Origin of the sequence: Microcoleus sp. AT9b-C3 (assembly GCF_036705485.1) — a bacterium.
Taxonomy (GTDB): domain Bacteria; phylum Cyanobacteriota; class Cyanobacteriia; order Cyanobacteriales; family Microcoleaceae; genus Microcoleus.
Map to the genome: position 1 here is coordinate 147786 of NZ_JAUBUR010000009.1, position 57671 is coordinate 205456.

Sequence of the window (57671 nt, forward strand, 5' to 3'; positions counted from 1 at the left end):
AGCGTTAGCGACGGTGCTGCTACTATCCCCGCCACGGTGAACATCAATGTTACTAACAATCCGCCGCAGCCACAACCCGACACCTACAGCATCAGTGCGGGAAAAGTCCTCAGCTTAACAGCGCCGGGAGTTTTAGGCAACGACTCCGACGCAGATTTAGACACGCTGACTGCTGCGGTGGCCGCAAACCCGACGAAAGGGTCGATCGCCCTCAACAAAGACGGTTCTTTCACTTATACTCCTAACGCAGGCTTTTCTGGAACAGACACCTTTACCTACACAGTCAGCGACGGAATAGTTAGCTCGGAACCGGCTACCGTGACTGTCAGCGTCAACAATAACCCGCCTGTGGCGAATTCTGACAGCTATACTACTGCTTTTAATACGAGTCTCAATGTGACGGGTTTGGGAGTCTTAATCAACGATACAGACCTGGAAAATGACCCGCTGACTGCGATTTTGGTGGCAAATCCGACTCAAGGGTCGATCGCCCTTAACGCTAACGGTTCTTTCAGTTACACTCCGAATGCTGGTTTTGCAGGGACAGACTCTTTTACCTACAAAGCTAATGACGGAAAAGCTGATTCTGCGATCGTCACGGCAAGCATTGTTGTCAATAACCCTCCGACTCCGACTCCAACTCCAACTCCAACTCCAACTCCGACTCCAATTCCCACGGAAACTCCAACTCCCACGGAAACTCCGACGCCGACTCCAACTCCCACGGAAACTCCGACGCCGATACCTACGGGAACTCCGACGCCGACACCCACGGAAACTCCGACTCCGACTCCCACGGAAACTCCGACTCCGACTCCGACTCCCACGGAAACTCCGACTCCGACTCCCACGGAAACTCCGACTCCGACACCCACGGAAACTCCAACTCCGACACCTACGGAAACTCCAACTCCGACACCTACGGAAACCCCAACTCCGACACCGACACCTACGGGAACTCCGACGCCCACTCCCACGGAAACTCCGACTCCGACACCTACGGGAACTACGACGCCCACTCCCACGGAAACTCCGACTCCGACGGGAACTCCGACTCCGACGGGAACTCCGACGGGAACTCCGACTCCGACTCCGACGGGAACTCCGACTCCGACGGGAACTCCGACTCCGACGGGAACTCCAACGCCGACGGGAACTCCAACGCCAACGGAAACTCCAACGCCAACGGAAACTCCGACTCCGACTCCGACTCCAACTCCGACTCCGACGGGAACTCCAACGCCAACAGAAACTCCGACTCCGACTCCGACGGGAACTCCGACTCCGACGGGAACTCCAACGCCAACGGAAACTCCAACGCCAACGGAAACTCCGACTCCGACGGGAACTCCAACGCCAACAGAAACTCCGACTCCGACTCCGACGGGAACTCCAACGCCAACGGGAACTCCAACGCCAACGGGAACTCCAACGCCAACGGAAATCCCGACTCCGAGTCCGACGGGAACTCCGACTCCAACTCCGACGGGAACTCCAACGCCAACGGAAACTCCGACTCCAACGCCAACGGAAACTCCGACTCCGACGGGAACTCCGACTCCGACGGGAACTCCGACTCCAACGGGAACTCCAACGCCAACGGGAACTCCAACGCCAACGGAAACTCCGACTCCGACTCCGACGGGAACTCCGACTCCGACGGGAACTCCAACGCCAACGGGAACTCCAACGCCAACGGGAACTCCGACTCCGACGGGAACTCCGACTCCGACGGGAACTCCAGACGATCGCGATTGCATTTGCGAACAGATTACCCTACCCGCGATCAGTTCGATTCCCGGCCCGAATTCAGTCGATCGCACTTTCAATGGCACTGACGACAGCGATTTCCTCATCGGCAGCAATGTCAACGACGTTATCAGCGGTTTCAACGGCGACGACATTCTGCTGGGCGAAAAAGGCAACGACAATATTTACGGGGGACTGCCCAGCAATATCCCCCTTGGCCCCAATGCAGACAAAGACTTGCTGTTTGGCGGCAATGGCAATGATTACCTCAACGGCAATGGGGGCAACGATCGCATTTTCGGGGGTAAGGGCGATGATGTGGCGATCGGCGGCAAAGACGATGACTTGATTTGGGGCGACAAAGGCAATGATACTCTGGTTGGGGCTGAGGGTAATGACTGCTTGTTTGGAGGCAGTTTTGACCCGTCTAGCCCTGACTCGAATGGACGCGATTTGCTGTTTGGCGGTGCTGGCAACGACTTCTTGAATGGGGGAGATGCTGCCGATACTCTAAGCGGCGGCGAGGGCACTGATACGGTTTACGGTGGCAAGGGCAATGATGTTGTGGTGGGGGGTACTGGCAACGATCTCCTGTTGGGCGATCGCGGCAGTGATAGCATTTGCGGCGACGACGGGGACGATACTATTTTCGGAGATCGGCCGATCGGCTTTAACGGCGATCCAGATTCCCTGTGCGGCGGTGCTGGCAAGGATTTGATGTTTGGCAACGGCGGTAGTGACAAGCTATGCGGCGAGGAGGGCAATGATACTCTCTATGGCGGTAAAGGCGACGATTGTCTGATTGGGGGTTTGGGCAATGATATTCTCAGCGGCGGCATGGGGCGCGATCGCTTTGTTTTAACAGCAGGTGAAGGCAGCGATATAATTACTGATTTCACAAAAGGTGAAGATTTGCTGGTGTTAGTGGGTGGTCTAACTTTTGGTCAACTTAGTATTACCCAAAACGCTAATGCAGCTTTCATCAGGATTGGTGAGAACGGTCAACTGTTGGCTGCTTTGAATGGAGTGCAAGCTAGTGCGATCGGTGTGAATGATTTTACAATCTTCGGGTAAGCACAAATTAATTAACTATGGTGCGTACTCCGCACCTTAGTTAATTATGTAGAGTGTCCAACGCGCTACTTATCGCTATTAGTAGACTGTCAAATCATATCGTTTCCGATTGCATCGGTATGGTTCCAATGTCCAAACAGTCAGTTGTCCCTAACGTATAATTTTAGTCAACAGTCAACACTCAACAATCATCTCGCTCGTGCAACCGGAATTGATATCAAATCACTTTTTGTGTCCGGGAGTGCGATCGACAATAATCCAAGCTTTTACTTGACACTACTCAGAACTCCAGATATTATTTTAGTAACAAAAATGACTTAAACCAGGCACTCTACGGACAAACTACTGACAGTGTATTTACGTAAATAAAAAAATTAACGTAAAAAACCTTAGTTGATAGCTAATACATAATCATCTCAAATTTAGGTGCATCTAGATGGGACAGATAATTATTAACGAATTCCGCCGCAACGGGCAATTCCAGGGGAATGAGTATGTTGAACTGCTGTTGACCGAAGATCTAACAACAGCTCAACTTCAAAGTTTTTTTGTAGGCGATTCAAGTGGTACAACTGCACAGAAATTTTCTGCTTATCAGTTCACGAACATGGCGAGTATTGCTCCTGTATTCAAGGCAGGAACAATAATTGCGATCGGGGGTTCAGATGTCATTCCTACTAATGATATTACCTACAACCCTGTTGCCGGCGGAAATGATGCTGATTGGAACATTCAACTGCTGATAAATAACGGTGCTGGCGGTACTTATCTCAATAATGTCTTATTCGGAACTAACGCTTTCGGCGGGGATTTTGCAGCCTCAGATATTGTTTGGGTAGACACTAGCAGTGCGGGAATTACTTCTGTTGATTCCATCGCGTGGCCGATGACTGGGTTAGGGGTATTTGGGAGTGCAGCTAAGGTGCAAATTCTAGCACCAAACAACGGGGGTAATGTCGAGTTTTTGAGCGATATTGGCGGAATCAACCGAACTGCTAGTTATGCTATAAATAGTCCCGGCTCCTTGGGTTTGCCCAACGGGGGAATTAACACTATTTATATTAACAGCCTCCGCAACCCGCAGGTTAACATCGCTCCGACTTTGGCAACTCCTAATGTTAATCCGCCGATCGCAATTAATGAAGATATACCCAGCGCAGCTAACACAGGCTTTAGTATTTTTAATATCACTAGCGAGTTAGGAAGTGACGCTAATGGCGATCCTTTGGGTGTCGCAGTCACCGCTGCAGACAATACTAACGGCAATTGGCAATTTTCAACGGACGGCAATACTTGGACAAATTTCGGCACAGTGTCGGAAAGTTCAGCAACCGTACTAGGCCCGACTCCTCTTTATAATGGCTTACTTGGTAACACTCCTACTGCTCAAAATTGGCTATCTTTGACTAACTTAAATCTTGCTCCTCCTACCGCTACAGCTTCTGAAATTTTTAACGGTAATGGAGTTAATTTAAACAGCACTGCGGCCAATAGTATTTATGCGGGCTATAGAAATAATCCTTTAAATCAGTCATTTCCCCCGCTCGATCGCACTACAGGCTTTAGTTTATCTTTTAATCTCCAAATTATCTCGGAATCTCGCACTAATCAAAATCAAGCTGGTTTTAGCATTGTTGCCGTTACTAGCGATCGCAAAGCCATTGAAATCGGTTTCCAGCAGCTATCTGCAACTTCTGGCAATATCTTTGCACAAGCAGACGGCATTACTCCCAACCCAGGCGGACAAACCAACGGCTTATTTGTTGCAGCAGAGAATGTTCCTTATAACACCAATATTGCTACTAACTACACTCTCAGAGTTCAAGGTGACAATTACTTTCTTTCCGATGGAAGCGCTATCATACTAGCCGGCCCGCTGCGCGATTATTCAGGATATAGTGACCAGCCCGATCCTTACGAAACTCCTAATTTTCTATTCCTCGGTGACGGCACTACCTCGGCCCAAGCTAACATCAACCTGACGCGGGTATCCCTGCAAACGCCTGCGAAAGTTCGGTTTGTACCCAACCCAAACTATTACAGTACCCCTGGAAGCGAACCAACAATTACTTTTCGGGCGTGGGATGGAAGTAACGGACTGGGTAACGGTACTGCGGGCGTCAATGCTTCAGTTACTGGTGGAACAACGCCGTTTAGCACTAATAGTTTAACAAGTTCGATCGCAGTTAATCCAGTCAACGATGCACCTTCGTTTGTCAAAGGAGTCGATCGCACTCTCAGCAGCAATTCGGGGCCACAAACCATCCCCGGATGGGCGACGGCGATTTCTCCGGGCCCGGCAAACGAATCGGGACAAACTGTGGCTTTTGAAGTGGTAGGGAATGATAATGCTGCTTTGTTTAGTGTACAACCTGCGATCGACTCGGTGGGGACGCTAACCTTTACACCGGTGCCGGGGGCGATCGGCAGTGCTAATATCACTCTGAACCTTAAAGATAATGGCGGTAGAGAGAACGAAGGTATCGATACTTCTGAAACCCAAGCATTCATTATCAATCTCACCAATCCAGGCACATTTAACTTTAGTGCCGCAAATTACAGCGTTAATGAAAACGGTAATTTGGCCACAATTACTGTTACTCGCACTGATGCTACTAATGTGGCTGCTGCTGTCAGTTACAGTACAAGTAATGGAACAGCTAATGCGGGCAGCGACTATAACCAGACATCGGGAACCTTAAATTTTGGCATTGGCGAAACTGCTCAAAATTTCACGATTCCCATTCTTAATGATGCGGAAATAGAAGAGGATGAAACTGTTAATTTAACTCTGAACAATCCCACTAACGGAGCAGGCTTAGGAGCGATTTATAGTGCTGTTTTGACTATTGTAGATACAACTCCAACTCCGGCTCCGACGCCTGCGGAAACTCCAAATCCGACTCCGACTCCGACGCCTGCGGAAACTCCAACTCCGACTCCGACACCTGCGGAAACTCCAAATCCGACTCCGACGCCTGCGGAAACTCCAACTCCGACTCCGACGCCTGCGGAAACTCCGACACCAACTCCGACACCTGCGGAAATTCCAACTCCGACACCTGCTGAAATTCCAACTCCGACGCCGACTCCGACACCTGCTGAAATTCCAACTCCGACGCCTGCGGAAACTCCGACACCGGGGGAAATTCCAACTCCGACACCGACTCCGACACCGGGGGAAATTCCAACTCCGACACCGACTCCGACACCGACTCCGACACCTACGGAAATTCCAACTCCGACACCGACTCCGACACCAACTCCGACACCTGCGGAAATTCCAACTCCGACACCGATTCCGACACCGGGGGAAATTCCAACTCCGACACCGGGGGAAATTCCAACTCCGACACCGATTCCGACACCTGTGGAAATTCTGACGCCAACTCCGACTCCGACGCCTGCGGAAACTCCAATTCCGACGCCTGCGGAAACTCCAATTCCGACACCGACACCGGGGGAAATTCCAACTCCGACACCGACGCCAATTCCTGCAGAAACTCCGACACCAACTCCGACACCGGGGGAAATTCCAACTCCGACACCTGCGGAAATTCCGACGCCAACTCCGACTCCGACGCCTGCGGAAACTCGAATTCCGACACCAATTCCGACTCCGACGCCTGCGGAAACTCCGACACCAATTCCGACGCCAATTTCGACATCTGCGGAAACTCCAATTCCGACGGCTAAACCTGGGGAAAAGCCGATCGCCAATCAGACTTCGATCGCCCCAACCACATCTCCAACAACCGAAACCCCCACACCTGCGCTAATTCCTGCTGTTTCCGAAGACTGTATGTGCGATCGAATCACTTTACCCGATCGCACTTCCATTCCCGGCCCCAATATCCCTGAAAATATCCTCAACGGTACTGACGGTAAAGATACTCTAACAGGCAGCGATATTAATGACATCATCAACGGTTTCAACGGTAGCGATTGGCTAAATGGAGTATTCGGTAATGACAATATTTACGGTGGCCTTGCTAGCCCAGTTACTTTTGGCGCGGATGCAGACAGCGACACCATATTTGGCAACGAAAATAACGACTATCTCGTCGGCCACGCTGGGAATGACATTATTTATGCGGGTAAAGATCGTGATGTGGCGATCGCAGGCAAAGATAATGACGTAGTTTGGGGCGACAAAGGCAACGATACCCTACTTGGCGATGAAGGTAATGACAGTTTATTTGGTGGCATTTCTGATACGTCTGACCGTGACTTGACAGGAAAAGATTTGCTTTTTGGCAATAATGGCAACGACGTTTTATACGGACAAGAAAGCGAAGATACTCTTGCTGGGGGCGAGGACAATGATACCTTACATGGCGGCAAAGATAACGATATAATTTGTGGCGATTTGGGCAATGATTTGCTATTTGGAGATTTGGGAAATGACAGCATCTGCGGTGGCGATGGCGAGGATACGATTTTCGGAGATATTGACAATATCGCGACGGATGCTAGCAGTCAAAAAGATTATTTGTGCGGCGGCAGTGGCAATGATTTAATTTTTGGTAATCAAGATGCCGATCGAGTGTGCGGTGGTGACGGTAGCGATACTCTCTACGGCGGTAAGGGTGATGATACTTTGATTGGGGGAATGGGCGACGACTGGTTGATGGGAGACTTCGGAAACGATACGCTGCAAGGGGGAAGCGGGCGCGATTACTTTTTCTTGACTGCGGGTGAAGGTCCCGATGTAATCACTGATTTTACGCAAGGTGAAGATTTATTAATTTTAACGGGAGGGTTAACGGTCGATCGACTCAGCATAGTTGAAGAAAACACTACAACTTTTATCAAAATTGCTAACACAGATCAAATCTTAGCTAGCCTAAAAGGCGTGCCAGCTAATCTCATCGCTCAACAAGATTTTACAGTAATTGGGCTACCTGGTTTGTAGAGATAATATCGAATCTGGTTGTATCAGAATTATCCCTAATATCATGTCCGATCGATTAACCATAATATTTCGGTCTGGGCGGGTTTTTGAGATTGTCAATTATTGGCAGGTATTGTTGGTGAGGGCAGACCCTACAAAAATCGCGATCGCTGGACCGGATATGATATGAGACACTACTTAAATCTTTCGTATAGCGTCAGCAAATAGTCATATCGCATTGATTTATCCTCTCTAAAATTAATCTAGCCTGCCTTCAGAAGGTAGGCTAGGGCGATCGCGAGGAGTATGGATTCAAACACAATATTGGTAATAGACTTGGGGTTAAGTTGAAACTGTAGGGTGCGTACTTCGCACCCTACAGTCTCTCATTTCCAGGCTCGGCTTTGTATTTAAACCGGAATCAGAGTCTGTTCCAAAGTTGCCACTAATTTGAGATTGTACTCATATTCAAAACACGGCTTTTTATAATCCAAACTCCACAGTTCTAGAGCGCAATCGTCTTCGGGATTGAGCGGTTGTAGTCGCAAGTGAAACTCTCTAACTTCCGGGCGGTGTTGGCATTTAAAATCATAAATTGCGCCTATTTGCCGCCTATCTAAAGCCACAGCTAACCGCAGAAACGGATGCAATTTACTGACTAATTCTCGGTAATTTTTTGGGAGTACACTAAAATTTTCGTGTTTCTTTTTAGGAGGATTCTTCCGATGATATCGAGCCAAATTTGCAATTACTTCAATCTCTGTTTCAGTGTAGCCCAATAACTCACCATTGCGAATTAAATAGTAAGAATGCTTGTGGTGCGCTGAATGACTGACGTACAAACCGCAGTTGTGCAGAATCGCGGCAGCCCACAGCAACTCGCGTTCTTCGGTTCCCCAATTGTGTAGACTTCCTTGAGTTTGGTCGAAGAAATTGAGCGCAAATGATGCGGTTCTTTCGCTTTGTTCTAAATTGACTTGATATTTGTTAGCCATGTGCAGAATGCTGCGCTGGCGGATTGAACCTTGATAGCGCAAGCGGTTTTCAATTAAACCGTGGGCCAGCATCCAGTCAACTATTACGCCTTCTCTCAGAGATCGATCGCACACAGTGAGCGATTCAATTCCTAATAGTGTCATAGCTTCTTGCAAAATCAAAGCGCCTGCCAGAATAATTTCCGCCCGCTTGTCGGACATTCCTGGAATTGCCAACCTTTCGGCATAAGAAAGTTTGCGAAAGCGATTGACTAAATCGCGCAAATCTTTTAAACTTAACTGATATCCAGCCAGCGGACTAGGCACTGTTCCCCACTTTTCGCGAGCGTTAATTGCGGCCAGAGTTTCGATAGTTCCAGCAGTGCCAATCAAGCGCAGAGGTTCGCCAGGATGGAATTGGGATCTCAATTCGTCGATCGGTCTTTCCAGCGAAATCCGAATATAAGCTTGCAAATAAGCAAACTCCTCCCTGCTAATCGGGTCAGTTTTCACAAATTGTCCTGTTAAGCGCACAGCACCAATTTTTGTACTGGTGAGACAGCGAGGCTCAGAACTGTCTCCTAAAATTAACTCCGTAGAACCGCCTCCAATATCAATAATCACCTGTGACTGATTGTTAAACTCCATACCCGAAAGAACGCCGAGATAAATTCTCCGCGCTTCTTCCTGACCGGAAATTAAACTCACATTCAGGTCTAATTCTTCAGCAACTTGTTTGAGAAAATCCCGCCCGTTAGGGGCTTCCCGAACCGCACTCGTAGCCACAGCAATAATTTGTTCGGCATTGAAAGTTTTAGCAATATCTTGAAAGCGGCGCAGAGTGGCGATCGCCCTTTCCATAACCTCGGACTTCAAGCACCCTGTTTTTGCCTCGCAATCGCCCAACCGAACCGTATCTTTTTCTCTAGCAATAATCGTAAACGCGGGCAATTTCGGATCGATCCGTGCCACCACCATGTGAAACGAGTTAGTACCCATATCAATAGCAGCAATAATACGATTTGACTCCGTAGAAGCAAGTGAATTAACCATTGGAGTATCGGGATTGACAGATATTTATGATTATTTCACGAATTCAGTTAGGCATTCTATTAAATTAGCATAAATCTGGAATTGCTGACTGAGCAAGACTTTCACCTGTTTTAAATTCCGATAGAAGTATGCTCGCCAGCAGAGATAGTAAGTGATTGTGCCTAAAATTTGATAAAATCTAGAGTTAAAAATATCAAATCTAGAATTGAAATGCTTAAAGAGCTCGATCGCCAACCCGAATCCACATTGCTAACCGTCGTGAGGCTTTTGAGATGGGACAAACCAGCAGGAAGGCTCATTTTAATGATTCCAGCCCTCTGGGCAGTCTTTTTAGCAGCCCACGGGAGGCCGCCGACAGCATTGGTGGGCGTGATTGTGTTGGGAACCCTAGCCACGAGTGCGGCGGGATGCGTCATCAACGACTTGTGGGATCGCGATATCGATCCCGAAGTAGAAAGAACGCGATCGCGCCCCCTAGCATCCCGCGCCCTCACCGTGCAAACGGGAATCGGAGTTGCTTTAATTTCTTTTGCTTGTGCAGCAATTCTCGCTTTTTATCTCAATCCTTTAAGCTTCTGGCTGTGTGTCGCCGCCGTACCAGTAATTATTTGCTATCCCCTAGCAAAAAGGTTCTTCCCAGTGCCCCAATTAGTGCTATCAATCGCCTGGGGTTTTGCAGTTTTAATTAGTTGGAGCGCCGCCGTTGGGAAACTAGAATTAGCGACTTGGCTGCTGTGGGGTGCAGTCGTGCTGTGGACATTAGGATTTGATACAGTTTATGCGATGAGCGATCGGGAAGACGATTTGCGTTTGGGGGTGAATTCCAGCGCTATTTTTTTCGGGGATAATGCCGCTAATGCTGTGGGTTTTTTCTTTGTTGGTACTGTCGGTTTATTGGTGGCAATGGGAATTAATCTGCACTTGCACATTGGTTTTTGGATGGCAATTAGTGCAGCAGCACTTTTGTGGTTTTTGCAGTACAGTCAACTGCGGAAAGCGGATATTCTCAAGCCTGTTTACGGTCAAATTTTTCGCCAAAATGTTTGGGTGGGATTTGTCATATTGGCAGGGATGATTGTTGGGGAATTTTTTTAGTTGTTTGTAGGTATTTTCGCGCATGGAACGGGTGTGAAACTCGAAGGATTTAAATTTGAGAGAAGAGGTTCAAATCCATTTAAGCTGTGCAGCATTTAAATTGGAAAGTCGGGACAGGCTAGAAGCCCGTCCCACAAAAGTTTTATTAATTTTTGACAGACAATTTAAATGTAGAACAGCTTAAGCCTGACACCCTGCGTCTTTCTGCTTTGTATCAAAGTCTCCAACCTTTGCACGATCCAGAGGAAAATAGGGGAACGGGCGATCGTTTATTCCCCCTTTTTTGCGAGTATTATACACAAATATACTTAGTTAAACTTAGTGATCAATCCAATTAATGAAAATTTTTACATCATAAATTAATAAGGCGCAAGCTTCTAAAAAGTGATATATTTTTTTGCTACACAAAATTTTACTCACTTATACTAAATATTGCTAGATAAAAATAAATCAAAAGCGATTGTGACAGGTGAGGCTGCGGCATCGGGCTAAGAAAGATCTATAGCCCTTTCTCACCCAGATTCAGAAAGGTTCTCGATCTTTCAATAATGCGATATATTCCACCCTAAACTATGATATGAAAAAAATCATCATCGGCATCATGGGTCCCGGCGATAGTGCCACATCAACCGACTTAGAAAACGCCTATCAACTCGGACAACTCATCGCCGAAGCCGGATGGATATTGCTAACTGGTGGCAGAAATGTCGGCGTCATGGATGCCGCCAACAAAGGAGCAAAATCAGCTAACGGTTTAACAGTCGGCATCCTTCCGGGAAATGATACTCGCGGCATTTCTGAAGCTGTAGATATTGCGATCGTCACCGATATGGGAAACGCCAGAAATAACATTAACGTTCTTTCTTCTGATGTAATAATTGCCTGCGGTATGGGGACGGGTACTGCTTCGGAAATTGCCCTCGCTCTGAAAGCTAACAAACAAGTTATCTTGTTAAATGACAGCGCCGAAAGTCAACTTTTTTTTAAAGGTTTAGCACAATTTAACATCTTTGTGGTAAACAATGCTGTAGAGGCTATCAATCAAGCTCGCGAAATCCTAGTAAATGCAAGATGAAATCCAAGATGAGACTAAGCAAATTCAACTTTTGTGCGATCGCACTTTTCCTGACTTTGGGGATTTTCGTCAATACCAAAGCAGACGGAAGAATTGCACAGTTCAGTTTTAGCAACAAATCCACTCAAAAATTAGCACAAACCCTCCCTCCTCCTCCCCCTTTCGCACAGCCTCTTACCGAACAAGAAGCGCCACCTATTCGCAGCGAATCCGTGCCGGATCAAATAGCCTTAGCAACCCATTTGCAGACAATCAAAGCTAGACTCTACGGTGCTTACTGGTGTCCTAACTGTCACACGCAACAAGAACTTTTCGGCAAAGAAGCATTTACCGCAATTACTTACATTGAGTGCGATCCCAGAGGCAAAGATGCTCAACCAGATTTGTGCAAAGCTGCCAATATTAAAGCTTATCCCACTTGGGAAATTCGGGGTAAATATTACACGGGCCGGCAATCTTTGGAAAAACTGGCTATTTTATCCGGTTATAAAGGTAGCAGCAATTTCCTGCCACCAGTTCCCTCTCCTTAAAAATATCTAACTCACAAGGCCAACATTCTTAGCGACAGCACCGAAACTCACCTAAATCAAATGATTTTGGATTTTAGTCGTTTTACCTCGCAAATCGACCTATGAAGCTCAACAAAAAACTCATCTGTAACTGGTAATTAAGATAAATTAGTCAGGATTAAAGCTTCCCGATTGAGCTGTTACAGTAATTTTAAATTGATCGGGCTGCATTGTATGCGATCGCATTTCTCATAAGTATGATGCGGTCGCCAATTATTCATATCAAACAGCATCACAAAACGTGGCGCTCGACTCATTGCAAATTTTAATTATTTAGCATAAAATTTAGTAGGGTAAAATCAACCGTGAGATATCAACTTTTTTCGATAAAAAATCAAAAATCAATTGATCGAGTTGCCAGCGCGATAAAATACTCAAAAATCGAGTTTTTGAGTAGCCCGATCATCCTTAATAGCGTAGGATCATAGGAATTTGAACATGAAACAGAATTTACTTAGCGTAGCTTTAAGTGCGATCGCCCTCCTAGGGCTGCCCAGTTGCAGTACGACGACCAGCAGTGCCACCACCACAACAGCGCCCACGACTGCGGCAACGCAAACCCAAACCTCGATTAAAGTTGGGGCGTCAAGCAGCGCGTTGGGTCTGAGTAAGGTGCTGCAAACCAACTACGAAGCAACCGCAAAAAACGTCAAAATTACCCAGCTAGAACCGGGGCAGTCTGAAAATATCATTGATGGGGTTAAACAGACATTAGTCGATGTAGGTGCAATATCAAGAACATTAAAGCCAGAAGAAAATGATGGCATCTTAGAGTCTCGTGAGGTTGCCCACGATGCCCTTTTAGTTGCAAGTCATCCCAGCGTCACAGGGGTGAAAAACCTCACGACTGAAGACCTCAAAGGCATTTATAGTGGCACTATCACCAACTGGAAGGAACTCGGAGGAACCGATGCTAAAATTGTACTGCTCGATCGCCCAGAAGATGAATCTGCCAAGCGACTCTTGCGGAAATATTACCTAGGAGCAGATTTAAAAAATTCATTAGAAGCAGTAGTATTTCGGAAAGAAGGGGAATTGATCGAGGCAATTCAAAGCACTCCTTACAGCATCGGTACCTTTTCCCTTGCTCACGCCATTTCCAATAAACTACCTGTCAACCGGCTCAGCCTCAACGGGGTTGAACCAACACGAGAAAATGTCAAAGCGGGTAAGTATCCGATGGTTCGGACAATTTCAATTCTCTGGCACAAAAAACCTTCAGAGGCTACCCAAGCGCTAATTCAATACATCTCTACTCCGCCAGGAGTCAACGCGATGGAGGAGTCTGGCTTTATTTCCGTGAGCCAATCCGCCAACAATTAAGAGCTATGGCCATCCAGTCCAGATATGCGCGGTTACCCGTTTCCGTCAAGTTGTTATCACCTCTGCTGTTGGCATTTCTGAGTCTATGGACTGTGGGAACCTTGGGTTTTGGTTATTTTGCTAGAAACAACTTAGAACAAATGGGGCGAAGGGAGATCGTGGATCTGGCTAGTATGCTGCAGGAAACTCTAAAGCAAAGGCAAGAATCACTCCGTGTGAAAGCCCGTTCGGTGAGTGAAAATAATGATGTCATCACAGCAGTAATAAAGGGCGATCGCCCTTTATTACTGCGGACAGTATTACCAATCCAAGCGGGTTTTAAACTGGATTTGATCAGAATAGTTGACACTGATGGTCAAGTCTTAGTGTCTTCACAGTTGGGAGCAATAAGACAGGCCAGATTGCAGGATGGCTCGCTGAACCGTGCCGCCCGAACCGGACTAGAGTTACCGGGAGTTCTCCTGGCAGAAAACTGGGCTCCGGCTTCCATGATTGGGTTAATATCAATCAAATCATCTCAAAAGATCCTAGCTGGTTTGGTTGCGGGATTAGCCATGGACGACACAGCGCTCCTGTCGCTTCGCGGCGACACATCCATACATTTGGTGGCTTTTGAGGGCGAGAAGGTAACGGCTGCTACTTTGCCACTTAACCGCGATCGGTCTTGGCAATTTCCCCAGCCAGAGGGGTTGCCCACTAAGATCGGGATTGCTGGTGAAGCATACCTGATCAAAACAATCCAGCTACAAGGTTTCGATGGGGCAACTCTCAAAATTGCTGTACTGCATTCTGCCAAGGAAATCGAGCAAGCAGAACAGCGGTTGTGGTTTGTGGTGGGTAGCTTTGGGCTATTGGGAAGTGTCCTGATCGCAGTTGTGACGCTCGGAGGTTTCCATCTGACCCAAACTCTGAGCTATCGCATTCAAAGACTGACTAAGGCAACCCAGGAATTGGCCAGAGGCAATTTAGCGTGTGGTATTCGGGTTGACAGTCAGGATGAAGTGGGGCTTTTAGCGCAGGGATTTAACAGTATGGCAGAGCAACTTACGGCTCGCGATCGGCAACTGAACCAACAGGTGCAACAACTAGAGAGTACCCTTGAAGAACTGCACCGCACCCAGAGTCAGATGGTGCATAACGAAAAAATGTCGGCACTGGGGCAAATGGTGGCAGGGATAGCGCACGAAATCAACAACCCAGTCAGCTTTATCTACGGCAACCTGTCTCATCTCAACGATCACATCCATGACTTGCTGCAATTACTAGATGCCTATCAACAGCACTATCCCAACCCGTCCCCATCACTTCAAGATGACCTAGACGATGTGGATCTAAACTACTTAAAAGAGGATCTCGCTAAGATTCTTAAGTCGATGAAAATGGGCACCGGTCGCATTCGGGACATTGTGGTTTCGTTGCGTAGCTTTTCTCGTCTGGATCACTCGGAATTCAAGGCTGTCGATATCCATGAAGGCATTGATAACACCTTGATGATTTTAGAACATCGCCTTCAAGCCCAGCCAGAACGCCCAACCATTGAAGTAGTCAGAGAATATGGCGAGTTACCGTTGGTAGAATGCTATGCAGGTCAACTTAATCAGGTGTTTATGAACTTGCTATCAAATGCGATCGATGCTTTGGAAGAGAGCAATGAAGGACGTAGTTTTGAGGATATTGTTGACCAACCGAATCGGATTTTGATTAAGACTACCAAAACAAAAAAACAGTGGGTGCAGATTGCGATCGCCGATAACGGTACGGGCATTCCAGAGAAAGCGCGATCGCGCCTATTCGATCCCTTCTTCACTACTAAACCCGTAGGCAAGGGGACAGGATTAGGATTATCCATTAGCTATCAGGTGGTGAAGGAAAAGCATGGAGGAAAACTCTGGTGTGATTCCACCCCGGGCAAAGGCACGAAGTTTGTGATTGAGATTCCCATAGATCGGACTCAGCTAACAAATACTTGAGAATGGGTTTTCAGTTGTTCGACTCACTCTCAACCGTCAACCGTCAATTGTCAATTGTCTTCTCACTAAAATACTCTTCAACAATTTTCAAAATCCGCGACGCTGCCAAACCGTCACCAAAGGGATTAATTGCCATTGCCATTGCGTTGTATGCTTCGGAATTGCTGAGCAATTCTGCCGCTGCTGTGAAAATTGTATCAGAATTCGTACCCACAAGTTTAGCTGTGCCTGCGGAAATTGCTTCGGGTCTTTCTGTGGTTTCTCGCAATACTAAAACTGGCTTGCCCAAACTAGGTGCTTCTTCTTGCAAGCCGCCGGAATCTGTGAGGATTAAATGACATCTCTGAATCGCTCCTACTAATTCTGCGTAATCTAAAGGTTCAGTTAAAAATACTCTTGGGTGGTCGCCCAAAAGAGCTTGCAAAGGTTCTCTAACAGTAGGATTTCGGTGCAGGGGTAGCAGTAAAGCTGTGTCGGAAAATTTATCTAAGATTTGGAGAAATGCGTGAGCAATTCCTGCTAAGGGTTCTCCCCAATTTTCGCGGCGGTGAACAGTTGCTAAGATAGTGCGATATTGGCTCCAATCTAAGTTAGGAATGTTGCATTCTGGTTGGCGTTTGGCGACAGAAAGCAAAGCATCGATTACTGTGTTGCCTGTACGGTGAATTTCTCCCAAAACGCCCGATCGCCCTAAATTCTCTTGGGCCAGCGCTGTCGGGGCAAAATGCAGCCTTGTGAGCTGAGATATCAACCGTCGGTTAGCCTCTTCGGGGTAAGGATTGAATACGTCATCTGTCCGCAATCCGGCTTCTACGTGACCTACGGGTATTTTCTGGTAAAATGCAGCCAACGTAGCGGCAAATGCAGTCGTTGTATCGCCCTGAACTAAGACGATTTCGGGCTGCAATTCTTTAAACAAGGCTTCCAAACCCTGCAAACTCCGGGATGTAATATCTGTCAAGGTTTGCTGGTGCTGCATAATTGCTAAATCCCGATCGGCTTTTAGATCGAACATTCGCATTACTTGCTCGACCATTTCTCGGTGCTGGCCGGTTAAAATTACTTGGGTGTCAAAGGTGGGCGAACTTTTGAAGAGTTGAATTACTGGCGCTAGTTTAATCGCTTCTGGGCGAGTTCCTAAGACGATACAAACGCGGTGAGTAGCTTCGGGCATGGTAAAATTGGGTAGTTGAGATTTGCGAGGGTGTTAAAGGCTCAATATTTTATAGCAGGTTTGAATCGTTGGTTAATAAGATTTATTTTTTTATGAACCGCAGAGGGCGCAGAGGGCGCAGAGGAGTGAAGAGAGATAGAAGGTGTTTTTTTGGGAGTTATATCGTTTCTGCTTGCACTTTTGGTACATTTTTATTTTTTAATTTGTCATGCCCTATCGTTACATTCTATTTTATAAACCCTACGACGTTTTAACTCAATTTACTGACAACTCCAGCGAAACTAAACGCAGCACTCTCAAAGACTATATTCCTATGCCTAACATTTATGCAGTAGGAAGGCTCGATCGCGATAGTGAAGGTTTGTTGCTGCTAACCGATGACGGACAAATGCAACACCGCCTCAGTGACCCGAAATTCGCTCATCCCCGCACTTACTGGGTGCAAGTTGAACGAATACCCGATGCAAGTGCGATCGCAGCTTTGCAGACAGGTGTCACAATTCAAGATTATCGGACTCGATCGGCAAAAGTGCAATTATTGTTAGAAGAACCCCCTTTGCCGCCCCGCGAACCGCCGATTAGATTTCGCAAAAACGTGCCCACAGCTTGGCTGGAAATGACTCTCACAGAAGGCCGCAACCGCCAAGTGCGCCGGATGACCGCAGCAGTAGGGTTTCCGACGCTGCGGCTAGTCAGGTGTGCGATCGGGCCTTTGCGTCTGGAAGGCCTCAAACCCGGTGAATGGCGCGAACTAAATCAAGCTGATTTTAGATTTTAGATTGAAGAATTACAGTCAACAGTCTTGACGGTTAGGACATTCTTGATAGTTGAAACTATGACTGTGGCTGCATTTTCCTTCTTCCTTCTTCCTTCTTCCTTCTTCCTTCTGCTTACTTTCGAGGCGGCAAAATAAAACTCTCGTTTCCATCCTTATCTTTTTGCACCTGAGCTCCCAACTTGACAAGAGCTTGTCTCGCCCTTTGACGCACCAACTTATCAGTTGTTTGAGCATAAACGGTGCTCCAAGCAGTAAACCGCACCGGCACGCTATCGGGATCTCGGCGCAAATACTGAGCAGTTGCTCGAAACATCTGCGCCAATTTCTGCCCTTTCGGGGTTCCTTCCACCCAATCAGCGGCCATTTCGTGAGAGTTAATTGACTCGGGAATATCCCCCAACAGTAGCAGCTCATCAAGACCTTTAGTTCGCCACACTATCCAGGATTGGGAATGAAGTTGTGGCGAAACGGCAAGGGCCCTAGTACCCCGCTCTATCAAATTAACAGCAGTTTCAGGCTTTCCCTGATAAAAAGAAATCGCTGTGGAAAGAAACAGGTAGATGTCAGCCCACCGGGGGTCGCGCTGCGTAACAATGTCAAAATAATCTTGGCTGAGATTGTAGCCCGTCACATCTCGCGCTTCGTCGTCGCCAAAATACTGCAAAAATTTGAGAAATGTCCAATCGGCAATTAAATTGTCAAATCCAAAACTAGGGAGAGTTTTGAGCATTCTCAGCCGCAGGGCTTCTTGCTGCGCTTCTTGCTGTGCGGCTCGCTTGAAACTGGCAGTAGATATTGCAGAGAGCGGCTTTTGCCCCGGAAGATCAACTGGGGACATTCCGCCCAACTGCCCGCTAGACTGCATGGCGACGACCCCCGCCAGCGCTGCTATACCGATAACTCCATTAACGAGCAGGCTCAACCACTTACGCGAAAATTGTTCGATTTTAGCTTCCACGGCACTTTCAAATCCAAGTTTTAAATTAAGTTTATTGAAAGAGAGTAATAATTGGTTGGCGATCGACTAAGAATCTCGTTAAACTGTCCAAAGGGATAGTGGAGCCTCCACACAATAGTTTAAGTAGTAGTGTGAGATTTTTTAGCAATATAAAATCTCAAATCAAAAATCTAAAATCGAATTGAGCCAAATTCAATGAATCAAGCCCGCAGACGCTTTTCTAAATTACAGGCAGCCCTGTTCAGTGGGGCGATGGCAACAACCGCTTCGATATCTTTACTCGTTCCCGGCCTGAGCCAATCAGTGCGCGCCGAGCTTCAAGATAGCCCCAAAGCTGTCTTAGACGAAGCTTGGCAAATTGTGAACCGAGAGTATGTTGATGGCAGCTTTAACAAGACTGACTGGCAATTGACCCGCCAAGAACTGTTGAGCAAAAACTATACCTCTCGCGAAGCTGCCTATACCGCTCTCCGCAAAGCCCTAGAGAAATTAAACGACCAGTACACGCGCTTCATGGACCCGAAGCAGTACGAAGCGCTGACGAATCAAACCTCTGGGGAACTGACAGGGGTGGGGATGAGGCTGGAAGAAGACGAGAAAACGAAAGCGATTAGGGTAGTCGAGCCGATGGAAAATTCGCCGGCCCTGAAGGCAGGGATTCTAGCGGGCGATACGATTTTGGTGATTGACGGCAAAACTACCAAAGGCATGACTGTATCGGATGCGGCTCAGGTAATTCGGGGCGACGAAGGTACGAAAGTCACGCTGCGGATTGCTCGTGAGGGCAAAAGCGAGTTTGATATCACTCTGACTAGGGCGAGAATTGAGGTAGCAGCGGTTCGCTACAGCCTCAAGAATGAAGGCGGTCAGAATGTCGGTTACATCCGTTTGCAAGAGTTTAGCTCCCACGCGGGCGAACAAATGCAGGCAGCGATTAAAAAGCTCTCGGATCAGAAAGCTGACGCTTTTGTGTTGGATTTGCGGGGCAATCCCGGCGGTTTGCTGCGAGTGAGCATAGATATCGCTCGGATGTGGATGGATACAGGGGCGATCGTCCGCACAGTCGATCGCGCGGGCGATTCTCAGGAAATGAAGGCAAATCGCACTGCGCTCACTGACAAGCCTTTGGTGGTGCTGGTGGACGACAACTCGGCCAGCGCCAGCGAGATTTTGGCCGGTGCTCTGAAGGATAACAAGCGCGCAACTGTGATGGGCGGCCAAACTTTTGGCAAAGCTTTGGTGCAGTCGGTGCATTCTTTGGCTGACGGTTCGGGATTGGCGGTGACTATCGCCCACTACTTTACTCCCAACGGTACGGATATCAGCCACAAGGGCGTTACTCCCGATGTCAAAGTCGAAATAACCGACGAACAAAAGCTGAAATTAGCTAACAAACCGATGTTGGTGGCGACTAAGGACGATCCTTGCTACGCGCAGGCGATCGCACTTTTGAAAACTACCGCTTCCTCGACCCGTCCCGTTGCAGCTAATGAGGTTGTCGTTCCTAAAAAGTAAGTAGTTGAAACCGTAATTTATTAACAATAAGCATGAAGATGAAACCCGCCTGCGCGGGTTTTGTTTTTATGATGATTGTTATGAGTTATTAAGTGAATTTATCTGAGGAAACGTAAGATACAGATGGTTAAAACGCTGGCTCTATGAGCATTATTCCTTCTTCCTTCTACTTAAGTTATTGGTTAACTGATATCCTGATTAAAGCAAATTAGTGGGAGGGAGATTTTTTAACGGCAGATATTAGCAGATGAACACAGATGCAGGCTGATGGGATTTCTTAAGTGGGGATTTCTGACTTAATTAGTCATTCATGCGCCGGATAAATTCTAAAGGCAATCCGTCTGTATCGGCAATAAAAGCTACTTCGTAAACATTTTGCCCGATCGCCTGTTGAGTCGGTTCTAACAAAACTTTTAAAGCTTGGAACTGGTTTGGTTGGTCTTTAGCAGCTTCCTCAAACCGCTCTTTCAGAGACTGCAACCAGCTAGGCAAGTCAGTTGTCGCCTCAGTTAAATCGAAAGATAAATGATAATATCCAACATAATGCTCGTCTCCGAAAGCATCCGGTGCGGGTTTTGGTTCCGGGATTTGAATGAGTTCAATGCGTCCGTTGAGACCTTCCATCCAACAGGCTAGGGTGTAACCTGTGGTAAAGCGATCGCTCACAGTAAATCCCAACTGTTCGTAAAAGGCGATCGCTCGGTGTATGTTAGCAGTGCGAATCGAGGCGTGGTGCATTCGATTTTAGATTTTAGATTTTAGATTTTAGATTTTAGAATGGAAGTAGGAATTACAGCTTTGGATTTGAGATTTTAGAGGGTAAATTCGGAATTCGGAATTATAAACGGTCGCAGCATCTTTAGCGCGAAAGCAATAGAGCCTTCTTCCCTCTTCCCTCTTTCTAACATCCGTTACATCCGTTACATCCGTTACAGAATCCGTTGCCGAACTTCCCTCTTCCTTCACTTATTCACTTATTCAAACAACCGAAAATAGGGATATCTAATCGGAACTCCCGGCTCTTTTTCCAAATCAAAATTAATCACTTCCCAGCAAGGGTCTTCTTGGGGATCGGGGCTAAAATCCACAGGCAAACCGTACAGTCTCGGCCGGGGCGATTCCGCTTGACCGCGCCACGGCGTGCTGCGTTCCAAATAAGCGCTGATTAAGTCCCGATAGCGTTGGGCAACGATCACGCGAGTTGCTCGATAGCCTTGAGTATAAAGCCGATCGAGCGCTTCGTGAATTTCAAACCGAATCCCGTCGGGGTGCGTGTGCTGGCGATACCATTCACCCTCCCAGCGGCGCCAGTGCCGCCCAGACTGAAGGTGAACGAGTTCCCCCGTTTTTGGATCTGCCTCAAATGCCCCGTGACGCGGACACAAATAGGTATCCGTTAGCGTTAGAGCCGGAATTGTTTGGCGACAGTGGGGACACTGAATTTCCGGGCCAAACATCGGGTATTGCAAGGCAACTTCAATCATTTATTTGCGTCCCAGCCTATTTTCTCTGCAAAAGTCCCAAATACTTTTATTATATCCCGTATCAACAACCAGCTAATCTGCTAGAAGTATAACGATCGACCAACTAATGAGCAATCTCAACGAATCTCAGTCTGCACTTCCTTCCTATTGGCCCAGGCCAGATCTATCCCAAGCGGCATTTGTCGCTGAAGGCGCTGTTGTGATCGGCAGGGTAGAGGTGGCAGCGGGCGCTAGTATCTGGTACGGGGCGGTGGTGCGGGCGGATATAGAGCGAATTGCGATCGGCTCAAGTACCAATATCCAAGATGGAGCAATTCTGCACGGCGATCCGGGGAAACCGACGGTTTTGGAAGATTTCGTGACAGTGGGACACCGAGCCGTGATTCACTCAGCTTACATTGAACGGGGCTGCCTGATCGGGATTGGGGCGATCGTCCTGGACGGAGTGAGGGTGGGCAGAGGCTCTATCGTAGGTGCAGGGGCGGTTGTCACCAAGGACGTTCCCCCTCACACGCTAGTTGCGGGAGTGCCTGCCAAACGCCTGCGGGATGTCTCTGAGGAAGAAGCAGCCGAGTTGGTGGAACACGCTAAGCGTTACGAAAAGTTGGCTCTGGTTCACGCGGGGAAAGGTTCTGATTTGGGATTTGGTTAGTTGATAGAATAAGGTTTTAAGCAAAAAACTATTAGTTTCCAATGGCTTACACAGCGCCAAAAATCTTAACTTTTGAAACATTCCTCGATCGATATTGTGACAACTTCTGCTACGAGCTCGCTGACGGAGAATTAGTTGACAGGTCACCCACAGGCCCACACGAAACCGTCAGCGGTAAACTGGCCACTCAAATTGGCATCGCCATCGCAGCCGAAAAACTACCCTGGTTCATTCCCCGCACTTGTTTGATCCGTCCATTTTCAGATGCAGCTACTGCCCGCCGTCCCGATATTGTCGTATTAGATGAAACTGCTAATGTCAGCGAACCTCTTTGGGAAAGAGAATCTGTGATTACCCTGGGGCGATCGGTTAAATTGGTGGTAGAAGTAGTTAGCACTAATTGGGAAACAGATTACGCCCGAAAAGTTGAAGAATATGCTATTTTAGGAATTCCCGAATATTGGATAGTTGATTATCGCGGATTGGGGGGCGTGGCTTTTATCGGTAAACCAAAACAACCTACTATAGCGATCCTAAATCATTTGTGAATTTCTTACTCCCGGACCGCGAGTTCGGGGAGGGCTGGGGTGGGGTAAAAAATTTACAACTCCTGCAAGGATTGCTATATCACCGTTTGCCAACTGATTGACCAAGATTACACCCAGCAACAATTTCGCCTCGGTCAACCGATTATTTCTCCTCTGTTGAAAAGCTTGCAACTTCGCTTAGATGATATTCTTCCCCCTTAGGCGATCGACAACAAATTTTAGATTTTAGATTTTAGATTTTAGATGGGAGAATTGATGAAGCCGGCGAACCTGAAACCAATTGCTTGATTGTCAACAATCAACCGTCAACTGTCGTCGGAAATATCGGGATTTATTCGAGCGATAAAAGTTTAAACTTAAATAAAAAAATTGTCAAGCTCGATCGAGCGCTAAAATTGATGACATGAATAACGATCGCACATCTACTCCAAACATCCCCCCGTACACCTGGAAACGTCCCATCGGCCTCGGTTGGGAGAATCCCTATACAGTCCGCTACGCAAGCAATCTCGACGACGGACCCTGGCACGGAATGCCTCTGGGCGGGTTCGGTGCCGGCTGCATCGGGCGATCGTCCCGCGGCGACTTCAACCTCTGGCACATTGACGGCGGCGAGCACATATTTCGCAGTTTGCCCGCCTGTCAGTTCAGCGTTTTTGAAGAAACTCAAGGCAAGAAACAAGCTTTTGCACTGTCTACTGAAGCGCCTACCGATGGCAGTTTATCGAGTTGGAAATGGTATCCAAAAGAAGGAAGAAGGAAGAAGGAAGAAGGAAGTGCGGCAGCGGATTTTGTAACGGATGTAACGGATAGAATAGACCAGGATGAAGGGAGAGGGGTAAAGTCTAATTCTGGCACTTATCATGCTTTGTATCCGCGCAGTTGGTATGTTTACGAAAATGTGTTTCAGGCTCAATTAAGCTGCGAGCAATTTTCGCCAATTTTGCCGAACAATTATCAGGAAAGCAGTTACCCAGTGGCCATGTTTGAATGGGTAGCGCACAATCCTACAGATGCGCCGATTACTCTCAGCATCATGCTGACTTGGCAGAATATAGTCGGTTGGTTTACTAATGCCAACAAGTCGCCGAAAGTGATGGTGCGAGATGATGGTAGTCCATTTTATGACTATCAACCCCGGTGGGGAGAAAGTGCCGGCAATTTGAATTTGTTGGTGGAAGATTTTCACCGAATCGGTTGCGTGATGACGCGGTTGACTGCTGAGGAGGAACCGCAAGAGGGGGATGGACAATGGGCGATCGCAACTATTACTAATCCGGCGGTAGAAGTATTCTATCAAACTCGCTGGAACCCGGCGGGGAACGGCGATGATATTTGGCGCAACTTTTCTGCTGAAGGTTTCTTGTTGGATGACAAAGACGAGACAGCCGCAGCAGCAGGAGAACAGTTGGCTTGTGCGATCGCAGTTCGCTTTACTATTCGACCGGGAAAAACTCGCAAAATTCCCTTTATTATAGCTTGGGATTTGCCCGTTACTGAGTTTGCATCGGGAGTTTGGTACTACCGCCGCTATACGGATTTCTTTGGCCGCAACGGCAAAAATGCTTGGCCGATTATTCGCACTGCAATGAAGCATTCGGATACTTGGCGCGAAAATATCGAAGCTTGGCAAAAGCCGATTTTAGAACGCAAAGATTTGTCAGACAGTTTTAAAATGGCTTTGTTTAACGAGTTATACGCCCTCACAGACGGCGGTACTCTTTGGAGTGCGGCTGACGAACGCGATCCCAAGGGTCAATTTGCGGTTTTGGAGTGCATTGATTACCGCTGGTACGAAAGTTTGGACGTGCGGCTTTACGGTTCTTTTGCTTTGTTGATGCTGTGGCCGGATTTGGAAAAGTCGGTGGTTTTAGCCTTCGCTAGGGCAATTTCAGCCGGAGACGATACGCCGAGAATTATTGGCTGGAATCAAGCTTCGGCTATTAGAAAAGCTGTCGGTGCGACGCCGCACGATTTGGGTGCTCCTAACGAACATCCTTGGGAGAAAACCAATTATACTAGCTATCAAGATTGCAATTTGTGGAAGGATTTACCTTGCGATTTTGTGTTGCAGGTTTATCGGGATTTCCTGTTGACTGGCGGCACAGATTGTGAGTTTCTGCAAGAGTGTTGGCCGGCAATTGTTGAGGCTTTGGCTTATCTAAAAACTTTTGATCAGGATGGGGACGGAATTCCTGAGAATTCTGGAGCACCGGATCAGACGTTTGATGATTGGCAAATGCGGGGGATAAGTGCGTATTGCGGGGGTTTGTGGTTGGCGGCGCTGGAGGCTGCGATCGCGATCGGCGAAATCTTGGAAGATGCAGCACCGGAGATAATTCCTAACCCTCAAGCAAAGATAGCATTATATCACAGTTGGCTGCTACAAGCAAGACCGAGCTATCAAGAAAAACTGTGGAACGGTCAATATTACCGTTTGGACAGCGAGAGTAATTCCGAAGTGGTGATGGCCGACCAACTGTGCGGTCAATTTTACGCAAAACTGTTAGGATTGCCGGATATTGTGCCGCCAGAATGTGCAGTCAGTGCTTTAGAAACTGTGTACGATTCTTGCTTTCTGAAGTTCAACGATGGCGAGTTCGGTGCGGCAAATGGCGTGATGCTGAATGGTTCGCCGGAAAATCCGAATGCGACTCATCCTTTGGAAGTTTGGACGGGGATTAATTTTGGGTTGGCTGCTTTTTTGGTACAGATGGGGATGGAGGAGAAAGCTTTTAAATTGACGGATGCGGTGGTGAAGCAGATTTATGAAAATGGGTTGCAGTTTCGGACGCCGGAAGCGATTACGGCGGGGGGGACTTTTCGGGCGAGTCACTATTTGCGGGCGATGGCGATTTGGGCAATTTACGGAGTGTTGACCAAATTTAAATAGGGAAAAAGGTATATTAGCTGGTGAATCCGACTAAAATTTAAGCCTTAAACTCGCTTTGTAGCAAGGAAAACGGTTAATTCAACTATCAAGAAAATTGACCGTAAAAAGTTTTCGCCTTCGAGGAAGACATTAATCTTTCATGCTCAAACTTCAGCTTGGCTAAAATTTGAGCATGAAAAAGCTCGGAGATGGGAGGGGATCGAACTCGGCTATAAACCAGAGAGAAAAAGGGTCTGAGGCAATTCTTGACAGCCATGCAGTCCGCACCTTACTTGTATATAATTTGGAGCGATCGCCAATTTCAAGATAAAATAGAAAAATGTCAAATCCCTTACTTTCCCTCAACTACGAACCCGCCATCGAATCTCTCGGTGGCGACTATTTTGATGAAGTCCCTGCGGCCGATTTTCCGCAGCACATTCTCCGGTTCCGCAATGACGAATTATTGCGGAAATTGGGTTTAGACCCCGCACAAGTAACCGACCAACATTTTATCGAAGCGTTCGGCGAATTTCACTGCGTCCGCCCTTTTTTGGCACTTCGCTATCACGGCTATCAATTCAACCAATATAACCCGAATTTAGGTGACGGTAGAGGCTTCTTATACGGCCAAGTTCGCGGGACTGACGGCCGACTTTACGACTTCGGCACTAAAGGTTCCGGCCGCACTCCCTACTCGCGCGGCGGTGACGGTAGACTCACTCTCAAAGGGGGAGTTCGCGAAGTTTTAGCAGCCGAAGCTTTGCACCGATTGGGAGTGCGGACATCTCGCTGTTTTAGTTTAGTTGAAACTGGGGATGCTTTGTGGCGGGGCGACGAACCATCTCCGACGCGATCGTCCGTAATGGTGCGTTTCAGTCATTCTCACATTCGGTTTGGAACTTTTGAAAGGTTGCACTATATCCGCCGCCCGGATTTAACTAAAAAACTTTTAGATTTTGTTATTGAATATTACTATCCTGAACTGCATTTAGAAGCAAGTAATGCTGGTTTTTCGCCACAGGAAAAGTATGCGCTATTTTATGCAGATTTAGTCAAGCGAGTAGCTGAATTAGTCGCTCAGTGGATGGCAGCAGGATTTTGCCACGCAGTGCTGAATACTGATAATATGTCGATTACTGGAGAAAGTTTCGATTACGGGCCTTTCGCTTTTATCCCAACTTACAAGCCGGAATTTACAGCAGCTTATTTTGACCATTCTGGTCTTTATTGTTACGGCAATCAACCGTTGATTTGTAGGGACAATTTAGAGAAGCTTCAGGAACCTCTAGCAGCGGCGATTCCTCAAGCTGATATGGATGCTGCTTTGGCAAAGTTTGGCGATTATTATAATGCAGCTTATCGGCAGTTGATGCTAAATAGATTGGGATTTGAGGATTTGCCAGAGGCGGAGGGAGATGAGTTGTTGAAGGTGACAATTAAAATGCTGGCGGAGTCTCAAGTTGAGTATCACGATTTCTTTTTTGAACTGCGAAGGCAGTTCGATCGCACTTGGCGAGATGATGCTAGTCTAATTTTTGCTGAGGCGGAACCGGCGGACTTGATAGCGCCTTGGCGGCAGTTTTATTATCACGTTTTGCAAAGTTTGTCTACGGATGATATGGACAAAATGGCGGACCGGTTGCTCCGGCACAATCCCGAACAATCGCTCTTAAGGCCGACGATTGAGGCTGTTTGGGAAGCCATAGCTATTGAGGATAATTGGGAACCGTTTTATGAATTGGTGAAGAGACTTCAAAATTCTTAAAGGGAATTGGGCATGGGGGATTGTTGACTGTTGACTGTTGACTGTTGACTAACAACTAACAACTGATTACTTGAGCTTTTCAATCTCAAATTGTGCATCTTTGTAACCCCCAGTAAGTCCTTGATCGAGAAACATTTTGCCGGCTTTTTCTAAATCGCTAATTGCTCCTGCTTTGTCTCCCAAGGAGCGACGAACCATGCCTCTACCGTAGTAAGCACCAGCATAATTCGGATTGATCCGAATAGCTTGCACGTAATCTGCGATCGCACTATTGTAATTCTTTAACTCCTGATAAATCTTAGCCCGATTGGCGTAAGCTTCAGCATTGTTGGGATTGAACCCGATTGCTGCTGTAAAATCGGCGATCGCCCCCTGGGCGTCACCCCCTGCGCTGCGAGCTAAAGCACGATTGTTAAAAGCATTATAATCATTCGGATTCACTTTCAGCGCTTGAGTGCAATCAGCAATTGCTTTCGGATAATCCTTCAAGTTTAAATAAGCAATGCAGCGATTGTTGTAAGGAACCCCATCCTCCTCGGTTAGCGAAATTGCCTGAGTGCAATCGTCAATTGCCGCTTGATGCGCTCCCAAATTCAACTGCGTGCTGCAACGATTAGCGTAAGCATCTGCACTCTTGGGATCGATCGCAATTACCTGAGAATAATCCGCCAAAGCTCCCTGATAATCTCCTAAATGAAAGCGAGCTCTCCCCCGACTGTAAAAAGCATCAACATTCTTAGCATCAAGTTTAATTGCCTCAGTATAATCTCCAATCCCCCCCTGCAAATCGCCGCTCCCAGCACGAGCCAGCCCCCGCGAATGATAAGCTTTAACAAGGTTTGGCTGCAACCGAATTACTTCGGTAAAATCCTCAATAGCAGCCTTGTAATCTTGCAGTTCTAAATAAGCAACTCCTCTTTCATAATATGTATCAGCATCGTTTGGCTGGAGATTCAAAGCTTGAGTGTAATCCTCAATCGCCCCGCGCTTGTCGTTAAAATCGTGACGGGCTAGGCCACGGTTAAAATAAGCCTGAACATATTTAGGATTGAGAGCGATCGCCTGAGAATAATCCGCCATTGCTTCTTGATACTTTTGTAAATCATAATTAGCATTACCGCGCTGATAAAAACTCTCAGCATTTTTAGGATTCAATTGAATTGACTTATTAAAAGCCTGCAAAGCTGCCTCCGCATCTTGATTGCGAGACTTTTCTACTCCCTGTTCGTAATATTCTTTAGCTTTAATCGGATTCGGGCTGCTCCTATAACTAAACAGAAATATCAGAACTATTGCCGCCCCGACGCCTGCCAAAATCAGCAACCAAAACCGACTTCCCAAACGTGAATAAAAACGCTCAGAAGACAATAAGCTGGGAGCCATACTTTTCTTGTTAGCCGTATTCACAGGCTCTTGGCGGTGTCTCAACTTGCTGAGAGCTACCAAAACTTCCTCTGCAGATTGATAGCGCTTGGCAAATTGGTGACAGACCATTTTGTCAATTATATTTGCTAATCCCACAGAACATTGAGCTCGGTTTCGCCAAACAATTTCCCCCGTATGAGAAGGACTCGGATCTTGCAATTTTGGCAAATCTGTACCGGGTAAACCAGTGATAGCTTGGACTGCCATCATCCCGACTGCATAGAGGTCACTGCTAAATTGCGGGTTGCCTTGAAATTGTTCGATCGGCATATAAGCCGGAGTTCCAGTAGCAATGGTGCGCGGAAATTCTGTATCGTACTCGCTGACGTGACTCGCAACTTCTTTTACCGAACCGAAGTCAATTAAAACTAATTTGCCGTCTGGTTTGCGGCGGATTAAGTTGGAGGGATTAACATCGCGGTGAATCACTCCCTGAGAGTGTACGAAGGCGAGAACTTGTAACACTTCTTGCAACAGATCCAGCACTCGTTCTTCTCGCCAAGGTTGACCGGCTACAATTTCCCTATTTAGGGCGTGTCCGGGGACAAACTCTTCTACGAGGTAGAATTGATTGGCTTCTTCAAAATAAGCTAGTAAAAATGGAATTTGATCGTGTTTTCCCAGCTTTTCTAATATTTCTGCTTCTTGTTTAAATAAGCGATAAGCTGTTTTGAGAACGGTGGAAGTGTTGCTGGGAGGGCGCAGTTGTTTGACTACACATTGAGGGTGGCCCGGTCGGCGAGTATCGACAGCTAAATAAGTTTGTCCAAAAGCTCCTGAACTGAGAATTTGCACTACGCGATAACGCCTGTCTAAAAGTTGACCAACCATGTTCATATCTATAAGTGAGAATTGGTAACGGGGAGGTGGTAATTTGGAATTGGTAACGGGGAGTTGGTAACGAGAAGTTGGTAAGTGGGAATTGGTAATTGGGTCTTCTTGTTTCTTCCTTCTTCCTTCTTCCTTCTCCCTTTTTTCTTCTTTTTTTAACATCTGAATGGTGACTAATATTTTATTTAGGGTCGTTGATTTGTGATTGTGCGTTTTGGAAACCATCGGCTCTTCCTTGTTCTAGAAAGAGGGTTGCAGCTTTCTGAAAATCCTCGATCGCCCCGGTACGGTCTTTGAGTTGGCGGCGGACGAGGCCTCGGCTGTAAAAAGCGCTAGCATTGTTGGGGTTGAGCCGCAGCGAGTGAGCGAAATCCTCAACCGCTAAGGGATAATTTTTTAGTTCTGAGTAAATAGTACCGCGATTGCTGTAAGCTACTGCATCGCTAGGATTGAGTCGAATTGCTTGAGTAAAATCTTCTAAAGCTCCCTGCTTGTCTCCCGAAGCCGATCGAGCTAATCCTCGATTGCTGTATGCTTTGGGATTGTTGCCGTTGAGTCCGATCGTCAAACTGCAATCTTCGCTGGCCTTTTGAAATTGTTTTAAATTCAGATAAGCAATGCAGCGGTTGTTGTAAGCTGCTTCATCTTTTGGAGCGAGGCGAATTCCTTCGGTGCAATCTGCAATCGCTTTGTCGTAGGTGGCCAAATTCAAGTAAGCGCTGCACCGATTGGTATAAGCATCAGCGAGATCTGGTTGCAATTCGATCGCCTTAGTATAATCTTCCATCGCTCCTTGATAATCTGCCAGATTAAACCTCGCTCGACCGCGACTGTAGTATACGCCAGCTTGTTTGGGGCTAATTTGAAGAGCTTGAGTAAAATCTGCCATTGCTCCTGTTTTGTCCCCTGCAGCCGATCGAGCTAAACCCCGATTGCTGTATGCTGTAGCATCGTTGGGACTGAGCCGAATTGCTTGAGTGTAGTCTTCAATTGCCTGGGGGTAGTCGCCCAAATCGTAGTAGGCTAAACCCCGCTGAGAGTATGCCTCACCGTCGCTGGGATTGAGTCGCACTACTTGGGTGAAATCTTCCACTGCCCCCCGCTTGTCCCCGATGTCGAGGCGGGCCATACCTCGATTGTAGAGAGCTTTGGTGTGGTTAGGATTGACTTTAATTGCTTGCGTGTAATCCTGTATTGCTTGCTCGGTTGCGCCCATGTCGTAGCGAGCGTTTGCCCGCTTGTAGTAAGTTTCCGCGTCGCTGGCATTCAGGGCGATCGCTTGAGTATAATCGGCGATCGCGCCTGTTGTGTCACCTTGCTGCGCCTTGGTAACGCCACGGGCTAACAATTCTTTTGCTCTCGCGGGACTTTGACTCTGCCAAAAGTAAATTATCAGTGCCGTGAGGATTAAAGCTGCCGCTGTTGCAACCAAAAGCAGCAGTTTGGTTTGGCTTTGTCTTCGCGGTTGACTCATAGCGTGCGTGATGATAGTGGCTGGCGGCGGCTCAACCTCCAATTTTACGGCGATTTGTTGGAGGTCTGCTAAAACTTCCGCTGCCTCCTGATAACGTTCCTTGCAGTCAGGGCGCACCATTCGATCGATAATATCTGCTAGGGCCGGTGAACAAGTTGCCCGGTTTCGCCAGGGAATTTCGTTTTTGTTGTTTTTTAAGGCACTCAGTTCGTTGGGTGAGAGTCCCGTCACGGCAAGCTGGGCGATCGTACCTAGAGCGTAAATGTCGCTATTGTACCGGGGGTTGCCCATTGATTGCTCGATCGGCACGTATAACTCCTGGGCCGCCAAATCCTGCTTTTTTGCCTCATGCCGTTTAACAGAATTCGGGGAAGTTTGCGACAACAAATGACAGTTAGCAAGTTCCGGGTTAATTTCTTTGTCTAAGCTAAAGTCTACCAATACAAATTTGCCGTCTGACTCGCGCCGGATCGCTCTGTCTGGTTGAATTCTGCGGTGAATGAAACCTTTCTCGTGTATGAACACCAAAATTTCTAATATTTCTGATAGCAGACCAATTACTTGGTCTTCATCCCAAGGTTGACCGGGTATTAGTTCTTGACTTAAGGGTAATCCGGCAATAAATTCTTCAATTAAGTATAAACTTTGATTTTCCTCAAAATACGCCAATAATTCGGGAATTTTGTCGTGTTTACCCAATTTTTCAATTATTTCTGCGTTTCTTTGAAATATAACTTTGACTAATTCTGGAGTTTGCGAACTTGTGCCGGGTAGCCGCATTTCTCTAACCGTGCATTGCGGATACCCGGGACGGTGAGTATCTGCTGCTAGATAAGTTTTTCCCACCTCACTTGAGTCTGTGACTTTAATGATGCGGTAACGTCTGTCTAGAAGTTGACCAATCATGATTTGCCCTCTACCCTGTCAATGTTCCATTATCGCATGAAATCAGAATAGCCAAAATATTTGGCTGAGTAATTTAAGTTCGATCGAGCCGTGACTCCCACCCAAAAACGGATAGTTGCTTTCCCACAGGAGTCGTTAGCCTCCCCAAATTTTAGACCAGAGTTGAATATCCCCGATTCATCTGTGGAGTCAATCTAAAATCTCAAATAGACTGACTGAGCAAACGGGTGATGGGAATGGCGAGCCAAGTCCAGCGCTGTAGCCACGCTCTTCTAATATCTTAGAAAAAAAATGCTGAAATTGTTTATCCTCTCAATGAAAACTGTATAATTTAACAACCGGGGCAGAGGTGGCTCAAATGAACATACAACTGGTTGAATCCCTAATTCAAGTTATCCTGTGTCTCGAAGCCTGCGAGCAATTAGCGATCGCAGGAAAAAGATTAAAAAATCTCCCTTGCGTTTTGACTCAGAAACTCGTGCAGCTTACCCAAAAGGGCGGAAATTTAATTTTTTTGAATGACGCACCAGAATTTTATATCCTCGAATACCGAGAAGCAATTGCCTGATATTCAAAAACAGGAGATTGAGAGAACTTTTAAAGGTGTGAACAATAAAAATGTCTGAATCATTAACAAAAGGAGGAACGATCGCAGCGATCGCCACTGCCATAGTTCCCCAACAAGGCAGCGTCGGCATTGTGCGAGTTTCCGGTTCCGCAGCCTTAAAAATTGCCGAAACTCTGTTTCACGCCCCAGGACGGCAAATTTGGGAGTCTCACCGCATTCTTTACGGCCACATCCGCCGCCCTCAAACTCAAGAATTAGTCGATGAAGCTTTGCTGCTAATCATGAAAGCACCGCGTTCTTTTACTCGCGAAGATGTGGTGGAATTTCACTGTCACGGCGGTATTATGGCCGTGCAGCAAGTCTTGCAGTTGTGTTTGGAAAATGGGGCGAGATTGGCGCAGCCGGGAGAGTTTTCGCTGCGGGCTTTTTTGAACGGGAGGCTGGATTTAACTCAAGCTGAAAGTATTGCAGATTTGGTGGGAGCAAAATCGCCCGCTGCTGCACAAAGTGCTTTGGCTGGTTTGCAGGGAAAATTAGCGCAGCCAATTCGCCAATTGAGAACTACTTGTTTGGACGTGCTGGCAGAAATTGAGGCGAGAATTGATTTTGAGGAAGATTTGCCGCCTTTAGATGAAGCTAAAACTTCTTTGGAAATAAATCATGTTTTGGAGGAATTGTCAACAATTTTGGCAACCGCAGATCGTGGAGAATTGTTGAGAACTGGTTTGAAAGTAGCGATTGTTGGACGACCGAATGTGGGAAAATCGAGTTTGTTGAATGCGTGGAGTAAGAGCGATCGCGCGATCGTCACGGATTTGCCAGGTACGACGCGGGATGTGGTAGAGTCGCAGCTAGTTGTGGGCGGCATTCCGGTGCAGGTGCTCGATACTGCGGGAATTCGAGAAACAGAAGACAAGGTAGAAAAAATTGGTGTTGAGCGATCGCGCGCAGCAGCAAAACAAGCCGATTTAGTGTTGTTGACAATTGATGCGGAATCTGGTTGGACAGAGGAAGATTCGGAAATTTACGAACAAGTAAAGCACCGCCAGCTAATTATAATTATCAACAAAATCGACCTAGTAAAAACAATCCCCGAACTACCTTTACCCCCTGAAGTTCACCCCATAGTTACCGCAGCAGCCGCCCTGGATCGAGGCATAGAAGACTTAGAAACAGCAATTTTAGATGCCGTCAGGGGCGGAAATTTACAAGCAGAAAACTCAGATTTAGCAATTAACCAGCGGCAAGCAGCAGCCTTAACCAAAGCTAAAATTTCTCTAGAACAATGCACGGATACTATTAGCAACAAATTGCCTTTAGATTTCTGGACAATAGATTTGCGCGGGGCAATTCAAGCATTGGGGGAAGTTACGGGCGAAGAAGTGACAGAATCAGTGCTCGACAGAATATTTAGCAGGTTTTGCATTGGTAAATAGTCATAGGAAAAGAGTAAATTAAATAGGTAAGCTGTCTCGCATTTAAGTTGTATTTTTAGGGCGGGCGGGACGCCCACCCCACAAGAATTTCACTCTGTGTGGAACAGGCATCTTGCCTGTTCTTTAGAATGGTGTAAGATGTTAATTTCATCAAACTTGACTTTAAAATTTAGATGCGCCTGGGCTGAGTGAAGCCATACTACTGACAAATAACAACTAACTTATTGTCACGATCGAGGTCTTCCCAGACTTGTAATATAAAGCACAGCTTCACCCGCAGGAATACCTAGAACGTCATTGACGCGATCGTCAAAAAAGCCCGCGATACCGCTGACACCCAAACGCAGTTGCATAGCTGCTAAATTCAACCGCTGGCCCAAATGACCCGCGTCCATGTGCAAATAGCGGTAAACTCGATCGCCATATTTTGCTACAGCCCTGTTCAAATCCGCCGTGTGAAATAACAGCGCCCCCGCATCTCTGCCCAAGTCTTGCCCCAAGCACAAAAAATGCAACTCCCTGCGGAAATTTTTAAACCGAATTTGCCGCAATTCTTGAGCTTTCGGAGCGTAATAGTAACACCCTTCTTCTAACCCATTCACTCCCGAAACAGCAATAAAAGTCTCGATCAAACTTAGATCGAAATAGTCGGGAGAACCGTCTAACCCTTGGTCGATATAGTGCTGGGGCTGGTAAGTAAAATCGAGCATAGCTAGCAGTTCGCCCAAGCTCAAAGAAGCACCTGTATAAGCACGGGTAGAACGTCTTTTGAGCATAGTATTTTCTAAACTTTCCAGGTTCACTCCCCAAGGAATCGAAGGAGTGACCGTCGAAACTTTAGTACAAAATGGAAAGTTATATTTATCCTCTAATTCCCCTTCACTTTCCTCAAGTTTCCAGCCGTCTGCTCCGGTAGGGTCTGAGTCTAAATGCGTGGCTTTGTGGAGGTATTTTAACAGTTGACCGTCGGAAATTTTAGGGTAATCTGTGGTGGTGTTTCCGGGCAAAGCTGTTTTAAATTTAGGCAAGTTTTGGTCAATATCTAGCAAGTCGGCTAAAGCAACTACACAAATAGCTCCTTCTTGCTCCGAGTCAATGTACAGTAATTCATTGACAGCTTCATCGGCGAATCCTCCAATCAGGTGAGGTCGGTAATCGTTGACGGCGCAAGCTAACTCGATATTGCTCAATAAATGACCGGTGTCTAGAAAAATTCGCCTATAAGCTCGGTCTTCGTAACGCCAAGAAGAACGGAAAAAAACAGTGGTAATGGCGATCGCCAATTGGGTATTTTCTAGCGCTGGCGACTGGAAACAAGCTGCTTGCAATGATGGCCAAACTTGACTGTCCCAAAAATGAACAAGTGAATGAGTTCTGCACTGATAGTTGTAGAGTCCGGCCGGCAACTGGGCAGTGCCGCGGGAGATTAAATAAACCTCTGCTGGGTAGAGTCCACCCGCCGACGGTGCAGATCGCAAATACAGATAGCTGTCGTCTACCGTCTGCACTTTCGCCGTCAACCCGTAGCTGCACAGCAACAAGCTAGATAACCGATGCCACCAAGCGGCATCGGACTCGGCATCGGCATCCTCCGAGGGGTCTTTTAGATAAGGCTTGAGGTCAAAATACGCTCCAATTTTATATTCTTTGAAAGGCACAGGTTGCTCTGTCCAATCTAGCTGTTTACTTTTAGCAGCAATGGTTTCAGGGTCGTATTTTGTCCGTTCGTGGTAGTGCTGAGCAATGGAGAGAGGATGTTCTGGCATATTTCAGTAGAGGATTCGCTTTGGTTTCTAGATCGATCTTGACATTACTAACCGTTTACTGGTCGAGCAAGGCAGAAATTTACAAATATAAAAAAAATCTTAGAAAAAATGCGACTGTTGTTACACAAGCTTAACATAATAAGAGACATAAGTATAAATACGCAGAATAATAACCATTAATTACTGTTATGGATTGGCTGCAGTAGCTGTCGTCATGAGGAATGAAAATGCAAAAGCTAAGCGCTGAGGAATTGCTTGCTCAGTATGCTGAGGGCCAGCGAAACTTTAACGCCGTTGATTTAAGTGAACATAACTTGTTTCAAGCAGATTTAACAGAAATAAACCTTTCTGGTAGCGTTCTGAGGCGAGCTTATTTGCCCTACGGAAATTTGACTCAAGCCAATCTTTATAAAACTGATTTGGAAGATGCTGAATTGGGCGACATTCAACTTTATCAAGCTAACTTGTCGGAAGCAACTTTATCAAGAGCAAACTTATCAAGAGCAAATTTGCGTCACGCCAATTTGCAAGGTGCTAATTTGCAGAAAGCCAATTTGCAAGGTGCGGATTTGTACAATGCAGATTTGACGAATGCCGATTTGAGATATGCGGACTTGAGCCGAGCTAATTTGGAGAAAGCAAAGTTAAGCAAAGCTCAATTAGCGGGCTGCAACTTATTTCGATCGCGCTTGGTTGATTTGTCGGAAGCGGAGTGCGATCGCACGACTATCGGGCCCGAAGGGTATTGATGATTTGCATTGGCTAGTCTGGGGCGTAGGGCGATCGGCTTAATTAGTCGTGAAGCGTAGCTATCCCGTAGGGAATCGCCCTTTTTTAAATTTCTTAACATTTCTAGACACTGCGGAAAATGTGAGTTACAGTCGTAGAGAACTTATCGATTCGCAAAATAGACAATAAATAACACATTTTTCCAGCGGAAAACAGGCTATAATTTATGAATTCTCCTGACAACAAATCCCGAGAACTCCGGCGCAAAGAACAAGAACTGCGGAAGCGAGAACAAGAACTTCGGCTCCGCGAACTAGAAGCCGAAATCGACCGCTCAGTGCCCGAACATCTAACAAGCAAGTACCAAGAACCAGACAGCCAAGCTAAGGGCAAACTCAAACAGTGGCGCCGAAAAATTATAGCAGCAGCTCAATTTACAGGCATTGTCATTGCTGTTGTTGTTGCAGTTCGCATAGCATCTTGGCTGGCAGCCGCCCTGATAGTGGGAGGGATTGCTTTTATTGCTTACAAAATGTTTATTGAAGAAGACAGAAGTTGAAAAGCCCAACCCAGAAAATATCAGGAAATACCCATGAACCTTAAAGTAGAAACTAGCAACTTTCTCAACGATTTAGAGCGAGTAGCCGCCGTCCGCCGAGAAATTGCCGCTCGCCTCAGCAACATCGCGACAGCCATCAACCAATCAGAATTAGCAGCAGGAGAAGCATCGGGAAAACTAGGTTTAGAAACAGATAACGCTGACATCAATGTCGCCAGTAAAAACTTGCGCCAAGGAGTTTTTCGGCTGCTAGTGCTAGGCGACATGAAACGCGGAAAAAGCACTTTTCTTAATGCGTTAATTGGCGAAAACTTACTACCCAGCGATGTAAATCCCTGTACAGCTTTGCTGACAATTTTGCGCTATGGATCAGAAAAAAAAGTCACCGTTTATTTCAATGACGGCAAAAGCCCAAAACAGCTAGATTTTAAAAGTTTTAAACAGAACTACACAATTGACCCCGCTGAGGCAAAACGCTTAGAAGAAGAAAACAAACCAGCATTTCCCGATATCGATTGTGCCGTAGTAGAATATCCCTTACCTTTGCTGGAAAAAGGCATAGAAATAGTAGACAGTCCCGGACTCAACGATACAGAAGCCCGCAACGAATTATCTCTCGGTTATATCAACAACTGCCACGCTATTTTGTTTGTACTCAGGGCAACTCAGCCTTGCACAATGGGTGAAAGACGCTATCTAGAAAATTACATCAAAAATCGCGGATTGAGCATTTTCTTTCTGATTAATGCTTGGGATCAAGTGCGAGAAAGTTTGATTGACCCGGACGATCCTGAAGAATTGGCAGAAGCAGAAGGGAAACTGCGGCGCGTTTTCCAAGTTAATTTGGCTGAATATTGTTTAACCGAAGGACATGATATTTACGACGAGCGAGTGTTTCCAATTACCTCACTTAAGGCGCTCAGGTTGCGGATGAAAAACCAGGATGCGGATTTGGCAGGAACTGGTTTTCCCGAGTTTATGGCGGCACTGAATACGTTTTTGACGCAGGAAAGGGCGATTTCAGAATTGCGTCCGGCGAGGACTTTGGCGCGTCAAATTTCTGCTCGCGTCCGCGAAGCTGTTGGGCGCAGATTACCATTACTCGATCGCGATGTCAATGAGTTGAAGGAAAAAATTAATTCAGTTGAGCCAGAGTTTAAAAAGCTAACTCAGATTCGCGATGAGTTTCAACAAGAAATTAGCCGAGTTAGAGATAGTAAATCGCGGGCGATCGCAGATTCTTTCCGCACCTACGTTCTCAACTTAGAAAATACCTTTGAAACAGACTTTTTGCGGTATCAACCGGATCTGAAATTTCTGGATTTCTTCAGTCAAGGCAAGCGAGAAGCCTTTGAAGCATCGCTCAGACAAGCATTCCAGCAATATATCAACGACAAACTAGCAGCTTGGACTCTCACCGCAGAACAAGAGATGAATTCAGCATTTTCGCAGTTGTCGCAAAGTGCGGCAAATTACGGAGCATCTTACACAAAAGTAACTGAAAAAATCACCGAAAAACTGACTGGACAAAAAATACCTGCAACAGTCAGCACCTCGAACGAAGATAACTCGCCAGCTTGGGCAAAATGGGCGATGGGATTGTTTTCGTTAACGACAGGAAACCTGGCAGGCGTAGCAATGGCAGGAGCGGGGTTTGACTGGAAAAATATTCTGCTCAATTTAATTACTGTGTTGAGCGTCAGTACAATTTTTGCGAGTTTTACGGGGGTTGTTTTGGGCCCGCTATATTTAGCTTTGTTGGGGATTGGTGTTGGCGTTTTGCAAGCAGACGGATCTAACAAACAGTTGGTGAAAGCGGCGAAAAAAGAGTTGGTGAAGTATCTACCCCAGGTCGCTCAAGAGCAGTGGCAGCCGATTCACGATGCTGTGAAAGAGTGTTTTGATGTTTACGGGCGGGAAGTGGGCGATCGCATGAATGCTGATATTAATTCTCGGAAATCTGAGTTAGATAATTTGCTGGAACAAAAGCAATCTCGCGAGATTAATTGTCAGGCTGAATCGCAGCGGTTGAAAAAATTGGATGCTGATATTTCTGCCGAGTCGCAGAGTATTGAATCGCTATATCAAGCTTTCCTAGCATCCGCTTGAAATAAAACAACAATATGCAACAACCCGAAATTTATCAAAACCTGACCGACTATCTCAAATCAGCACTGGGTATTCTTGAACTCGACAAAAACTCCCAACTTTATCTAGATACAACCTCAATCTGCGACTATCTTGCCAAACCAACTTTTCAAATTGCTGTCTTTGGCCCGTTTAATTACGGCAAGTCAACTTTGCTGAATGCTTTACTGGGAAATCGTGCTTTGCCGATCGACCTTGTTCCCACTACAGGTGCTGCCATTTATGTCAACTACGGCGAGGAATTGCGCGCAAAAATTACCCTGAAAGACGGCACGGAAGTTAGCGAAGCGGGGACTGATGTTTTGAAACGGTACGCCATCCTTGACGACGCGAGACAAATGCGGGATGATGTGGCGGCCGTTAATGTTTACTGTCCCCATCCATTCCTGAAAACAGGTGTGGAATTGCTTGATTTACCGGGAACCAATGATCGAGAAGAACAGGATAATTTGGTTCGGGATAAATTGCTAACGGCTGATTTAGTGGTGCAGGTTTTAGATGCTCGCAAATTGATGACTTTAGGCGAACGAGAGAACTTGAGAGATTGGTTGAGCGATCGCAACATCAACACTGTCGTCTTTGTTGCCAATTTTCTCAATCTACTCGAACCAGACGACCAAAAACAAGTTTACAATCGCTTGTTGTTTGTTGCCGAAAGTTTTCGCTCGAACTTGCCGACCAATATCAGCAATATCTACCGCGTCGATGCTTTGCCGGCTTTGAGGGCGAGGCTGAAAGGAGATGTGGCAGCAGCCCAAACTACAGGAATTGCGACGTTTGAATCGGCTTTGCAAAGTATTGTGGCAGCTCAACAAGAACAACTAGCAGTTAAGTTGCCCAGAATTGAAGCTATAGCTACTAAAATTTGCCAATCTCTCCGAGCCAAAGCTGAAACTGTCACCGCAGAAATAGCTGCTGCTCAACAAAAGCACAAAGACAAAATTGAAATTAAACAAAAAGCTGAAAAATTGATATCAAAAGGTTTTCAAGCCAGCGTTTCCGACTTCGAGATTTGGCTTTACCAACCTACACTTTTGCAGCGGTATCAATCGGAAATGGCGCTGTCGCTTCAGGAAGGAAGTTTTGATGCGTGGAAGCTAAAATTTGAGCGAGAGGTCTTACATCAGCAGCAAACCATCGCAGAATGGATAAATAAAGCTTGCGAATTCTTTGATAAAGAACAGCCGATCGCCCTTTTGATTTCGTTTCCCCCATCCCCGCAAGTCAGTTTACCGGAACCGCCACCACCTCCCGCTCAAAAGTCGAACGAGGGCGAAGTGGCTCCAGTGGCGATCGCAACAGGCTTAGGTTGGCTGTTGGGCGGGCCTGTGGGAGCCGCCGTAGTCGGCGGTGCTAGCTATATTTTGAATAAAAGAACTGGGTATGAAAAGCCGCCTGAATCGTCAGAAGCTTATCTAAATCAAGTAAAGGAAATTTGCAGCGAGGCTGCTAAAAACTATCTCGCTCGCTTCAGCACTGATACTTTTTCCATGCTGCAACACTACAAGGAAATCGCCGGAAAAGTTATCTGTTTTCAAGACAGCAAAGAACCGCTACAGACAAATATTCAGCAATACCAGATACAGTTAATCAATAATTTGTTAGAAAATATCGAATCCTGCCTTCAAATGACCAAATCTGTAATTAACGGCAAATGATCCGAACCGACATTGCGGCCAGTACGAATCTTTAAAACACCAATTTCTTTGCTGACTAGAAAGTGATCGATTGGAATATAAGCCAGCGGCATAAAAGTCGGCCAAGTCGGTAAAATGCCAAAGCCCGATCGCGCATTTCGCAAATTTCCAGTTTTTACCATATTTTTGTAGAATGGCGACCACATTGTGGTATTTAAATCCCCAACCACAATCACGGGATTTTTTACTTGGGCTGCATACTCGCCGATAGCTGCTAGCTGTTTATTGCGATTGATAAAACTCTGCTGTTTGATCGGCACCGTCGGATGAGCAAGAATCAGAGAAATGATTTTACCTTGAAATTTAACATCCGCCGACAAGCTCTTTCTTTGATTTGAAAAGGCTTTTACCGAAGAATTTTCTAAAGGCAGCTTGCTGTATATTGCACTCCCAAATCTCTCAGATTCTTGCTGGGTAGAATAGTAAGGAAAAATCTCGCTTAAAACCGATAACTGTTTTGCCCAAGTTGAGTTGACTTCTACAAAAACCGCGATATCAGGTTGTTCTGCTTTAACCAGCGAGATCACCTCCGAATATCGCCGATTACTCCTTAAAACATTTGAATGCAAAATCCGCAAGTTGTGTGCGGGAGTCGCTCCTGCAACTGCTGGCGCTGGAAAATACCAAGGAACAATTTCCGCCAAATTAATAATAATGCAAAATGCGCTCACCAGCAACCATCTTTTGTTTGAGCGCACCAGAGCGAAGAATATAAAAGCAGAGAAACCAACCAGCAGATATTGTAGTTTAAAATGAGAAGTCAATTCAAAAAAAATGTTAAATTCTCCCAAATAACCGACTATTGACAATAGGGCATTTACAGTGGCTGCGATAATAAACCATTTTAAAATTACGTGCTTCAAGCTGAGGTTTTTGTTGGGCGTGCTGTGAATCACTGCCCACTTGAGCTTGATTTTAAGGTCGTTGGTAATCGGCAATTTATCAATTTCTGTTACCAATTGTTCTGGCTGTTCCAACACTCGCCGCTTTTGATAAAATCTCACCAGCAAGCTATCTACCACAAAATAACTAAAATAATTGGCAACAAATCCTACAAATACCAACACACCTAAACCGATCAGCATACCAAAGGAACCGCCGACTTTGACCAAACCCGACCAAACGGCTGCGTCACCTGTTTTTCCTGTAGCTAATATGGCGATAAATAGCATTAAAGTCGGCAATCCGACCGTGATTGTGTTTCTGATGATAGAGTCCATTATACAATTTTAGATTTTAGATTTTAGATTATGAATGAGTGATGCAGTTTGTATAGTCAGCATTATGGACTGGTTGACTTAATAACGGCTTGACAAAATAGAGAGACTCCTTAATGTTCATAAATTTCTAACGGTAAGTTGTCGGGATCTCGAAAAAATGTAAACCGTTTTTCTGTAATCTCGTCAAGGCGAATTTCTTCTACTTCTACTCGTTGAGATTTTAAGTAAGCAACTGATGCTTCTATGTCGTCAACTGCAAAAGCTAAATGTCTCAAACCGCAAGCTTCAGGATTGTTAATTCTTTCAGGAGGATGGGTAAATGAGAAAAGCTCGATGGTGTCGTTGTTTCCGACTCGCAAATCTAATTTGTAAGAATTCCTCTCGGTTCGGAAAGTTTCTTTGATAATGGAACATCCCAATACTTCTACATAAAATTTTTTTGAGGCTTCGTAATCCGAGCAAATAATCGCCACATGATGTATTGCTTTTATTTTCATCTGAAAAAAGTTAGTTAGTTGCGTTTTTCTGAGATGTTGCACAATTATCAATAAGCTTTTTAGGAACAGGCTTTCCGGCCTGTTCCACAAGAAAATTCACTCTTTGTGGAACAGGCCGGAAAGCCTGTTCTTGAGAATCGTGCAAGATGTGAGGTTTTTTCAAATGCACAGCACGCTATTAACCAATTATATTTGACGATCGCAGACTCGGCGAAAAACCCTGGGAAATTCAGCGCGTGAAGCGGAGCTATCCCGTTCGCGAAGCGTTCCCGAAGGGTAGGGAATCGCCCTTTATTTTCCCTCGCCCAAATCTTAATTGAAAAAATTTCTGCAAAAAAAGCACCCCACTTTGATAAAATCAGACTTTTGCAGTCAATCACCCAATTTGCATCTCAGGAGACAAGGATTATGGCCCGTATGTATTACGACACCGACGCGAACCTAGACCTCTTAGCCAACAAAACGATTGCTATCATCGGCTACGGTTCCCAAGGACACGCCCACGCGCTTAACCTCAAAGACAGTGGCATGAATGTCGTTGTCGGTTTGTATCCCGGTAGCAAATCTGCCGCCAAAGCAACCGACGCGGGTTTAACAGTGCACTCGGTAGACAAAGCAGCCGCCGCCGCTGACTTCATCATGATTTTATTGCCCGATGAAGTTCAAAAAACTATTTACAAAGAACAAATCGAACCGAACCTTTCAGAAGGAAATGTTTTAGCATTTGCTCACGGTTTTAACATTCACTTCGGCCAAGTTGTTCCCCCTGCCAATGTAGACGTAGTAATGGTTGCCCCCAAAGGCCCCGGACACTTGGTGCGACGGACTTACGAACAAGGGGAAGGCGTTCCGAGTTTGTTTGCAGTATATCAAGATGCTTCCGGTCAAGCGCGCGATCGGGCAATGGCCTATGCTAAAGGTATCGGCGGCACCAGAGCCGGCATCCTGGAAACAACTTTCCGCGAAGAAACAGAAACGGATCTTTTTGGCGAACAAGTAGTTTTGTGCGGCGGTTTGAGCGCCTTAATTAAAGCTGGATTTGAAACTTTAGTTGACGCCGGATACCAACCGGAATTAGCTTATTTTGAATGTTTGCACGAAGTTAAACTTATCGTTGACTTAGTAGTAGAAGGAGGCCTCGCCAAAATGCGCGACAGCATCTCCAATACCGCAGAATACGGCGATTTAACTCGCGGCCCCCGCATCGTTACGGATCAAACCCGCGCCGAAATGCGGAAAATTCTCAGCGAAATTCAATCCGGCCAATTTGCCCGCGAATTCGTTCTCGAAAACCAAGCCGGCAAACCAGGTTTTACCTCCATGCGCCGTCAGGAAGCAGAACATCCTATTGAAGAAGTTGGTAAAGATTTGCGAGCTATGTTTAGCTGGTTGAAAAAGCAGGCTTAATCAATTTTAGATTTTAGATTTTAGATTTTAGATGGGAGTACAAATCTAAAACAGTCTGGACGCAGAACCTAATTTATGTAGGGTGCGCACTGCGCACCTTACTAGATTTGAGATTTTAGATGGGAAAACCAATCTAAAACAGCCCGGGACGCAGAACCTAATTATGTAGGGTGCGCAATTTATGTAGGGTGCGCACTGCGCACCTTACTAGATTTGAGATTTTAGATGGGAAAACCAATCTAAAACAGTCCGGGACGCAGAACCTAATTATGTAGGGTGCGCAGTGCGCACCTTACCGGTTCGAGGAAAATCTCAAATCTCAAGTTTAATCGATTACAGATTAGAGATGGGATAAAAAATCTAAAATCTAAAATCCAAAATCTAAAATCGTACTGTTTGGTTGTGCTTCGCTTCACCCAACCTACAAGAAAATGGCTAGGTATTGTTAGAAAAACCGGGTTTCTCGCTGCTAGCTCAAAACTATCGACTGGGACTAGGACTTTTTTGCAATTTTTCAATATCCTGTTCCCTTTTCTCGTTGAAATCTCTCGGCCTCAACCAATCTGGCCACAACCCGACGAAGAACTTTCGGCTTGCCACGCTAGTATCTCTTACAGGTTTGGGCAGAAAAGCTAAAGTGTCACCGTAAAGGGTAAACAGCGCTATAAACAGCAGCAACAGCGGGATAAGATTTTTTTTAGGCATGGCAGTTTGGCAGTAGAGTTTGTGAAAGCGCTTTGTTATATTTTGCCCTTGGACGGACAAAATATATCAGAAACAGCTTAAGAAGAAAAAGACACCCCTGGGGGCTAAGGGGCGCCGCCTACACAAGGAAAAACTGCTAGTCGCAATATGATGTCCCCTCTAACTACCACTACAAACACCTTTATTATAGGTGTTGGAGCGGATATCCGATTATTAGCTAATGACTAATAGCCGTAAGGTGCGCACTGCGCACCCTACATACTTATGTTCGAGGTCGATAACTGTACAAGATACTATGGTTTCTTGGCGCTTACCTACTTAATGACTAATGACTAATGACTACTTATTTCCTTGAATAAAAGTTTGCACTACTGCATTAATTTCAGGGGAAATTTCTGTTACCAGCCGCACCGGGATTGCCGATGTAGAAGAAAAATGGGCGTATTCTGGTGTTAGAAAAACTGTATATTTGTCAGCTTCAGCAGTCAGTTGAGCGGCGGTAGCCAAACTTACAGCTTTAATATAATTGCGTATGCTAACAGCTTGGTCGCCGACGAGTTCATCGCCGGTAATTACTGTGCTAGGTCTGCGAACTTGGTTTAAAGTTGTACTCGGATCTTTGACGCTTAAATGGGTTCCTCCTACAAAACCGACTAGCCATTTAGGAGATGGAATTTTGGGGAATCCGGCAATTTGTTCTGCTAAGGCGGGAGTGGTTTTGTCGGCCGAAGATGCTACTATTAATGTGGGAATTTGAATGGCACTTAAACCAGTTTCTCCAAATAATAATGATGTGATCGGATTCATGGCGATCGCCCTTTTAATCCTCGCATCCCGCAATTGATAATGTTCTTCGGGCAATCCGGCAGCCGCGCACTGAATGCCTTCGCCTAAGCTGAACCCAATCAAATCCCCCTGACACCGCTGTTTGAGTCCGCTCAATTGCAGTTCGGCGCCGGCCAAGGACAAGGCTGTGGCGCCGCCAAAAGAATAGCCAATTATTACCGATGGGTCGATCGCGATTTTCCCCTGCAAATTATCATTAGTTTGGTTCAATTTTGTCAGTTCGTCGAGTACAAAACTGATGTCTTTGGGACGGTCTAAAAACTCTTGAGGGGCTAGCAAGGGACACTTCCCCGCCATCGCAGCATTGGTATTCGTCTCGTTGCTGCCCGGATGTTCTAAAGCTGCTACTACATAGCCGTGAGAAGCCAAATGCTCGGCTAAGTAGCGCAAATCCGTGCGGACGGAACCCAACCCGTGAGAAAAGACGATCGTCGGTTTGTCGGCTGTCGCAGCTTTCGACCAATACACATCAACTTGAATACGCCGATTGCGGACTCTATCGTTCAAACCTAGCGCCCGTACCTGCACGGAATTAGGGCCGGGCTGGGTTGGATCGAAAGGCAGCTTAAACGCGGGTTTAACCGGTGCTAACTGAGGTGCGATCGCCGCCATAAAGCGCTGAGTTTGCCAAAAACTTGCGTTCATATTTCCCAAAACTGTGAAAGCTCGATCGAGATCCACCACGACCCGCGAGCTCGGATAAGATTCAATGAAACTCAATACCGATAAGCCTTCCGGCGCGTTTGCTCCCAGCAGCAGAGCCGCTCGCAGCGCTTCCACACCCCCACCGTCGCGCCTGGGTATCACTGTAGTCAAATCGGTCAGGATGGCAGTGCCGATGGCCGTATTTAGCAAGTTGCTCAGGCCGACTACATTTAGGGGAATTTTCGCTTGCAGCGCCCGAAAAATTTTACTCCGCTGTTCGGAGGACAGGAGATTGGCGTAAGCTTGCAGTTTTGCCGGGACTTTTCCTGTTTCTGCGAGTTCGCGCAAATCCGCAACCGATATTGAAGATTCTAAAATACCTTTGCGGACAACAACCGTTTCTGCTGCTTTTACAGGGGATGTCACGTCGCTGAAAGGATTAATCGAAATCGAACCCAAAACACTCGCCACCGAAGAAAACCATCTGAAATTTGGTCTGATGCTCATTTTTACCTTATTGAACTACAGGAGATATATCACCATATTCTCAAAATTTTCCCCGATGCCGAGAATTTGTCTAGATCGATGTGCGATCGTCAAGACCTCTGGGCATATTTACTTGCCGATCGCACATTCCCTACCTAAGTGCACTTATTGTGCGGGTGCTAATGATGATGAGTTAAAGGATTTTTTAATAGGCCGCAAAAAAATACAAACTTCGCGAGTGAAAAGAGCGATATAGTGTATTTCCGAACCGCGCCAAGGTACGGAAAATTTGCTAGCAATTTCCTTGGATTAGGATTAAATATAGAACTTACACAAGTGTCACAAATAGGGGGTAAATTTTAGTATGTAATTGCGCTTGTGCGCTCTTAGCTTAGGAAAGAGCGAGTCGATCGCAACTACATACCTTTGTTTAATTTGCCATTTGGCTTTAGTCCTCAAACATTAACCGCAGATTAATGCAGATTCATAACATCATCTGCGGTTAAAACCTTCCTCAAGATACAGGGAAATAAACCACAAGCATCGAAGTATCTGCGTGAACCCGGGCGATCGCTTCCGGTTCTTTGAGAGTTCCCGGTTTGTCCCACAAATTCTGGTGAGAAATTGTTGTTAAAATCAGCAAATCGTGTTCTAACAAATTCTGCGAAACTAGCTTGATAAAATTTCCCCGCACCACATTTACTGGTATCTCAGACAGAATTTCCACCTCCGCTGCACTTTTCTGGCTTTGTTCCCGTTTTGTCGCCACCAACAACACTTGCAAACTCGCCTTGAGTTCCTCGGCTAAACTCTTAGCAATATCCACGGTTTCCTGAAATCCAAACCGAGTCAACTCGCTGTCAGTTACCGCCAAAATTATTCTGGCTGTATTCTGGAGAGGATCGGGAAATCGAGCAATCAGTACGGGTACGGGCGATCGCCTGATCACAGTGTCAATGATGCTGCCAAAAAAATTGTCGCGCGTCGTGGAAAATCCCTTCCAACCGCAAACTATTAAACTAGCCTCGCGTTCGGTTGCACTCCGAAGGATTCCGCGATCGATCGCATCATCTATTCTTGCGATCGGTTCAACCGCACAAGCCGCAGCATGGGCCACAGTTTCCGCAGCCGTCAAAAGTTGAGTTTGCTGCATTTTATCTGCCGGTGAAATTGCTTCCCCGCGATCGGATAAAATATGCAGTGGCAGCAAAGTTCCCTGAGATGTTTTTGCTAAAATCAAAGCCAAACGCAGCAAATTATCTTCCGTATTCGGATTAGCAACAGGCACTAAAACTCGGTCTCCCCATGAATGCTTTCCCGAAGTTGCAGCCGGTAAACTCGACCCCGGCTGCTGCATTTCTTGACCCCACCGAGATACAATCCAAGGAGAAGCCACACAAGTTACTAAAATCATGGCAATGATGCCGTTCACCGTTACGCGATCGACCAATTTAATCTCAAAAGCAACCGTAATCGCAGCCAAAGTAGAAGCAGCTTGAGCAACAGAAAGACCGAACATTACCATAATGCTGGGAAACTCAAAACGAAATAATTTCCCCGGTAGCCAAGCTGCCAAAAACTTGCTCACCACCTCAGCTAAAATCATCACTGCAGCCACCAACAAAGACTGCGGCTGCTTCACCAAAATTAGCGGGTCAATTAACATCCCCACAGAAATCAGAAAAAACGGCACAAACAGCGTATTGCCAATAAACTCAATCCGATTCATCAGGGGGCTCATTTTGGGAATAATTTGAGTGATGGCAATTCCCGATAAAAATGCACCAATAATTGCCTCAATTTCAATTAGTTCTGCTGCGTAAGAAACTAGAAAGAGGGTGGCCAATACAAATATAAATTCTGCATTTTCGTCATGTCCAAATTTCTTAAAAAACCAGCGACCGATTTTGGGAACTCCCCACAAAGTACCAAAAGTGTAGATAGCAAGAGATGGAATTAGAAACAGCCAAAATTCGAGAGTTAGATTTCCTTTGAAAGCTTTAACAACAATTGCCAGCACCAACAGTCCCAACACATTCGTAATTAAAGTCCCGCCCAAAGTCGTAGTAATAGTCTGAGTTCGCATCAATCCCAATTTTGTGAGAATTGGCAGCGCTAAAAGGGTGTGCGTAGCAAAACAAGAAGCGACTAAAATGGAAGCTAGCCAGCTATATCCCAACAGCAGCATTGCTCCTGTCCCCAATATCATCGGTAGCGAAAAAGTAGCCAGCCCAAATATGACAGCTTTGTCCGCATTGAGTTTGAGGTCGTCTAGGCTAGTTTCCAGTCCCGCTAGGAACATCAAAAACAGCAATCCTACAGTACCTAACAAAACAATAGTAGCATCCCGTTGCAGCAAATTGAGACCGTTGGGCCCGACGATTACGCCAGCAATAATTAAACCGACTATTCCCGGTAGTCGCAAGCGCTCAAATAACAGCGGCGCGAGTAGCATGATTGCTAAAAGAACTAGAAAAACGGGAACGGGAGCGGTAATCGGCCCGGAAGTTAACATAATTTTTTCACCCTACATATTGGCAGCGAACTGCTACCATTTTTAAAAGGAAATAATCAAAATGTCTATCAATCTAAAGAGGTATTATCAATAATCGACAGCGTAATTTTTAATAAGTAAGGCTGGGCGGGAGCAACGGGGTTTATTGGTAAAATATGGGTTTGAGAACTAGAAATCGAGTGCATCACGAACTCCGATAAAAAAACTATCTTTTTCAGTCTGGGAGGCACAAAGGGAGCATCTCATATTTGTAAAAACACTTCTTCTGGCTCCTGACTCTTTCCTTCTTCCTCTTTTCTCCTGGCTCCTGACTCCTGACTCCTAACTCCAATTTTGGGCTTGGCTGCTTTCATTGAGATGCTCTCGGCACAAAAACCCGGTTAAGAGTCAAAATAACAGGTTGTAAGCGATCGACTTTAACGCCGAAACCGGGTTTTTTATCCTATTTTTGTCCACAACTATTTAGGTATCAAATGCAGGGGGACACAGACATATATCCCCAGAGGGAGCGTGGCCAACTCGCTCCTAATTCCGAAAGCCGGTTGCTTTAAAAAAACGGGTTTTTCACCACAACAGACAATTTAAATTGGTTAGTCTTGGAGGCTAAAAAACCTGGTTTCTACGCAACGTACTTAACCTTACCCTTACGGTAGCTAAGTATGTATTTGTTGTCAAGATTTGTCCATCTAATTTTCAATGATAGGCTAAGCGATCGACACAATACTAGCTCGCTCGTAAGGCAATCTGTTAGTCGGCAAAACATCCAGATTAATTTGCAACGAATCCAAAGCCGGATTTTCGGCTAGCAGCGTTTGCGTCAAACTCTTATTAAGAATTTCCCAGAAATCCGTTTCATTGGGATAATTAGTCAAGAAACTGTCGATGCTTTTGTAAATCGGCACAAAGTCGGGATACTCATCCTGCGTAATTCCTGGTTTGTACTGATATTTGACATCAATATTGAGGTTATTCAAACCCTGGTGATCGATCGAGTAATTAGGAATCTTGAAATCCCATGCTTCGCCTAATTTACCATCTTGAGTGCGAGTAACGGTACTGCTGCGCTCGTAAGGCAATCGGTTCGTCGGTAAAACATCCAAATTAACCGTCACCGACGAAAGTGCCGGATTGTCAGCGAGCACTTTTTCGGTCAGATTTTTGTTAACAATTTCCCAAAAATCTGTTTCGTTGGGGTAGTTAACTAAAAGATTGTCAATGCTCTTGTAAATCGGCACAAAATCAGGATACTCATAATTTTGAATCCCGTCTTTGTACTGATAATTTACATCAATATTCAGGTTGTTTAACCCTTGATGATTAATTGGGTAATTTGCCAATGTAAAATTCCATTTTTGGGTCAGTTGAGCATCGGACGGAAAGAAAGCAATTCCTATTGGACGCTGTAGCTTGCTGTCGGGAGGGACAAAAATAGAATTGTTACTCGATACAGGATTTCCCGATATTGGCAGCGGTTCGTCAGTCTTGCCATTATACCGCAAAACAGCGCCAGCACCGTTAGCATTAGCGCGGTTGTCAAAGCCCACTACAAACAAATTGCCGATCGGTGAAAAGGCCAAACTACCTAGATAATTGCTACTGGGCGAAGTATCAGTATAATTGGTAGATAAAACTTTGACCAATTCCCCACTTTTTAAATTGTAACGCCTGATATCGTTAGCAAAATCGCTGACATAAAGGTCGCCGTCAGCGGGCCCGATTGCCATTCCCAAAAGACTTGCAAATCCCTGACTCCGAGGCGAAGGATCGGGCGAAGCAAAGATACTTGACTGCCGGGTTTGCGGGTTGTAACGCAGCACCTGACTGGGGAAACCTGCGCTAAAATCTGGTTGACCGTTGCGAGCAACACTCCCCTGCGTTGTCACGTACAAATTGCCGTCAGGAGCAAACAGTAAACCGTTCGGGCCATTCAATCCTCCCGCTTGCTGATTTCCCGAAGCAAATACATCAATAAACTGTCCTGTTTGGCCGTTATATCGCAGAATTTGGTCGCTCAAAAAACTGCTGACATAAAAATTACCGTCAGGGCCAAAAGCTAAACCGTAAGGGCGAAACAATCCGCCAGTTTCATCGACCGCCGTGTTCGGATTATCGCCGACAAACTTGTCAATAAATGCGCCAGTAATTCCGTCATACCGCAATACCGCAGAGGCTGTCGGTTCTCCCGAATTTCCGGGCTTGTCGCCGCTAGTAACGTAAATGTCCGACTTATCATCGCCATTGCCATCGGGTCCAAAAACGATCGTATCTGGATTGGACAAACCGCCGCTTCCCGGTGGAATAAATTCGCCTAGAAAATTGCCGGTATTGGCGTCAAACCGAAGTACATTATTTCCCCGGCTATTGCCAACTAGGAAAGTTCCTTGAGGATTGGTGGGTTGAGTGCGAGTAACTTTGCTGGTACGGTTGTAGGGCAAGGTTTGGCTTGGCAGAACGTTGAAATCTATCTTAATTGCCGCCAAGGCAGGATTTTCGTTGAGGATATTTTGAGTCAAGTTTTTATTGACAACTTCCCAAAAATCAGTTTCGTTCGGATATGTGGTTAAAAAGTTATCAATGCTCTTGTAAATTGGCACAAAATCGGGATATTCATTGGGAGCGATTTCCGGCTTGTACTGGTAATCTATATCGAGATTGATCTTGTTCAATCCTTGGTGATTGATTGCGTAGTCTTTGACTGAAAAATTCCAATCTTCTGCGATTGTGCCCGATTGACTGCGGAAAACTGTACTGGCGCGATCGTAGGGCAATCTCTCCGTTGGCAAAACTTCCAGTTGAATCGTAACATCTGTCAGTACCGGATTTTCAGTAAGCACCTTTTCCGTCAAATTTTTGTTAACAATTTCCCAAAAATCTGTTTCGTTCGGGTAGTTAACTAGGAAATTATCAATACTTTGGTAAATGGGAACAAAATCTGGATATTCGTTCGGGGTAATTCCCGGTTTTAACCCGTAACCAACTTTAAGGTTGAGGGTGTTTAAACCTTGGTGTTCGATGGTGTAATCTTTAAAATTGAAAGCCCAGTTTTCATCAGGAAATAGGGAAGAAGTTTGGGATAGGGAGAGTTCACCAACAGGTAAAGCCATCCCTGTCAGTTCGTCTATCTCACCTTGAGTGGAGGCAGCGGTCTGGGATTTTAGACTACTATCAAATTTAAGATTGTCGCCTCCTGACGATGGGAGATCGAAGTGGGTTAATTGCTCAAAAAAGCCGATCGCACTACCAGCCGCAGCAGCAGCCAAATCTGATTTTTGAGCCAAATCGTTGCTATCAAATAAACCATTGGTATCGCCGACGGCACTTTGGCCGATCCAATTTAAGCGATCGAACTTACTGCCAAATAAGTCTAGTATTTCCGCTGAAACACCCCCTATATTTCCCAGACTCTGATTTTCTCTAGACAGTCCTGCTGTGTTAAACATAAGCTATTTTTTTAGATACACCCGCCATCGGGAATAATTTTGAAGAGATTATAGCCTTTTTCCCAAAAACGTCAAGTACCTTAAGAATTGTTTTATATTTGTTTACCAAAATTAAACCTAAAATTTGTCCCCTTTCTCCATCCTCTCGTTGGCCGTTGCATCGGTATTGTTCAAATGTCAAACAGTCAATCGATTTTAGATTTTAGATTTTAGATTTTAGATTAAAGAATTGAAGCATTGAGCCCACGGATAAATTCGGGGGTTCCTTTATCCGATACAGGTTTTTTATTTCTGGGTTCTGAGTCTGCTTTCGGAATGAATCCGGGGGCTTGTATCCTGGATGCTTGATTGTCAACAGTCAATAGAAATTTATGCGAAAAACCGGATTTCTAGTTCCCCGCGCACAAGTCCTGATTTGGCATACCCCTAAAAAAGGGAAATGTGATTTTATCCCTTGCTATTGTCTATTTAAAATTTAAAACCGAGAAAGGTTTCGCCGCTTCCATCTGCGCCGCTAAAGCAATTAAAGTTGCTTCCGCCGCCGGCCGCCCGATAATTTGAATTCCCACGGGCAAACCGTTGTCATCTAAAATGGCAGGAAGTGCGATCGCAGGCAAACCGCTAGCATTAAATGGTGGACAAGGAGCAATCCAATTAATAATCCGCTGCAAAGTTTCTTCAAAACTCAAATCCGCCCACTCCCCAACCCGGATTGGGGAGTGCATATAAGTCGGCAAAACTAACACATCAAATTTTTCAAAGAATCCCACAATCCGCCGCGAAATCACCTGCATTTGATTCACCGCCCGCAAATATTCCCCAGCCGAAATAGTTCTTTCTAACAGCCAGCGATTCATCGGTTCCAAAGCAGGGCTTGGAATGCCGCTTGCCGCCGCCCCAGACTGCCAAATTGCGGTAAACGGTTCGATTAAACCCGTAAAATCCGGGCATCCAGGTTCGACATCATGACCCAAATCTGTCAGTAACTTGACGGTTTCGAGTACCGCTTCCTGACAGATAGGCGCAGCCTCGCCCACAGGGGAAATAGTCGTAGAAAACGCAATTCGCAGCTTGCCCTGCTTTTGACGGGAAGCCTCTAGAAACGTCGGATTTGAATCTGGTAGCCAGTACGGATCGCCTGTTGTGTAGCCTGACATCACGTCCAAAAGTGCGGCGGCGTCAGCTACTGTGCGCGCTAGGGGGCCGTTGGCAGAAATGCCGCTGAGGTAATCTCCGACAGGTGCCCAGGAAACTCGCCCCCGCGATGGTTTAATGCCCACTAAACCACAGCAGGAAGCTGGGCCTCGAATCGAACCCCCGCCGTCTGAACCTTGGGCGATCGCGCACAAACCGGCTGCTACAGCCGCCGCTGAACCGCCGCTGGAACCTCCGGGCGTATAGTCTAAATTCCAGGGATTGCGGGCGGGCGGGAAACCTTCGGGTTCGGTGTAAGGTAATGAGCCAATTTGAGAGGTGGCTGTTTTGCCCAGAATGTTAAATCCCGCTGCTTTGATCCGCCATACTACTGACTCGTCGTAGGCAGAGATGTTACCCCGCAAAGCCTGAGTGCCGTAGGTACAGGGAACGCCGGTCACTGGTGTCAAGTCTTTAATGGCGATCGGCACTCCGAAAAAAGGTGGCAATTCCTGTGACTTGTTTAACCCAGCTAGTTTTTCGGTTTGAGATTTAGCTAGGGCGATCGCCCGCTCGGCCGTTACTGTAAAATAACTGCCCAGCTCAGGGTTTAATCGATCGATCCGTTCCAAGTAGAGATTGACAATTTCTAAAGGCGACACTTCCAGGGTGCGGATCGACTCCGCCAACTCCAGAGCTGGAGTAAAAGCCTGATCGACAGAATTCATCGGTTTAAGTCCTTAATAGTTGCATGAAGTATCAATTTATACTGCGTGAGTGCGGAAAACTCTTTGCATTAAAAAATTTATCCAAAAATGTGGAAAATCCATATTTGGTCGTAGAGCGATAGTGAGCGCATCCTCCTATTGGCAGAATAATTCCTTTGTATTGCACCAGTAGAACCTGATCTTGCGATAGACTAAGGAGAACAGTTAAGCTTTTGTGCAAGAGACGCTCTTCGGGCGATCGGCATTGTCCAACTCCCACAAATCCTCTGTTCGAGTCAGCCTTCTCACCAACTTAAGGTAGCGCATATGACACAGCAGCATCCGCCAGCTCCTCGCCCGCCCGTACCCGGAGCTCCCCCACTGCCAGGAATACCTCGCCCTCCAGCTCCAGGGATGCCCCCCAGAGCAGCAGGAATGCCGCCAGCACCGCCGCCAGCACCAGCACCAGCACCAGCACCGCCGCCGCAATCCTTCGCCACACCTAAAGGCCCCAGCTCTAGCAGCGGCGGAGTTCCGACTTTGAAAGAGCTAGTAATCCGAGCCAAAGAAGAAGGAGTATCCGACCTTCACCTCGGAGTAAACGAAGTTCCCCGCTTCCGCACGCGGGGCGAGATTGCCGACATCGGCTATCCACCGACCGATTTAGATACGTTTTTTGGCTGGTTGCGCGAGTGCATGAGCGATGAAGAAATTGAAATTTTCCAAAAAACCTTAGACTTTGACGGCGCTTTCGACTTCGGGTTCGTCCGCATTCGGATCAGTTGCATGGACTCCTTGGCGGGCCCGGCGATGGTGCTGCGGCTAATTCCTGCCAAAATAATGACACTGGAGGAATTGAAACTGCCGGAGGTCTTTAGAAAAATATGCGGCTACCACAAAGGGCTGATTTTGGTGACAGGCCCGACAGGTTCGGGTAAGTCTACCACCTTGGCCGCGATGATCGACTACATCAATAAGAATAAAGCCTACAACATCATCACGATCGAAGACCCGGTAGAATTTGTACACGAAAGCAAAAAATCCTTGATCAAGCACCGGGAAGTCGGCAGGCACACCCTCAAGTTTATGAGCGCTCTCAAAGGCGCTCTGCGACAAGACCCGGATATGCTGCTAGTAGGAGAAATTCGGGACAGAGAGACGGTGGAAATCGCCCTCAAAGCGTCTCAAACCGGTCACTTAGTTGCAGGAACCCTGCACACCAACAGTGCGGTTAAGACCCTGAACCGGATTCTGGATATGTTCGGGGCGGAAGAACAGGATGCCATACGGGTTTCAATTTCCGAATCCCTAGTGGCGATTATTGCTCAATTGCTGTGCAAAACCACAGACGGAAAGCGGGCTGCCTTCCACGACGTTATGATCAATACCGACGTGGTTAAGGAATACATTCTGAAGGGCCAGAATGAGGAAATCAATCAAATCATGATCAAAGATACTTATGAAGGCATGACGACGATGAATAAGTCGCTCTACGGTCTTTATCAAGAAGGTCGGATTACTGAAGAACTGTGTGTAGAGAACTCGCCGTTCCCGAACGAAATGGCTCAGATGCTGCGAGGTCGAGTCTAAAGGTCGAGTGTTAACAGTTAACTGTTAACAGTTAACTGTTAACTGTTAACTGTTATTGGTGTACTGAATTGAAAGTCGATCGCCCAATTTTGCCAGAAATTTTCAAAGGCATTGCGCTGTTTACACCAGGGGGAGACTTAATCTATTGCATAGACCCCCACAAGCAAACTCGCTGGCATTTGCAGTTGTGCGTAGCTCTACAGGAGATCCTCGGTTTGTCGGAACCCCCGCATTTTCTGATACCTTGCTACACGGCAACCGTTGACTCCTGGCTCGATCCAGGCGATCGGCAGGTGCGGGTTGCTGCCGAGGCTTACCCCCCCGTGCTGCGACATCAAACCCTGCTGAACGCGATTTTTGGGACTGGCGACTTAGTGTGGCATCCCCGGAGCGAAGAAATGTGCGAACCGATGGCGATTGCTACTTATCACCAAGAATTCCCCGAACTTTGGGAAAATCACGACTTAGTTGTACAGTATGCCAGCCCCGAAGCTCGATCGGACTGGAGCAGTTCGATCGTAACTTCATTGGGCTTTCCGCCATCGCAGCAGACTCGGCTTCCCAAACCAACAGCACTTACCCCACCGCCACAAACTCAAGGGTACGTTTTGCGTCTGTTTGTTTCCGGCAGCAACCCCAGCACCGAACGCACCCTCGAAACTTTACACCAGTTTTTAGAGCAATGCCTCGATCGTCCCTACACTTTAAAAGTAATTGATGTTTTGAAACATCCAGACCAAGCTGAGGCAGATCAGATTTCAGCAACTCCTACTTTGATTAAAATCTGGCCGAAACCGGTGCGACGAATTGTCGGGGAATTGAACGATGATGAAAAAATAGTGCGGCTGCTGAGCTATTCGGAATTTTAGATTGGGGCGAGGATTTTTGCGATTATTTACTACTGGCGATCGCACACATTGTATCTGTAGGGTGCGCAGTGCGCACCTTACCCCTGCTGAGTTATTCGGAATTTTAGATTTGGGCGAGGATTTTTGCGATTATTTAATACTGGCGATCGCACACATTGTATCTGTAGGGTGCGCAGTGCGCACCTTACCCCTGTTTGGGACGGAGCAGACCATTTTTTGGCCTTATTCCTATCTCCAAAACAGATGCTCCCAAAGTCGATCGGCTTACTGAGGCAAACAAACATCGGGAGGGCACAAATTGGGGAAATCCAAAGTTGTGACTTCCAGCGTATCCAACTCAACTCTCCGAATTACATGATTGTTCGTATCAGCAACAAACAAGTGAGGCCCGATCGCACTCAACCCTGAAGGTTCAAAAAATCGAGCTTTGAGACCTTTAGCATCAACCAAACCTGCTGTACCATCTCCAATCATTGTTCTGCACGTACCGCCCCGGTGGTCGATCCGCTTAATTTTGTGATTGTAAGTATCAGCCACCCAGAGGTA

The 57671-nt window shown here is 46.4% G+C and carries 37 protein-coding genes (1 of these 37 only partly in view); 22 read left to right on the forward strand and 15 right to left on the reverse strand.

All coding sequences use genetic code 11. From position 1 onward, the window contains the following. Both QUB77_RS11305 and QUB77_RS11310 read left to right on the forward strand, forming a co-directional pair. Positions 1-2823: Ig-like domain-containing protein (locus QUB77_RS11305; protein ID WP_333173981.1), on the forward strand; the 2823-nt coding region annotated here is incomplete at its 5' end. Positions 2824-3259: 436 nt separating this feature from the next. Continuing rightward, on the forward strand, positions 3260-7738 hold the full coding sequence (locus QUB77_RS11310) for a choice-of-anchor Y domain-containing protein (protein ID WP_333173983.1): 4479 nt from the start codon (positions 3260-3262) through the stop codon (positions 7736-7738). 389 nt (positions 7739-8127) lie between these two features. Here QUB77_RS11310 and QUB77_RS11315 read toward each other — a convergent pair whose 3' ends face one another. Continuing rightward, on the reverse strand, positions 8128-9744 hold the full coding sequence (locus QUB77_RS11315) for a Ppx/GppA phosphatase family protein (RefSeq protein ID WP_333173988.1): 1617 nt from the start codon (positions 9742-9744) through the stop codon (positions 8128-8130). 210 nt (positions 9745-9954) lie between these two features. On the opposite strand from QUB77_RS11315, the gene QUB77_RS11320 reads away from it, so the two are divergent. From QUB77_RS11320 to QUB77_RS11340, 5 genes are all read left to right on the forward strand, one after another. After that, positions 9955-10839 carry a 4-hydroxybenzoate solanesyltransferase gene (locus QUB77_RS11320; RefSeq protein ID WP_333173990.1) on the forward strand — a complete coding sequence of 295 codons (885 nt, stop codon included), beginning with the start codon at positions 9955-9957 and terminating at the stop codon, positions 10837-10839. 577 nt (positions 10840-11416) lie between these two features. Beyond that, positions 11417-11914 carry a TIGR00725 family protein gene (locus QUB77_RS11325; protein WP_333173992.1) on the forward strand — a complete coding sequence of 166 codons (498 nt, stop codon included), beginning with the start codon at positions 11417-11419 and terminating at the stop codon, positions 11912-11914. 8 nt (positions 11915-11922) lie between these two features. Next, complete coding sequence (locus tag QUB77_RS11330; protein ID WP_333173994.1) at positions 11923-12444, forward strand: hypothetical protein; 522 nt, start codon at positions 11923-11925, stop codon at positions 12442-12444. 477 nt (positions 12445-12921) lie between these two features. Then, a complete protein-coding gene (locus tag QUB77_RS11335) occupies positions 12922-13806 on the forward strand; it encodes a substrate-binding domain-containing protein (protein WP_333173997.1) in 885 nt (294 codons plus the stop codon). A 173-nt stretch (positions 13807-13979) separates the two neighbouring features. Then, positions 13980-15776: an ATP-binding protein gene (locus QUB77_RS11340; RefSeq protein WP_333173999.1), complete on the forward strand. Its 1797-nt coding sequence runs from the start codon at positions 13980-13982 to the stop codon at positions 15774-15776. A gap of 43 nt (positions 15777-15819) precedes the next feature. Here QUB77_RS11340 and wecB read toward each other — a convergent pair whose 3' ends face one another. Continuing rightward, positions 15820-16950 carry a non-hydrolyzing UDP-N-acetylglucosamine 2-epimerase gene (gene wecB / locus QUB77_RS11345; RefSeq protein ID WP_333174001.1) on the reverse strand — a complete coding sequence of 377 codons (1131 nt, stop codon included), beginning with the start codon at positions 16948-16950 and terminating at the stop codon, positions 15820-15822. A 208-nt stretch (positions 16951-17158) separates the two neighbouring features. Here wecB and QUB77_RS11350 point away from each other — a divergent pair, with 208 nt between their 5' ends. Next, the gene (locus QUB77_RS11350; RefSeq protein WP_333174004.1) at positions 17159-17728 is read left to right on the forward strand and encodes a pseudouridine synthase; all 570 of its coding nucleotides are present in this window, start codon (positions 17159-17161) and stop codon (positions 17726-17728) included. A 112-nt stretch (positions 17729-17840) separates the two neighbouring features. On the opposite strand, the gene QUB77_RS11355 is transcribed toward QUB77_RS11350, so the two are convergent. Next, complete coding sequence (locus QUB77_RS11355; RefSeq protein WP_333174007.1) at positions 17841-18686, reverse strand: hypothetical protein; 846 nt, start codon at positions 18684-18686, stop codon at positions 17841-17843. 195 nt (positions 18687-18881) lie between these two features. On the opposite strand from QUB77_RS11355, the gene ctpB reads away from it, so the two are divergent. Continuing rightward, entirely contained in the window at positions 18882-20201 is a 1320-nt protein-coding gene (gene ctpB / locus QUB77_RS11360) for a carboxyl-terminal processing protease CtpB (RefSeq protein WP_333174011.1), read from the forward strand. A 300-nt stretch (positions 20202-20501) separates the two neighbouring features. On the opposite strand, the gene QUB77_RS11365 is transcribed toward ctpB, so the two are convergent. Together QUB77_RS11365 and QUB77_RS11370 are read right to left on the reverse strand one after the other, a co-directional pair. After that, entirely contained in the window at positions 20502-20939 is a 438-nt protein-coding gene (locus QUB77_RS11365) for a VOC family protein (RefSeq protein ID WP_333140329.1), read from the reverse strand. Positions 20940-21175: 236 nt separating this feature from the next. After that, positions 21176-21685 (reverse strand): TIGR02652 family protein, encoded by a 510-nt coding sequence (locus QUB77_RS11370; protein ID WP_333174014.1) that lies wholly within the window; start codon positions 21683-21685, stop codon positions 21176-21178. Positions 21686-21791: 106 nt separating this feature from the next. Between QUB77_RS11370 and QUB77_RS11375 the strand changes: the two genes are divergently transcribed. From QUB77_RS11375 to QUB77_RS11390, 4 genes are all read left to right on the forward strand, one after another. Further along, positions 21792-22337 carry a gamma carbonic anhydrase family protein gene (locus tag QUB77_RS11375; RefSeq protein ID WP_333174017.1) on the forward strand — a complete coding sequence of 182 codons (546 nt, stop codon included), beginning with the start codon at positions 21792-21794 and terminating at the stop codon, positions 22335-22337. 41 nt (positions 22338-22378) lie between these two features. Next, positions 22379-22885, forward strand: coding sequence for a Uma2 family endonuclease (locus QUB77_RS11380; RefSeq protein WP_333174020.1), 507 nt, complete (start codon positions 22379-22381; stop codon positions 22883-22885). Positions 22886-23288: 403 nt separating this feature from the next. Continuing rightward, positions 23289-25778, forward strand: coding sequence for a GH116 family glycosyl hydrolase (locus QUB77_RS11385; protein ID WP_333174023.1), 2490 nt, complete (start codon positions 23289-23291; stop codon positions 25776-25778). Between the two features lie 319 nt (positions 25779-26097). After that, positions 26098-27525: a protein adenylyltransferase SelO family protein gene (locus tag QUB77_RS11390; RefSeq protein ID WP_333174025.1), complete on the forward strand. Its 1428-nt coding sequence runs from the start codon at positions 26098-26100 to the stop codon at positions 27523-27525. Positions 27526-27591: 66 nt separating this feature from the next. Here the strand turns inward: QUB77_RS11390 and QUB77_RS11395 are convergent, their stop codons facing one another. Further along, positions 27592-30006, reverse strand: coding sequence for a tetratricopeptide repeat protein (locus tag QUB77_RS11395; protein ID WP_333174027.1), 2415 nt, complete (start codon positions 30004-30006; stop codon positions 27592-27594). After that, positions 29963-32161 carry a tetratricopeptide repeat protein gene (locus QUB77_RS11400; RefSeq protein ID WP_333174030.1) on the reverse strand — a complete coding sequence of 733 codons (2199 nt, stop codon included), beginning with the start codon at positions 32159-32161 and terminating at the stop codon, positions 29963-29965. Before QUB77_RS11400 ends, QUB77_RS11395 begins: the two co-directional genes overlap by 44 nt. Positions 32162-32519: 358 nt before the next feature. Between QUB77_RS11400 and QUB77_RS11405 the strand changes: the two genes are divergently transcribed. Then, the gene (locus QUB77_RS11405) at positions 32520-32729 is read left to right on the forward strand and encodes a hypothetical protein (protein WP_333174032.1); all 210 of its coding nucleotides are present in this window, start codon (positions 32520-32522) and stop codon (positions 32727-32729) included. A 50-nt stretch (positions 32730-32779) separates the two neighbouring features. Beyond that, entirely contained in the window at positions 32780-34165 is a 1386-nt protein-coding gene (mnmE, locus tag QUB77_RS11410; RefSeq protein ID WP_333174034.1) for a tRNA uridine-5-carboxymethylaminomethyl(34) synthesis GTPase MnmE, read from the forward strand. A 227-nt stretch (positions 34166-34392) separates the two neighbouring features. Here the strand turns inward: mnmE and QUB77_RS11415 are convergent, their stop codons facing one another. After that, on the reverse strand, positions 34393-35931 hold the full coding sequence (locus tag QUB77_RS11415) for a SagB/ThcOx family dehydrogenase (protein WP_333174036.1): 1539 nt from the start codon (positions 35929-35931) through the stop codon (positions 34393-34395). A gap of 227 nt (positions 35932-36158) precedes the next feature. Between QUB77_RS11415 and QUB77_RS11420 the strand changes: the two genes are divergently transcribed. From QUB77_RS11420 to QUB77_RS11435, 4 genes are all read left to right on the forward strand, one after another. Next, entirely contained in the window at positions 36159-36680 is a 522-nt protein-coding gene (locus QUB77_RS11420) for a pentapeptide repeat-containing protein (protein ID WP_333174038.1), read from the forward strand. Between the two features lie 206 nt (positions 36681-36886). Further along, entirely contained in the window at positions 36887-37219 is a 333-nt protein-coding gene (locus QUB77_RS11425) for a hypothetical protein (RefSeq protein ID WP_333174040.1), read from the forward strand. 33 nt (positions 37220-37252) lie between these two features. Further along, on the forward strand, positions 37253-39328 hold the full coding sequence (locus QUB77_RS11430) for a dynamin family protein (protein ID WP_333174044.1): 2076 nt from the start codon (positions 37253-37255) through the stop codon (positions 39326-39328). 14 nt (positions 39329-39342) lie between these two features. Further along, positions 39343-41025, forward strand: coding sequence for a dynamin family protein (locus QUB77_RS11435; protein ID WP_333174046.1), 1683 nt, complete (start codon positions 39343-39345; stop codon positions 41023-41025). On the opposite strand, the gene QUB77_RS11440 is transcribed toward QUB77_RS11435, so the two are convergent. Together QUB77_RS11440 and gloA2 are read right to left on the reverse strand one after the other, a co-directional pair. Then, the gene (locus tag QUB77_RS11440; RefSeq protein ID WP_333174048.1) at positions 40992-42284 is read right to left on the reverse strand and encodes an endonuclease/exonuclease/phosphatase family protein; all 1293 of its coding nucleotides are present in this window, start codon (positions 42282-42284) and stop codon (positions 40992-40994) included. The two genes, QUB77_RS11435 and QUB77_RS11440, sit on opposite strands and share 34 nt — an antisense overlap. 110 nt (positions 42285-42394) lie before the next feature. Then, positions 42395-42781 carry an SMU1112c/YaeR family gloxylase I-like metalloprotein gene (gene gloA2, locus QUB77_RS11445; RefSeq protein WP_333174050.1) on the reverse strand — a complete coding sequence of 129 codons (387 nt, stop codon included), beginning with the start codon at positions 42779-42781 and terminating at the stop codon, positions 42395-42397. Between the two features lie 375 nt (positions 42782-43156). On the opposite strand from gloA2, the gene ilvC reads away from it, so the two are divergent. Next, entirely contained in the window at positions 43157-44188 is a 1032-nt protein-coding gene (gene ilvC, locus QUB77_RS11450) for a ketol-acid reductoisomerase (RefSeq protein WP_333174093.1), read from the forward strand. A gap of 1044 nt (positions 44189-45232) precedes the next feature. Here ilvC and QUB77_RS11455 read toward each other — a convergent pair. The 4 genes from QUB77_RS11455 to QUB77_RS11470 form a co-directional block, all read right to left on the reverse strand. Beyond that, positions 45233-46891, reverse strand: a complete 1659-nt coding sequence (locus QUB77_RS11455; protein ID WP_333174053.1) for an alpha/beta hydrolase — start codon at positions 46889-46891, stop codon at positions 45233-45235. A 493-nt stretch (positions 46892-47384) separates the two neighbouring features. Further along, a complete protein-coding gene (locus tag QUB77_RS11460) occupies positions 47385-49385 on the reverse strand; it encodes a cation:proton antiporter domain-containing protein (RefSeq protein ID WP_333174056.1) in 2001 nt (666 codons plus the stop codon). A gap of 704 nt (positions 49386-50089) precedes the next feature. After that, positions 50090-52825, reverse strand: coding sequence for an NHL repeat-containing protein (locus QUB77_RS11465; RefSeq protein WP_333174058.1), 2736 nt, complete (start codon positions 52823-52825; stop codon positions 50090-50092). Between the two features lie 464 nt (positions 52826-53289). After that, positions 53290-54687: an amidase gene (locus QUB77_RS11470; RefSeq protein WP_333174061.1), complete on the reverse strand. Its 1398-nt coding sequence runs from the start codon at positions 54685-54687 to the stop codon at positions 53290-53292. Between the two features lie 306 nt (positions 54688-54993). Here QUB77_RS11470 and QUB77_RS11475 point away from each other — a divergent pair, with 306 nt between their 5' ends. Both QUB77_RS11475 and QUB77_RS11480 read left to right on the forward strand, forming a co-directional pair. Continuing rightward, the gene (locus QUB77_RS11475; protein ID WP_333174064.1) at positions 54994-56256 is read left to right on the forward strand and encodes a type IV pilus twitching motility protein PilT; all 1263 of its coding nucleotides are present in this window, start codon (positions 54994-54996) and stop codon (positions 56254-56256) included. A gap of 68 nt (positions 56257-56324) precedes the next feature. Further along, positions 56325-57125 (forward strand): circadian clock KaiB family protein, encoded by an 801-nt coding sequence (locus QUB77_RS11480; protein ID WP_333174066.1) that lies wholly within the window; start codon positions 56325-56327, stop codon positions 57123-57125. 264 nt (positions 57126-57389) lie between these two features. On the opposite strand, the gene QUB77_RS11485 is transcribed toward QUB77_RS11480, so the two are convergent. Further along, positions 57390-57671: the 3' end of a thioredoxin-like domain-containing protein gene (locus QUB77_RS11485; RefSeq protein ID WP_333174069.1), read on the reverse strand. Its footprint extends 1359 nt past the window's final position; 282 of the gene's 1641 nt are visible here — the last part of the coding sequence; its start codon lies off the right edge, out of view; its stop codon occupies positions 57390-57392.

Bases quoted from the DNA above. Each gene is read 5' to 3' on its own strand.
- QUB77_RS11440 (WP_333174048.1), bottom strand. From the start codon at position 42,284: ATGGACTCTATCATCAGAAACACAATCACGGTCGGATTGCCGACTTTA.
- QUB77_RS11310 (WP_333173983.1), top strand. From the start codon at position 3,260: ATGGGACAGATAATTATTAACGAATTCCGCCGCAACGGGCAATTCCAG.
- QUB77_RS11340 (WP_333173999.1), top strand. From the start codon at position 13,980: ATGCTGCAGGAAACTCTAAAGCAAAGGCAAGAATCACTCCGTGTGAAA.
- QUB77_RS11315 (WP_333173988.1), bottom strand. From the start codon at position 9,744: ATGGTTAATTCACTTGCTTCTACGGAGTCAAATCGTATTATTGCTGCT.
- gloA2 (WP_333174050.1), bottom strand. From the start codon at position 42,781: ATGAAAATAAAAGCAATACATCATGTGGCGATTATTTGCTCGGATTAC.
- mnmE (WP_333174034.1), top strand. From the start codon at position 32,780: ATGTCTGAATCATTAACAAAAGGAGGAACGATCGCAGCGATCGCCACT.
- QUB77_RS11390 (WP_333174025.1), top strand. From the start codon at position 26,098: ATGTCAAATCCCTTACTTTCCCTCAACTACGAACCCGCCATCGAATCT.
- QUB77_RS11400 (WP_333174030.1), bottom strand. From the start codon at position 32,161: ATGATTGGTCAACTTCTAGACAGACGTTACCGCATCATTAAAGTCACA.
- QUB77_RS11435 (WP_333174046.1), top strand. From the start codon at position 39,343: ATGCAACAACCCGAAATTTATCAAAACCTGACCGACTATCTCAAATCA.
- QUB77_RS11320 (WP_333173990.1), top strand. From the start codon at position 9,955: ATGCTTAAAGAGCTCGATCGCCAACCCGAATCCACATTGCTAACCGTC.
- QUB77_RS11420 (WP_333174038.1), top strand. From the start codon at position 36,159: ATGCAAAAGCTAAGCGCTGAGGAATTGCTTGCTCAGTATGCTGAGGGC.
- QUB77_RS11415 (WP_333174036.1), bottom strand. From the start codon at position 35,931: ATGCCAGAACATCCTCTCTCCATTGCTCAGCACTACCACGAACGGACA.
- wecB (WP_333174001.1), bottom strand. From the start codon at position 16,950: ATGCCCGAAGCTACTCACCGCGTTTGTATCGTCTTAGGAACTCGCCCA.
- QUB77_RS11380 (WP_333174020.1), top strand. From the start codon at position 22,379: ATGGCTTACACAGCGCCAAAAATCTTAACTTTTGAAACATTCCTCGAT.
- QUB77_RS11385 (WP_333174023.1), top strand. From the start codon at position 23,289: ATGAATAACGATCGCACATCTACTCCAAACATCCCCCCGTACACCTGG.
- QUB77_RS11470 (WP_333174061.1), bottom strand. From the start codon at position 54,687: ATGAATTCTGTCGATCAGGCTTTTACTCCAGCTCTGGAGTTGGCGGAG.
- QUB77_RS11325 (WP_333173992.1), top strand. From the start codon at position 11,417: ATGAAAAAAATCATCATCGGCATCATGGGTCCCGGCGATAGTGCCACA.
- QUB77_RS11335 (WP_333173997.1), top strand. From the start codon at position 12,922: ATGAAACAGAATTTACTTAGCGTAGCTTTAAGTGCGATCGCCCTCCTA.
- QUB77_RS11430 (WP_333174044.1), top strand. From the start codon at position 37,253: ATGAACCTTAAAGTAGAAACTAGCAACTTTCTCAACGATTTAGAGCGA.
- QUB77_RS11350 (WP_333174004.1), top strand. From the start codon at position 17,159: ATGCCCTATCGTTACATTCTATTTTATAAACCCTACGACGTTTTAACT.
- QUB77_RS11330 (WP_333173994.1), top strand. From the start codon at position 11,923: ATGAGACTAAGCAAATTCAACTTTTGTGCGATCGCACTTTTCCTGACT.
- QUB77_RS11375 (WP_333174017.1), top strand. From the start codon at position 21,792: ATGAGCAATCTCAACGAATCTCAGTCTGCACTTCCTTCCTATTGGCCC.
- QUB77_RS11405 (WP_333174032.1), top strand. From the start codon at position 32,520: ATGAACATACAACTGGTTGAATCCCTAATTCAAGTTATCCTGTGTCTC.
- QUB77_RS11425 (WP_333174040.1), top strand. From the start codon at position 36,887: ATGAATTCTCCTGACAACAAATCCCGAGAACTCCGGCGCAAAGAACAA.
- QUB77_RS11395 (WP_333174027.1), bottom strand. From the start codon at position 30,006: ATGGTTTCCAAAACGCACAATCACAAATCAACGACCCTAAATAAAATA.
- ctpB (WP_333174011.1), top strand. From the start codon at position 18,882: ATGAATCAAGCCCGCAGACGCTTTTCTAAATTACAGGCAGCCCTGTTC.
- QUB77_RS11370 (WP_333174014.1), bottom strand. From the start codon at position 21,685: ATGATTGAAGTTGCCTTGCAATACCCGATGTTTGGCCCGGAAATTCAG.
- QUB77_RS11465 (WP_333174058.1), bottom strand. From the start codon at position 52,825: ATGTTTAACACAGCAGGACTGTCTAGAGAAAATCAGAGTCTGGGAAAT.
- QUB77_RS11455 (WP_333174053.1), bottom strand. From the start codon at position 46,891: ATGAGCATCAGACCAAATTTCAGATGGTTTTCTTCGGTGGCGAGTGTT.
- QUB77_RS11460 (WP_333174056.1), bottom strand. From the start codon at position 49,385: ATGTTAACTTCCGGGCCGATTACCGCTCCCGTTCCCGTTTTTCTAGTT.
- QUB77_RS11475 (WP_333174064.1), top strand. From the start codon at position 54,994: ATGACACAGCAGCATCCGCCAGCTCCTCGCCCGCCCGTACCCGGAGCT.
- QUB77_RS11365 (WP_333140329.1), bottom strand. From the start codon at position 20,939: ATGCACCACGCCTCGATTCGCACTGCTAACATACACCGAGCGATCGCC.